39 protein-coding genes and 3 pseudogenes are annotated in these 56,943 nt (G+C 56.3%); 19 read left to right on the top strand and 23 right to left on the bottom strand.

Annotated elements, in window-relative coordinates; genetic code table 11:
* The first annotated feature begins 242 nt into the window (after positions 1-242).
* The 6 genes from DQW50_RS18875 (at position 243) to DQW50_RS13710 (ending at position 13,277) form a co-directional block, all read left to right on the top strand.
* The gene (locus DQW50_RS18875; RefSeq protein ID WP_157964874.1) at positions 243-566 is read left to right on the top strand and encodes a HalOD1 output domain-containing protein; all 324 of its coding nucleotides are present in this window, start codon (positions 243-245) and stop codon (positions 564-566) included.
* A gap of 10 nt (positions 567-576) precedes the next feature.
* Positions 577-1,170, top strand: coding sequence for a response regulator (locus DQW50_RS13725; RefSeq protein ID WP_112079836.1), 594 nt, complete (start codon positions 577-579; stop codon positions 1,168-1,170).
* A gap of 1 nt (position 1,171) precedes the next feature.
* Entirely contained in the window at positions 1,172-1,555 is a 384-nt protein-coding gene (locus DQW50_RS18870) for a DUF5658 family protein (protein WP_394338593.1), read from the top strand.
* Positions 1,556-1,833: 278 nt separating this feature from the next.
* Positions 1,834-2,592 (top strand): bacteriorhodopsin, encoded by a 759-nt coding sequence (locus DQW50_RS13720; RefSeq protein WP_112079835.1) that lies wholly within the window; start codon positions 1,834-1,836, stop codon positions 2,590-2,592.
* A 769-nt stretch (positions 2,593-3,361) separates the two neighbouring features.
* Positions 3,362-11,203 carry a GLUG motif-containing protein gene (locus DQW50_RS13715; protein ID WP_112079834.1) on the top strand — a complete coding sequence of 2,614 codons (7,842 nt, stop codon included), beginning with the start codon at positions 3,362-3,364 and terminating at the stop codon, positions 11,201-11,203.
* Between the two features lie 445 nt (positions 11,204-11,648).
* The gene (locus DQW50_RS13710) at positions 11,649-13,277 is read left to right on the top strand and encodes a PAS domain S-box protein (protein WP_112079833.1); all 1,629 of its coding nucleotides are present in this window, start codon (positions 11,649-11,651) and stop codon (positions 13,275-13,277) included.
* A 475-nt stretch (positions 13,278-13,752) separates the two neighbouring features.
* On the opposite strand, the gene DQW50_RS17900 is transcribed toward DQW50_RS13710, so the two are convergent.
* Together DQW50_RS17900 and DQW50_RS13705 are read right to left on the bottom strand one after the other, a co-directional pair.
* The gene (locus tag DQW50_RS17900) at positions 13,753-13,926 is read right to left on the bottom strand and encodes a hypothetical protein (protein ID WP_157964873.1); all 174 of its coding nucleotides are present in this window, start codon (positions 13,924-13,926) and stop codon (positions 13,753-13,755) included.
* Positions 13,927-14,181: 255 nt separating this feature from the next.
* Positions 14,182-14,448: a hypothetical protein gene (locus DQW50_RS13705; RefSeq protein WP_112079832.1), complete on the bottom strand. Its 267-nt coding sequence runs from the start codon at positions 14,446-14,448 to the stop codon at positions 14,182-14,184.
* Between the two features lie 483 nt (positions 14,449-14,931).
* Here DQW50_RS13705 and DQW50_RS13700 point away from each other — a divergent pair, with 483 nt between their 5' ends.
* On the top strand, positions 14,932-20,838 hold the full coding sequence (locus tag DQW50_RS13700; protein ID WP_127341337.1) for a CARDB domain-containing protein: 5,907 nt from the start codon (positions 14,932-14,934) through the stop codon (positions 20,836-20,838).
* A gap of 86 nt (positions 20,839-20,924) precedes the next feature.
* Here the strand turns inward: DQW50_RS13700 and DQW50_RS13695 are convergent, their stop codons facing one another.
* A complete protein-coding gene (locus DQW50_RS13695) occupies positions 20,925-21,152 on the bottom strand; it encodes a hypothetical protein (RefSeq protein ID WP_112079830.1) in 228 nt (75 codons plus the stop codon).
* Between the two features lie 439 nt (positions 21,153-21,591).
* Positions 21,592-21,924 (bottom strand): annotated as a pseudogene (locus DQW50_RS13690) (IS5/IS1182 family transposase); the annotation flags it as partial.
* Between the two features lie 77 nt (positions 21,925-22,001).
* On the opposite strand from DQW50_RS13690, the pseudogene DQW50_RS18520 reads away from it, so the two are divergent.
* A pseudogene (locus tag DQW50_RS18520) lies at positions 22,002-22,211 on the top strand (transposase); the annotation flags it as partial.
* 258 nt (positions 22,212-22,469) lie between these two features.
* Here DQW50_RS18520 and DQW50_RS13680 read toward each other — a convergent pair.
* Together DQW50_RS13680 and DQW50_RS13675 are read right to left on the bottom strand one after the other, a co-directional pair.
* Entirely contained in the window at positions 22,470-23,642 is a 1,173-nt protein-coding gene (locus DQW50_RS13680) for a Fic family protein (RefSeq protein WP_112079829.1), read from the bottom strand.
* A gap of 181 nt (positions 23,643-23,823) precedes the next feature.
* Positions 23,824-24,306 (bottom strand): GNAT family N-acetyltransferase, encoded by a 483-nt coding sequence (locus DQW50_RS13675; RefSeq protein ID WP_112079828.1) that lies wholly within the window; start codon positions 24,304-24,306, stop codon positions 23,824-23,826.
* A gap of 111 nt (positions 24,307-24,417) precedes the next feature.
* On the opposite strand from DQW50_RS13675, the gene DQW50_RS13670 reads away from it, so the two are divergent.
* Positions 24,418-26,094: a transposase gene (locus DQW50_RS13670; protein WP_112079827.1), complete on the top strand. Its 1,677-nt coding sequence runs from the start codon at positions 24,418-24,420 to the stop codon at positions 26,092-26,094.
* A gap of 555 nt (positions 26,095-26,649) precedes the next feature.
* Here DQW50_RS13670 and DQW50_RS13665 read toward each other — a convergent pair.
* The 3 genes from DQW50_RS13665 to DQW50_RS13650 form a co-directional block, all read right to left on the bottom strand.
* Positions 26,650-27,684 (bottom strand): transcription initiation factor IIB family protein, encoded by a 1,035-nt coding sequence (locus tag DQW50_RS13665; protein ID WP_241964431.1) that lies wholly within the window; start codon positions 27,682-27,684, stop codon positions 26,650-26,652.
* A 591-nt stretch (positions 27,685-28,275) separates the two neighbouring features.
* A complete protein-coding gene (sufB, locus tag DQW50_RS13655; protein ID WP_112079824.1) occupies positions 28,276-29,706 on the bottom strand; it encodes a Fe-S cluster assembly protein SufB in 1,431 nt (476 codons plus the stop codon).
* A gap of 174 nt (positions 29,707-29,880) precedes the next feature.
* Positions 29,881-30,177 carry a hypothetical protein gene (locus DQW50_RS13650; protein ID WP_112079823.1) on the bottom strand — a complete coding sequence of 99 codons (297 nt, stop codon included), beginning with the start codon at positions 30,175-30,177 and terminating at the stop codon, positions 29,881-29,883.
* Positions 30,178-30,358: 181 nt separating this feature from the next.
* On the opposite strand from DQW50_RS13650, the gene DQW50_RS13645 reads away from it, so the two are divergent.
* Entirely contained in the window at positions 30,359-31,159 is an 801-nt protein-coding gene (locus DQW50_RS13645) for a sulfite exporter TauE/SafE family protein (protein ID WP_112079822.1), read from the top strand.
* 418 nt (positions 31,160-31,577) lie between these two features.
* Here DQW50_RS13645 and DQW50_RS13640 read toward each other — a convergent pair whose 3' ends face one another.
* The 3 genes from DQW50_RS13640 to dps are packed head-to-tail and all read right to left on the bottom strand — an operon-like array spanning position 31,578 to position 33,032.
* Positions 31,578-31,952, bottom strand: a complete 375-nt coding sequence (locus DQW50_RS13640) for a RidA family protein (RefSeq protein ID WP_112079821.1) — start codon at positions 31,950-31,952, stop codon at positions 31,578-31,580.
* Between the two features lies 1 nt (position 31,953).
* Positions 31,954-32,337 carry a 2Fe-2S iron-sulfur cluster binding domain-containing protein gene (locus DQW50_RS13635; RefSeq protein WP_112079820.1) on the bottom strand — a complete coding sequence of 128 codons (384 nt, stop codon included), beginning with the start codon at positions 32,335-32,337 and terminating at the stop codon, positions 31,954-31,956.
* Between the two features lie 35 nt (positions 32,338-32,372).
* Positions 32,373-33,032 (bottom strand): DNA protection during starvation protein, encoded by a 660-nt coding sequence (gene dps / locus DQW50_RS13630; protein WP_112079819.1) that lies wholly within the window; start codon positions 33,030-33,032, stop codon positions 32,373-32,375.
* A gap of 126 nt (positions 33,033-33,158) precedes the next feature.
* Here dps and DQW50_RS13625 point away from each other — a divergent pair, with 126 nt between their 5' ends.
* The 3 genes from DQW50_RS13625 to DQW50_RS13615 all read left to right on the top strand — a co-directional run bounded on the left by DQW50_RS13625 (position 33,159) and on the right by DQW50_RS13615 (position 36,566).
* Positions 33,159-33,908 carry a helix-turn-helix domain-containing protein gene (locus tag DQW50_RS13625; RefSeq protein WP_112079818.1) on the top strand — a complete coding sequence of 250 codons (750 nt, stop codon included), beginning with the start codon at positions 33,159-33,161 and terminating at the stop codon, positions 33,906-33,908.
* Positions 33,909-34,123: 215 nt separating this feature from the next.
* The gene (locus DQW50_RS13620) at positions 34,124-35,572 is read left to right on the top strand and encodes a cytochrome ubiquinol oxidase subunit I (protein WP_112079817.1); all 1,449 of its coding nucleotides are present in this window, start codon (positions 34,124-34,126) and stop codon (positions 35,570-35,572) included.
* The gene (locus tag DQW50_RS13615; RefSeq protein WP_112079816.1) at positions 35,565-36,566 is read left to right on the top strand and encodes a cytochrome d ubiquinol oxidase subunit II; all 1,002 of its coding nucleotides are present in this window, start codon (positions 35,565-35,567) and stop codon (positions 36,564-36,566) included. Before DQW50_RS13620 ends, DQW50_RS13615 begins: the two co-directional genes overlap by 8 nt.
* A gap of 321 nt (positions 36,567-36,887) precedes the next feature.
* On the opposite strand, the gene DQW50_RS13605 is transcribed toward DQW50_RS13615, so the two are convergent.
* Both DQW50_RS13605 and DQW50_RS13600 read right to left on the bottom strand, forming a co-directional pair.
* Positions 36,888-37,295, bottom strand: a complete 408-nt coding sequence (locus DQW50_RS13605) for a hypothetical protein (protein ID WP_241964430.1) — start codon at positions 37,293-37,295, stop codon at positions 36,888-36,890.
* 242 nt (positions 37,296-37,537) lie between these two features.
* Positions 37,538-38,812 (bottom strand): IS4 family transposase, encoded by a 1,275-nt coding sequence (locus DQW50_RS13600; RefSeq protein ID WP_112079815.1) that lies wholly within the window; start codon positions 38,810-38,812, stop codon positions 37,538-37,540.
* Positions 38,813-39,217: 405 nt separating this feature from the next.
* Here DQW50_RS13600 and DQW50_RS13595 point away from each other — a divergent pair, with 405 nt between their 5' ends.
* The gene (locus DQW50_RS13595; protein ID WP_112079814.1) at positions 39,218-41,344 is read left to right on the top strand and encodes an ABC transporter ATP-binding protein; all 2,127 of its coding nucleotides are present in this window, start codon (positions 39,218-39,220) and stop codon (positions 41,342-41,344) included.
* A 212-nt stretch (positions 41,345-41,556) separates the two neighbouring features.
* Here DQW50_RS13595 and DQW50_RS13590 read toward each other — a convergent pair whose 3' ends face one another.
* Complete coding sequence (locus DQW50_RS13590; protein WP_112079813.1) at positions 41,557-42,669, bottom strand: transposase; 1,113 nt, start codon at positions 42,667-42,669, stop codon at positions 41,557-41,559.
* 268 nt (positions 42,670-42,937) lie between these two features.
* On the opposite strand from DQW50_RS13590, the gene DQW50_RS13585 reads away from it, so the two are divergent.
* Entirely contained in the window at positions 42,938-45,061 is a 2,124-nt protein-coding gene (locus tag DQW50_RS13585) for an acetate--CoA ligase family protein (protein WP_112079812.1), read from the top strand.
* A gap of 26 nt (positions 45,062-45,087) precedes the next feature.
* On the opposite strand, the gene DQW50_RS13580 is transcribed toward DQW50_RS13585, so the two are convergent.
* From DQW50_RS13580 to DQW50_RS13550, 7 genes and pseudogenes are all read right to left on the bottom strand, one after another.
* Positions 45,088-45,948 (bottom strand): CoA ester lyase, encoded by an 861-nt coding sequence (locus tag DQW50_RS13580; protein WP_157964872.1) that lies wholly within the window; start codon positions 45,946-45,948, stop codon positions 45,088-45,090.
* Positions 45,949-45,952: 4 nt separating this feature from the next.
* Complete coding sequence (locus tag DQW50_RS13575) at positions 45,953-48,088, bottom strand: dipeptide ABC transporter ATP-binding protein (protein ID WP_112079810.1); 2,136 nt, start codon at positions 48,086-48,088, stop codon at positions 45,953-45,955.
* Positions 48,085-49,005, bottom strand: a complete 921-nt coding sequence (locus tag DQW50_RS13570; RefSeq protein ID WP_112079809.1) for an ABC transporter permease — start codon at positions 49,003-49,005, stop codon at positions 48,085-48,087. The genes DQW50_RS13575 and DQW50_RS13570 overlap by 4 nt, the downstream gene beginning before the upstream one ends.
* Positions 49,002-49,988: an ABC transporter permease gene (locus DQW50_RS13565; RefSeq protein ID WP_112079808.1), complete on the bottom strand. Its 987-nt coding sequence runs from the start codon at positions 49,986-49,988 to the stop codon at positions 49,002-49,004. Before DQW50_RS13565 ends, DQW50_RS13570 begins: the two co-directional genes overlap by 4 nt.
* Positions 49,989-50,071: 83 nt before the next feature.
* The gene (locus DQW50_RS13560; RefSeq protein ID WP_112079839.1) at positions 50,072-51,958 is read right to left on the bottom strand and encodes an ABC transporter substrate-binding protein; all 1,887 of its coding nucleotides are present in this window, start codon (positions 51,956-51,958) and stop codon (positions 50,072-50,074) included.
* 175 nt (positions 51,959-52,133) lie between these two features.
* Positions 52,134-52,811: a helix-turn-helix domain-containing protein gene (locus DQW50_RS13555; RefSeq protein ID WP_112079838.1), complete on the bottom strand. Its 678-nt coding sequence runs from the start codon at positions 52,809-52,811 to the stop codon at positions 52,134-52,136.
* A gap of 152 nt (positions 52,812-52,963) precedes the next feature.
* Positions 52,964-53,203, bottom strand: a pseudogene (locus DQW50_RS13550) (IS1595 family transposase); the annotation flags it as partial.
* Positions 53,204-53,397: 194 nt separating this feature from the next.
* Between DQW50_RS13550 and DQW50_RS13545 the strand changes: the two are divergent.
* The 4 genes from DQW50_RS13545 to DQW50_RS13530 all read left to right on the top strand — a co-directional run bounded on the left by DQW50_RS13545 (position 53,398) and on the right by DQW50_RS13530 (position 55,494).
* A complete protein-coding gene (locus DQW50_RS13545) occupies positions 53,398-53,799 on the top strand; it encodes a DUF6166 domain-containing protein (RefSeq protein WP_112079807.1) in 402 nt (133 codons plus the stop codon).
* Positions 53,800-53,821: 22 nt separating this feature from the next.
* On the top strand, positions 53,822-54,097 hold the full coding sequence (locus DQW50_RS13540; RefSeq protein ID WP_112079806.1) for a hypothetical protein: 276 nt from the start codon (positions 53,822-53,824) through the stop codon (positions 54,095-54,097).
* A gap of 50 nt (positions 54,098-54,147) precedes the next feature.
* Entirely contained in the window at positions 54,148-54,369 is a 222-nt protein-coding gene (locus tag DQW50_RS13535; RefSeq protein ID WP_112079805.1) for a hypothetical protein, read from the top strand.
* Between the two features lie 123 nt (positions 54,370-54,492).
* Positions 54,493-55,494, top strand: a complete 1,002-nt coding sequence (locus tag DQW50_RS13530; RefSeq protein WP_112079804.1) for a DUF6610 family protein — start codon at positions 54,493-54,495, stop codon at positions 55,492-55,494.
* A gap of 51 nt (positions 55,495-55,545) precedes the next feature.
* Here DQW50_RS13530 and DQW50_RS13525 read toward each other — a convergent pair whose 3' ends face one another.
* Entirely contained in the window at positions 55,546-56,907 is a 1,362-nt protein-coding gene (locus DQW50_RS13525) for a hypothetical protein (protein ID WP_112079803.1), read from the bottom strand.
* Positions 56,908-56,943: the final 36 nt, after the last annotated feature.

Genomic DNA, 56,943 nt, shown 5'->3' with positions numbered 1-56,943 from the left:
TAGACACACCTTCAGCAAGCAGACGTTCTAACTAAGCGGCTTTGTGAAGTACTGACTCTCTATCAGGATTCAACCGAGCTGTGACCTGCCTCAGTATCACGTTCTACAGTACTCGGGCTGTCCTGCTTATCGACATTCGGAAAACTGGCTCCAAATAGTGGGCCTTTCCATATAGGCATTATATTTGGTGGCCCGATATTACAGGGTAGAAGGCGTTTGATTGTAGAATAGATGTATTCTGTATGGCCGAAAGCTCTCCGCACCGAGAGTCTGAACCTACGGGATGGAGTACAGATTCCCAAATAGTGCGTGAATTTGACAGACCTGTCCGTGTTTCGGATGCGGTTATTGAGACACTTATGCAAGCAGTCGAAGACTGGCCGGAACTCAGTAGATCACCTCCGGTGTTCGAATTCGTTGATGCAGACAAATTAGATGGCTTGTTCAAAACTCGTACAGTCGAGGAGACCAGCCATATGCCCTCTGTGGAGTTTCTCTTTCAGGACGCACTTGTGACGGTCATGTACGCATCAACGGTGCGTGTCATCGTCGAACGAGATGCGTGAGTGAGAACAGATGACCCATTCCAGTACCGTTCTGATCGTCGAAGACGAAGAGAATCTCGCTGACTTGTTTGGCGTTTGGCTACAGGAGCACTTCGAGGTTCATGTGGCCTATTCCGGGGAAGATGCACTGGAAATCTTCGCTGAGGAACCGATTGATATTGTCCTTTTAGATCGTCGAATGCCGGGCCTCTCTGGCACGGAGGTGCTACAATCAATTCGTGAAGGCGGCGATGCCCAGCAGGTGATCATGGTAACAGCTGTTCAGCCAACGGAAGACCTAGCGTCCATCGATGTGGATGACTATCTTCTCAAACCAATCGACCGGACACAGCTTCTTCGAGCTGTGGAAGCTGCAGAGCTGATTCTAACATACGAAGATTCACTCACAGAGCTTCTCTCACTCACCGCGAGGAAAGCCACGTTAGAAGCGAACCTTGACAAAACAGAGCTGGAAAAGGACGATCGATACGGCGATCTCCTCCAGAGAATACGGGAGTTGGAGGAGGAAGCTGATACGACACTTCAGCGTCTCGAAACAGATTATCAGATCGATATGCTGGTCAGAGACCAGCGTATCGGATCCCAACCTGTAGAGCAGTTCTGATATGGTACGAGGAGCCGTGGCATCCACTAATTGTGCTGCCAGCAGCAGTATCGAAGTACTCGCAGAAAGTAAATATCCGCTGCTCATCGGATTGGTCTTCGTACGAGCTATAGATGCGAGTCTCACGTACTATGGGCTAAGCATCGGACTGCGAGAAGCCAATCCGATTGTCGTACTTATTGTTGAGACTCTCGGAATCATCCCCGGCCTATTCTTTCTCTCGTCGGTGTCACTAGTGTTATTATTCTTTCTTGGTGAATACCTGCTTCCCTGGGTCGCACAATCGAGACATAATATCGATCTGTGGAGCAATGTAGCATACCTTTCAGCTTTGGTCGTATGGAGCGCTGTGTCGCTTCATAATATGGTACTCATTTGGATATGAGATTGATCGAGTTTGTCGGTTTATTATTATATGTTTCAATTGTGTTAATTATATCATTTGCTATGCTGCTTTCTCTGCTTTAATTTCTGCAATGAAGGTCCAAACCCTCATTTTATAAACGGTTTAGGAGGATGCCAGAGGCTTGGCCCTGCGGCAATTCACGGATCAAAACTGGATAGATAGAGTATTAGTACCTATTAGCAGAGGCAATCTACAAGTTACACTATACATAGAGGCATACAACATATACTGTATATGAGTGAATATTCTGAGGGACTATGACCCAACCAGGCAGCGAATCACTATGGCTGTGGCTAGGGACAGCGGGAATGCTCATTGGTATGCTGTACTTCATCGCTCGCGGATGGGGTGAAAAGAATAGACGCCGTCAAGAGTTCTATATTGTCACGATATTCATCACTGCTATCGCGTTCGTAAACTACCTGAGCATGGCACTTGGATTCGGCTTGACGACAATCGAGATCGGCGGTGAGGAGCTACCGATTTATTGGGCACGGTATACCGATTGGCTGTTCACAACGCCACTCTTACTCATCGACCTCGGACTGCTTGCCGGGGCAAACCGAAACCAACTGTCTACACTCGTTGGCCTTGACGTACTGATGATCGGCACCGGTGCCGTGGCAACGCTATCGACAGCCGGTGTGCTGCTCAGCCCTGTCGGAGATCGCATTATTTGGTGGGGAGTCTCGACGGGCTTCTTAATGGTGTTGCTATACTTCCTCTTCGGCACCCTAACCAAAGAAGCAAGCCAATTATCGGGAGCCGCGCGATCAACGTTTAGCACGCTTCGGAACCTCATCGTAGTCGTTTGGCTGGTCTACCCAGTATGGTGGATCCTCGGCACGGAGGGGCTCGGAATGATCAGCCTCTATAGCGAAACGGCTGGGTTCATGGTGCTCGATCTCGTCGCGAAGGTCGGCTTCGGTATTATCTTGCTATCGAGTCGCGATGTTCTCGACGCTGCCGGCGATGCTGCTAGTGCGGCGTTAGGAGATACAGAATCCAGTGACTAATCACGCAAGGGAGTCAGGTGACTTCTTACACGAGTTCAGTCCTGTCTCTTACCCACAAATCAAGTCGCTGCCGAGATCGATGAGCTCGGCTGAAAATACCGATATCTACGGATGTAAGACCCTCGTGGAACGATTTCGTCGACCTCGTTTATTCGCATTTAGTACCTCCCCACCGCCGATATCACCGCCCGAATCGCTCCTCATCTCGATCTATCGAGTTTAGATCGGGGCCGAAAGCGTCTGAAACGCCCGTTTGGGCCTCGATGAACTTATGGGTAAGAGGCAGGACTGAAGTCGTGGGCTTTCTCCTCGAACCTCTGTAAACGTAAAGTACCTTGGGATCAAGCTGCGAGGCTTCGTGTTTCAACGACACGTTTTATACATTCCACGATTGAATCTACAGGGAGCGCAGTTTCCGCAGACGTGGTTCGGCCTCTCCCTGACTACTTGATGGCGACGAGGGAGCGTCTGACCCCGCTTGTTTTCGCCGACTAAGCCAGACGTGAGGAGTGCTATCATGCCTTTTGATAAGGAGTCCTTCGAGTTAATAACACTCGCTGGGCAGGCTTGGGAGTATCTGGACGGATTAACTTATCGTCCTGTTCATCCCACAAAACTAACTTCATTAGCCAGAGAACCTATATATAGGGGTTAAGAATACCAAATAGGTGTATGTATCGGAAAACGCGCTATACCTTTTGCCTACAATTATAATAGATTGGTACAAGATACACACGGTAAGGTCTGGGCAGTTTTTTTCAGCGTGATCATGGTGCTGTCCATAATTACTATGAGTTTGACGCTTGTTGGAACTGTGGCGGCGCAATCTTCACAAATAACAGAACTGCAAGATCCTGACGTCCGAGACATTACAGAAGGGGAAGATACTCTAGAGGTATATGTCGAGGTGAAGTTCTCTGATCGAAATAAAGAAAATGAAGATCTAATATCCATAAATGTTCAGGAGTTAGCCGAAAGCGGCGTAAGTATTACCGGAATAAGTGATGTTTCCACACCAGATTCTGGTTCAGGAGATCTTAATGTTGGTAGTGATGCCTCAAATGATACAGAGGAAATAGGCGATGCCGAGGGATCAGATGTCGAAGATTTCGACACTGTTGATGAGGGTGACCGAATTGCGCTTGTTGCTGTTGAGGCTGTCGGCTCCGGGGCGGAAGAATTTAGAAGATTAAAAGTAACTCTCAATGTCGATGCCAGCAGCGCGAACGATCCTGAAAAAATCACGTATGATGTTGAGTCTAGAGACGGAAATATGCTCAATGACAGCTCTATTCTGCTAGATGGCGATGGTTCAGAAGACAAACCTCACAAGATATTTGACTGGGCTGGATTGGACGCAGTAAGTGACCATTCAGACGATTCATTTGAGCTTTCTAACGACCTGAACGAATCGACTGAAGGATATGACACTTATGCATCTAGTGGCGCTGATGGGGGCGAAGGATGGGATCCAGTTGATGATTTCTGTGGAACATTCGACGGTCAGGGCCATACTATCGATGATCTGTTCATAAACCGTGAGGGTGATAATAATGGACTCTTCGGGACTATCAAAGGAACCGGCCAGGTGAGGAATCTCGGGGTGACGAACGTGGACCTCACCGGGGATCAAATGATGGGTGGGTTAGCGGGCAGAAACAATGGATTGATCAAGAACAGCTTCACCACTGGCATGGTCGACGGGAGAGATCGAACCGGTGGATTGGTTGGGTTTAATGAAGGTGAAATAAATAACAGTTACACCGGTACAGAGGTAATTAGTGGCGGTGATATGGTTGGTGGTCTTGTTGGAGATAATGGTGACACAATCCAGAAAAGTTACTCATTTGGCCTCGTAGATGAGGCGGGTGAAAGCGGCAAAGTTGGTGGACTTACTGGAAGAGAAGACGGAGATACATGGACAGATGATAGTTTCTGGGACACCGAAACCTCGGGACAGTCTTCTTCCGGTGGTGGAACTGGCCTCACCACCGCTCAAATGCAGGATTACAACTCCTTTACCGACGAGTCCAACGATGGGCTTGATGTTGCATGGGACTTTGTTGGCACAGAAAATGATGATGCCGGCACAGACGAGTATTGGGAGATGGACCAGGATGGCACAGTAAACGACAACTATCCCATTCTCACTTGGCAGGACGGAGCAGATGGTACACTTTCGTACACGTTTTCTGGTGGTAGCGGCACAGAGGATGACCCGTACGAAATTTCTAATTGGGGCGACTTAGCTGAAATAACCGAAGATGACTACTTTGTACTCGTCAACAACATATCCAGCGAGACCACAGGGTACGACGACTATGCCTCCAGCGAAGCTAATGATGGCAACGGATGGGACCCAATAGCTGACTTTGATGGATCATTTGATGGACAAGAGTATGAGATCCGTGATCTGCATATCGATAGAGAGGGCGAAGATTATGTTGGGCTGTTTGGAAATATAACCGGAGATGTCAAGCGCGTAGGTGTAACTAATATCGACGTCAGCGGAGGGAATCGCGTTGGTGGATTAGTCGGTTTAAATGACGAAAATGGAAATATCACAGATTCGTATGCGACAGGAAATGTCTCAGGAGATGACAACGTCGGTGGATTGGTTGGATATATCGACGAAGGCGGGTATGTTTACACTTCTTACGCGGCTGTAGACGTAACTGGGAAGGATAACGTGGGGGGATTCTTTGGACTATTTGAGGGGACAGACGGAATGAGTGGTTCCTACGCTACAGGCTCAGTAGCTGGTGAGAATTACGTGGGAGGGTTTATTGGTAAAAAAGAGGGTGGCGATGTCAAAGATTCGTATTCAACTGGTGAAGTAACCGGAGATGATAACGTAGGCGGATTCGCTGGTGACGATGTCGGTGGAGATATCGTCAATAGTTTCTGGGACACTACAACTTCGGGACAGGGATCTTCTGGGGGTGATGTAACCGGTAAAACTACGGCAGAGATGCAAAATATAGCAACTTACTCTGAGTGGACTATTGAACAAAGACGAAACTACGATGCAAATACAGATTGGTTTATCCAGAATGGTACTGACTATCCACGATTAAGCTGGGAACCGTTACCCCCGGTTGAGATAGATAGTTGGAAGGAACTAGAAGGCATCAGTAATAATTTGACTGACGAGTACGTCTTAACAACTGATCTAGATAAAGACGATACGGGTGATTCTACAGATTGGGACTCTATCGGGACGTTTGAGGGAACCTTTGACGGACAGGGCCACACCATCGCAAACTTGAGTGGGAGCAATGGTTTATTCTCTAAAATTGATGGAGCAACAATTGAAAATGTTACTCTGGATGACGTTGACGTAGCGTCGGAATCAAACCAGATCGGAGGGTTGGTTGGGACCGTTGAAGATACTGAAAGATCGACTATCTCTGGAGTGAATGTTACAGGAACTGTTAACGGGGAAACAGAAACTGGGGGCCTCATTGGTTATAATAGTGGAGCAGATATCAAAAATTCCTCTGCAACAGGGAGTATACCAGATGGAGAAGGAGGTAAGCAAGGAGGCTTAGTAGGTTACGAAGCTGGTGGTAACAACTACACAGATGTTTACGCCGAGATGGATGTCAGTCTAGACTACGGTGAAGAAAATGACGTAGGAGGTCTTATTGGGCTTTTTGACGATTCTCAGACTGGAGGCTCAATAACGGGTGCGTACGCAATCGGGGACGTTCTAGGAGAAAATAGGGTGGGTGGACTGATTGGTAACAATAGTGGAGCAGATATCACTGACTCTTATGCAACAGGAACTATACCCGGTGGAGAGGGGTCAAAAGTAGGTGGATTAGTTGGTTACGAAATTGGCAGTAATACGTACACACGTGTCTATGCTACCGGGAATGTCAGCCCTGAACATGATGAGGAAACTAATATAGGTGGCCTTATCGGTCATTTTGATTCTTCGCAGACTGGAGGCTCAGTGACCGATTCGTATGCTACAGGAGATGTTTACGGAGATTCATATTTAGGTGGCTTAATAGGACGAAATAACGGAGCAGATATTACGAACGCTTATTCAACGGGATGGGTACGAGACAGAGATTATTCTGGTGGATTAACAGGTAGCGATGATGGCGGGTCCTACTCTAACGCTTTCTGGGACACGAATACATCGGAACAAGATGATTCGGCAGGAGGAACCGCAAAGACCACCGAAGAGATGAACAAAGTCGCTACGTTTACCGATTCAGACACTGACGGATTAGACGACCCGTGGGACTTCGTCGGCAATCCGAACGATGACGAGGGCGAAGAAAACATCTGGAATATCGGCGGGGCGACAAACGATGGGTATCCTTATTTGGAACAATTAGCCGATGCTGACCCGGCCTCGGTGAGCGGTGACGTGTTCGAGGGTGACGGTGTAACGCGAGTGAGTGATGGTACGGTCGAAATCTACTTTTATCAGCAGAACGACTCCGGCGATGCTGACGAGACCGCAGATCTTGACGATGGCTCATACAGCTTCGACGGACTCGGCGCTGATGACTACCACCTCGTCGTCACTGGGGCTACTGACCACCAAGACGACGAGCGCAACATCAGCCTCAATGCTGGTGAATCCGCTACTGAAAACTTCACGCTAACGGAGATCACGGTAGTGGATTCCATATCTGTTGATACCCCGATCGATACGCTTGACTACGACTCTGGAGACGCTCTGAACCTGAGCGGCCTGGTCATCAATGAGACACTCTCGGACGGAACTACGGAAACAACGGCCTTCGACGATGCTGGCTGGTCGAACTACACCGCGGTTCCGGCGGACGGAGATCCCTTGGCTGATTCCGATGATGGAACCAATGTAACTGTCACTCATACGGATTCAGGAGAGACGACGGACACCAGCACGCTGACCGTGAATACGGTGGTGGACTCCATCTCCGTCGAGACGCAGCCCGATACCCTCACCTACGACTCGGGAGACGCTCTAGACTTGACCGGCCTGGTCATCAACGAAACGCTTTCAGATGGAACGACGGACACGACGAGCTTTGACGATGCTGACTGGTCGGAGTACACTGCCGATCCATCGAACGAAACCACACTGGAAGGCTCCGATGACGGAAGCCCCGTCACAGTCACCCACACCGATTCAGGCAATACGGCTGATACGGATCCGCTAACCGTGAATACGGTGGTCGAATCTATCTCTGTCGAGACCCAGCCCAACCTGACGTACGACTCGGGCGACGCTCTGGACCTGACCGGGATGGAAGTGACTGTAACGTACAGTGACGGGTCAACCGCGACCGTCACGTACGACGATAGCGATTGGGACTCCAATTATTCGGTAGATCCCTCGGACGAAACCACACTAGAAGATGCTGATGACGGAAGCACCGTCACAGTCACCCACACGGATTCAGGAGAAACGGCAGATACTGATCCATTAACCGTGAATGCGGTGGTCGAATCCATCTCTGTCGAGACTCAGCCCAACCTGACGTACGACTCCGGAGAAGCGTTGAACCTGACCGGAATGGAAGTTACCGAAACCTACACCGATGATTCAACCGCGACCGTCACGTACGACGATAGCGATTGGGACTCCAATTATTCGGTAGACACATCGGACGAAACAACACTAGAAGACTCCGATGACGGAAGCACCGTCACAGTCACCCACACAGATGCGGGGGAGACAGCGGACACCGACGTGCTGACCGTGAATGCGGTGGTAGACTCCATCTCTGTCGAGACCCAGCCCAACCTGACGTACGACTCCGGCGAATCGCTGAACCTGAGCGGGATGGTCATCAACGAAACGCTTTCAGATGGAACGACGGACACGACGAGCTTTGACGATGCTGACTGGTCGGAGTACACTGCCGATCCCTCGGACGGAACCACGCTAGAAGTTGCTGATGACGGAAGCACCGTCACGGTAACTCATACGGATTCAGGAGAGACAGCAGACACTAACGCACTAACTGTGAATGTGGTGGTGGACTACATCTCCGTCGAGACTCAGCCCAACCTGACGTACGATTCAGGAGAAGCTCTGGACCTGAGCGGCATGGAAGTTACTGAAACATATAGTGACGGATCGACCTCGACCGTCACGTACGGTGATAACAATTGGGGCTCTGATTATTCGGCAGATTCATCGGACGGAACAACACTGGAAGACTCCGATGATGGCGGCACCGTCACAGTCACCCACACAGATGTGGGGGAGACAGCGGACACCGACGTGCTGACCGTGAATGCGGTGGTGGACTCCATCTCCGTCGAGACCCAGCCAAACCTCACGTACGACTCCGGAGAATCGCTGAACCTGAGCGGAATCGAAGTGACTGAAACGTACAGTGACGGGTCAACCTCAACCGTCACGTACGGGGATAGCGATTGGGACTCCGATTATTCGGTAGATCCATCAGATGGAACCGTGCTGGAGGAGGGCGATGATGGAAGTACAGTCACTGTAACTCATACGGATTCGGGAGAGACAGCGGGCACCGACACGCTAACCGTTAATACAGATGGTGACGGTAGTGACGGTGCCGACTCGATAGCGATCCAGACAGAGCCGGACGGAACACAGACAGCTGGTGAGACGCTCACCAGCCCGCCGAAAGTCAGCGTCACTGACGAGCACGGCAACGCCGTTGAGGGAGTCGACGTGACGGTGACCGAAAACAGCGACTACTCATTCGACTCGGGAACGACCACCCAGACGACCGGGAGTGATGGCGTCGCTACTTTTGACGATCTCGTGATCGAAACAGCAGGCACTAGCTATGAGCTGAACTTCTCCATCAGTAGTGGCGACCACAACGTGACTGCCGGCGACACAGCCAGCGCTCAGACCTTTGAGGTCGAATCTGCCGCAGCTGACTCAGTAGTGATCCAGACGCAGCCAGACGTAATCCAGATAGCTAATGAGACACTGACTGGTCTGCCGGCAGTCAACGTCACTGACGAGCACGGCAACGCCGTTGAGGGAACTAATGTTACCGTCGCACTGAAACCCGTAGGGGACCCACAGGACTTCGGTTATAACTCTACATTGACCGTTCTGACGAACGAGTCGGGGATAGCCACATTCGACAACTTAGTTGTCAACACGACGACTGGCGATTACAGGTTGGAATTCAACGTAAACCCATCAGTCACTTCCGAAATCTTCAGTATGGAAGCTGCCACTGACACGACGCCTCCAGAGATTACGAACTTCAGTGTTAACAATACAGAGGGGCAGACTGTCGAAGTCTCCTTTGACTCCGACAAAGAGCTGAGTAAGATCAATTCCAATGGGACGGATGACGCCGATGGGACTAATCTAGTGATGAGTAACTTCACCCAAAGCGGTAACCTTACTAATGGCTTCACATACACTGCTACTCTGAGCGAGAATGAGGGCGGCACGTTTGGAGCGACACTCGACACTGCTGAAGATGCTAACGACAACGACGGTGCGAGTGACGAGTCTGACTCTGTCATGATCGACACGAGCAATGACGGAGATGGCAGTAGTGGTGGGAGTGGTGGAGATGGCAGTAGTGGTGGGAGTGGTGGAGATAACAGTAGTGGTGAGAGTGGTGGAGATAACAGTAGTGGTGGCGGAAACGGGAACAGCATCAACGAGACCGATACTGGAGACAACCAATCACAGTCGGTTACTCGCCAGCCATCCACCGACGGGTCAATTGGCTTCGCCGTCTCGGATTCCGATGGAGCCGGTAATATCTTGCTCTCACTTACCGACGAGGCAGACGACGCAACAGAGGAGCCAACCGGACGTAACGTCAATCACGACAACCTGTCGGTTCAACCGACCGAAACCGGCACCCGCAAGTTCAATATTAGCGTCCGTCAGTGGGACGCCAGTAGCGAAACCAATGAGAGTACCAACGACCGATTCTTCGAGGGAACTGGCTCGTCGGCCATCGGCTACGTCGAAGTGACTCACTCGAATCCGGACGACGACATCGAGGGTGTGACGTTCCAGTTCCGCGTGCGATCCGCATATCTCGACGAACACGATATCGAGTCGGAGGATATCGCGCTCTATCGCGACGAGACCGGACGCTGGAACGAACTGGACGCGACTGAAGTCGAAACAACCGACACTCATCACGTCTTCGAGTCCGAATCGCCCGGCCTCTCATTGTTTGCTGTTGGTGCTCCCGACTCAACTGAGCCCACTAGCGGGCCGGACGCGGTTGCGACCGTTTCGCCTGACTCAGTCACCGTAGGCGAGGAGATAACGCTTGACGGTAGCGACTCGACGAACGAAGACGGCGAGATTGCCGCCTACAATTGGAGTGTTAACGGTGAAACGATAACCGGAGAAACGGTAACAGTAACCGCCGACGAACCAGGTGAGTACACTGTCGAACTCACCGTGACGAATAACGCTGGCGAGACTGACACCACGGTAACGGATCTGACCGTTACGGCGGGCGAAGACACTTCCGACAACGAGCATCCAACCACTACCGACGATGAGACGCCTGTCGGATTCGCTATCTACGCGATTATTGCTCTCCTCGTCGTCGTGATCGTAGCCGTCATCGCCTGGGGTGTGAGGCGTCGGCGCTCCGAGGACGACGATTCCATCTGGTAGTCCGATCCCACATCGTGAAACATCAATTCAAATACCGACACCGTCTTTCTTGATCCAGCAGAAAACTCAGACGATACCGAGAGCGATCTTGAGGATCTCACCATCCATGATTTCGACACCTCCGCATCTCGGTCATTCGGGCCATCGCTCATCAGACAGTGAAACCAATACTTAGGTGTTGATAATCTCAACTAGGTATATGTATTGGGGTCAGAACTTTACCCTACGTCATTCATTCTTGACCTGGATACCTATCAAATGGTATCCGGCGAAGCGTCAGGGAGACATTCACCCCCCACCCCCCACCCCCCTTTAGCGAAATGTAGGCCAAGCTGTAATGACAGGCGGGGTCAGCCTCTGACAAATATATGCTATTAGCTCAAAATTCACATATTGGTTGTGGCAAAGTAGATCCATTTAACCGACACTGGAGACTGTCCATTTTATGACTGCTAACAATCGACCGGGTTCACACCCATCTCTCGGGCTGAAAGATACCTTCTCACTCGATCAGTTGCCGTTACACTCAACTGATCTGCTTACGCTTCTTGACCCGCGTGGGAGAATACTGTACGAGAGTCCGGCCATCGAACGGTTGTATGGCTATGAGCAAGACGAACTCGTCGGTGAGCAGGTTGCCGAGTACTTCCACCCAGAGGATCGAGAACGCGTCGTCGAAGCATTCGCCGCAATGGTCTCGGAAAAAGCGCACCACGTTGAGGCGGTCGAATACCGGCACCTACAGGCAGATGGGTCCTACAAATGGATCGAATCGGTTGGCTCGTCAAACCCCACGCCCGACGGCAACTACGTCATCAACTCTCGGGATATCTCCGAGCGCAAACAGCGTGAACGAGAGTTACAGCAGACCCGAGAGCAGGTCCAGTCCGAACGCGACGGCAAGGAAGCCATCCGCCAACTCCTTTTGCAGACATCGACCAACCGGGAGATCGCTGCGAGTGTCTGTCACCTGCTCGTCAACGACTACGGCTACGAGTCGGCCTGGGTCGTCCGGAAGCAAGGACCAGGAGGTGGCGACCAGCATCCGGTTGTGATCGCCGACCACGGATCGGACCGGGGCTTCCGGCACCCCGGTGAGGGGAGCGCCATCGACGCAGCGACACGACGCACACTCGCCACGGACGACCCCGTGACAGTCACGACAGACATGGACGGAGAGAACGACATCGTCGCCCAACTGGAGCGGTGTGGACTGTTCTCGGTGCGGTCGGTGCCGTTGGTCCACGAAGGACTGTCCTACGGCGCGCTCACGGTCGTCCGGACGGATACCGGCAGCGACGTGGCAGGACAGTTGGTCGACGAAGTGGCGGCCGCCCTCGCGTTCAAACAGCAGGTCCACCGCCAGCAGGAAGCGCTGGCCGGTGAGACAGTAACGGAACTCTCGCTCCGGTACACGGGCGACCACGTCCTGACAGCCCTGTCGAGGGCACTGGCTGTCGAGGATGGCGACGAGGAAGACGACGAGTTCCCGGAGCTGGTCGTCGAGGAACTGCACGCCGAGGGTGGCCCCGGTTCGACATACCTCGTCAAGACGGCTGATGTGGACGCCGAGACAGTTCGGGCGACTGCAGCGGAGCTCCCGTCGGTCACGGCGGCGACCGTCGTCACCGAAACGGAGACGACTGCGGTCGTGTCGATTCGTGCCGAGACAGGGTCGATCAGGGGAGTTCTGGGCGGGTACGGCGAGATACTGCGCTCGATTACCGTCTGTGACGGCCGTCTGAATCTGACCGTGGAGTTCCCGCGCCGGACTGATCTCAGTGCCATCGTCGACGCCGTACAGGACCACTGGCCCGAGGTGACCATGTACGCCTGTACCGAGCGCCCCGTCGACGACGACCACCCGAGCGCGTTCAGCGGGCTAACGAAGAAACAGGAAGGCGCACTCCGGGCGGCCTCGCTGTCGGGCTTTTTCGAGCGCCCACAGCAGGCCAGTGCCGAGGACGTGGCCGAGACACTGGACTCCTCTGCCTCGACGTTCCTCCATCACCTGCGCAACGCCGAACGGACCGTCTTCGAGGACGCCTTCTCCCACGACCCGAGACTCGACTGAGTCGCCCCCGTGCGGTTGTGTTCGCGTACTGGTTACCTCGTTGTCACTGTTGCGTATATATGCAAGCCATCTTTACACCGATATGCTGCGTAGTTGCCAGCAACGTGTCTTTGCTACCGTGTCTCTATGGGAGTTCGCTGATCACGAGCGCGGTGTATCCTGACGAACGACGCGAACACCCACGGACGAGCGACAAGCGAATAGACGGCGAGTTGTGGCCGGGCACCGTCGCGGAACTATCGGCTGGGGCGCTGGGTCGCGTGAGCGGTCGAGCGCGCCTGAGTCTGGCAGCGAGGTGGCCCCAGTTCGGGCGGTGGTTGACGTGACAAACACGGCCGGCAGACTGCTGTCGGTGTATCTCGTCACCATCGTGGGGCTGGCGATGCTAACGACCAGCGGCGGGTTCGTCGGGACGGCGGCGGCGGGCAACACCGCCCCGGACTGTAGCACCGTGGGCTACACCGGGTCGGGCACATCAAGCGATCCCTACGAGGTGGAGAACGTCGATCAGTTGCAGTGTATCGAGAATCAGGGACTCGGGAATCATTACAAACTCGGGAACGATATCGACGCGAGTGAAACCGAGAGCTGGGGCGGTGGCTTCGAGCCACTGGGCGAGTTTACCGGGACGCTCGATGGGGACGGTCACGCCATCGACTCACTCCAGATTACATCGAGTAACGGAGCCGATAGTGCGTTGTTCACGAAGCTCAATGATGGAACGATCAGCGATCTCGATTTGACGAATGCAACGGTTCGTGGTGGAGCCGGGGGTGACGGCGCGGCCGGAAGCGACGGTGGCAGTACGGGTGATCCGGGTACGGCAGGTAACGATGGTGGGGATGCAGCAGCAATCGTGCTGGTAAACGATGGCGGGTCACTGCAGGCTGTCACGCTCGTCAACTCAACCGTTGAAGGCGGCAACGGTGGTGCCGGTGGTGCCGGTGGCTACGCTGACGACAACGGCGGCGATGGTGGTCCGGGTGGCGATGGCGGTAATGCCAGTGGCCTCGTCTTCCAGAGCCGGAACGGGATGATCGCCAACTCGACCGTCGAGGGAACGACGGTCCGGAGCGGTCTTGGAGGCCAAGGCGGCCTCGGTGGTGACAGCAATGGGGACGATTTCAGTGATGAAGTCGGAGACGGTGGCGACGGCGGGGCAAGCGGTCACGTCGGTGGCCTCCTGTTCGAGACCGACAGTGACCAGATCACTGACTCACAGGTCACCGCTTCGACCGTCGAGAGTGGTTCCGGCGGTGATGGTGGCGACGCCGGTGAAATCGATGGAACCGACAGGAACGCCGTCGGTGGTTCGGGTGGATCTAGTGGTGATTCCGCTGGATTCGTCGTCACGGAGTCTGGAACTACCATTGTTGATTCGTCAGTTGGTAATACAGTTGTCGGGAGCGGAGACGGTGGTGCTGGTGGCGACAGCAGTCGGCACACGCAGTTCGGCTCATACTCCGGTTCAGCCGGTGATGGTGGTTCCCCCGGCAAGGCCAGTGGATTCTTGCGGAATCTTCAGACCGGGACACTCGATGGACCGACGGTCGACAACGCGACGGTGACCATCGGTACTTTCGGAGCGAGAGGAGAGAGTGGCTTAATGGGCGACTCTTTTAGGAGTACGCCTGGACGTGACAGTGCTGGCCTGGTGATCGACAATGAAAACAGTATCCAGAACGCGCTCGTCACGAACACGAGCGTGACCGCAGGCGACGCGAGCGACGGCGAACGAAAGGACGGTGCCGTGGGTGGTAGTGCTGGAGGGCTGGCGGTCACGAGTAGCGGAACAATTAGCCAATCTCACGTCGCGGGAACAACTGTCACAGCCGGTGATGGAGGATACGGTGAAGGAAGCGGCTCCGGGTCCGCTACAGGAAACGGTGGAGACGGTGGCGTAGCTGGCGGTCTCGTCAGCAAAAATCTCGGAACCGTCGAAGAAGTCGCCGTCACTAATACGACTGTAACGGGTGGGGACGGTGGTATTGGTAACGGTGGCGGTGGCGGTGAATCGGAAGGGGTTGGTGGAAACGGCGGTGACGGCGGTGGCCTGGCCGCCGATAACGATGGTACTGTCCGGGATACGTACGTAACTGGCATCGACATCACCGCCGGTGATGGTGGTGATGGTGAACGCGGTGGTGGCGGCGATAGCTTAGCATACGGCGGAGATGGCGGAGATAGCGGAGGACTCCTCGCACTCAACACGGATACGGCGACCGACGGATACGTCGGTAGTGCGACGATCACCGAGGGTGCCGGTGGTAGTGGCGACAACAATGGCGACAGCGGCACGCCCGGGGCCTTCGTCGTGGTCAATCAGAGATCTGTCGACGGGTACTGGAACGAAGACGAAACCAACGTTGGCGTTACCGATGCCGGCACAGGGCTCACCACCACGGAGATGCAGGGGTCCAGCGCCACCTCGAACATGGGTGGCTTCGACTTCTCGGGGACGTGGGAGACAGTCGAGAACTCCGAGGGCGACACCACCGGGGACAGCTACCCGATTCTCCAGTCCGTCGACCGCCAGGCCCAACTGGAAGCACAGAACGTCAACGCCTACGCTGGCGGTGACGGCACGGCCTCGAACCCCTACGAAATAGCGAACTGGTACCACCTCGACAACGTCAGCGGGAACCTCGACGGCAACTTCACGCTCGTCGTCGACCTCAACGAGACGACGGCGGGGTACGACGCCGTCGCCCGCGAGACAGCCAACAGCGACAAGGGGTTCGACCCCATCGGTGACTCGGGCACGCCGTTCACGGGCACGTTCGACGGCAACGGTCACACGATTTCGGGCCTCTCCATCGACCGGGGAGATGACGTCGGGTTATTCGGAGAAACCGAGACCGGAAGTTCGATGACGGACGTCACGCTCGAATCCCCGGACGTCATCGGCGAACACGACGTCGGGCCGCTCGTAGGTGCTAGCTACGGCGACATCACCGAGGGAACCGTCGATGGCGGGGACGTGACAACCGACATCGGCACCGACGAGGAGGCACACGTCGGCGGACTCGTGGGCACAATTTACGACGGGACTATCGAACGCTCGACCACGTCCATCACCATCGATGCGGACGGAAACGACGAAGTCGGCGGTCTGTCAGGGGATATGGCCGGGGAAGGAACCGTCAGAGAGTCCTCCGCGACGAGCGACGTGACAAACGGTGGCGAGAAGATCGGCGGTCTCTTGGGGGATGCGAACGCCGATGCCACGATCACGGAGAGTTTTGCTACAGGGTCGCTCGACGGTGACGGCTCCATAGGTGGTCTCGTCGGCCGCGAAGACGGTGGGAGTGTCGACGTGAGCGATTCCTACTGGGACACCGAGGCGACCGGGGAGGACGAGACCGCCGGAGACGGGACAGGGCTGACCACCGATGAGATGCAGGGCCGGTCGGCGATAGACGAGCTGAGTGGACTGGATTTCGATAGCGTCTGGTGGATGACGACCCACGATGATGACTACCCCCGGCTGCGCGCACTCGACGCGGGACTCGACATCACCATCGACGAGACGAACGAACCGGTGACCGAGGGCGAGACGCTGACCGTCGACGTGACCATCGACAACACCGGGTCGAGCGAACGTACCCAGGACGTTACGCTCGACATCGAGGGCGAGGACGAGGCCCAGGACGAAGAAGAAGTCACCGTGGACGGCGGCACTAGCGAAGAGATTACGCTTGAGTGGGAGACGGCCTCCGGCCTCGCAGACGATTACGACGTCGAGGTCGTCACCGACGACGCCATCGACACCGACAAAATCGAAGTGGAGCAACGCTACGAGATCGACGCCAGCGACGGCGACGAAACGACCGGTCCCGGTGAGTCGGTTACTGTGGATCCGGACCTCTCATTGTCCGGTCCCGGCGAAGATCTCGAAGACGCGCGCGTGGTACTCCAGAACAAGAAAGACGGCGACGAACTATCCGTCGACACGAGTGGGACCGACATCACCGACGACGGCTACAACGCGTACACCGGCGTCCTCAAACTGTCCGGGACAGCGTCGGTGAGCGACTACGAGTCAGTGCTTCGGACCGTCGAGTTCGAGAACACCGAGGACGCGGGCAGTACCGACACTGCCGACCGCGACATCTCGTTCTCGTTGGGTGATTCGCTACCCTCCGGGGACACCGAGCACTACTACGAGTACGTCGAAGACGATGCCATTCGGTGGGACGACGCACGCGACGCCGCCGCAGACGAGGACTACTTCGGGCTGACGGGCTACCTAGTGACGGTCACCAGCCAGAAGGAAAACGATTTCGTCGCCGACAAACTCGAAGGCCAGGGTTGGATCGGGGCGAGTGACGCCGACCAGGAGGAAGAGTGGCGATGGAAGACCGGCCCTGAAGGGACGGAAGACGGCGGTGACGGACGACACTTTTTCGACCAGAACGGTGAGGGCGGGAGCGCGGTCGGCGACGAGTACGAGAACTGGAACGACGGCGAGCCGAACGACGACGGCGGCGAGGACTACGCCCACTACCGGACAGACGGCACGTGGAACGATTACGCCATCGACAATGGAAACATCGATGGGTACGTCGTCGAGTACGGCGGTCTCGACGGCGACCCGGACGTCCAGTTGCAGGACACGAAGACCGTCGAGATAGAACAGGCGGACCTGCGGACGTACGACGTGGACGGTCCCGACGACGGGCCATTCGCCACGGGTGACACCGTCGAGTACGAGTTCACCGTGGAAAACGGGGGACCAGACGACGCGGACGACGTGACGCTCTCAACGTCGGGACTGACGATAGGCGAGGACGGTTTGAAGGATCTTGAGTGGGACACCGACGACGACGGGGACTTCGAGGAGACCGGAAAGGAAGCATCGATTTCGCTGACCCACGGCGGTGTCAAGCAGATCGCCCTCCGTGGCACCGTCGGAGACGACGCGACGGGTGACCTCGACCACGATGTTGAGGCATCGCCCGAACCCGACCAGGTCGACCCCGACACCGACGCGGCCAGTGCCTCGGTGTCGGTCGACCTCGGGACGGAGGTGACCGGGACGGTCCGTGACGGACTCGACGACGAGGCCATCGAAGGGGATAGAATCGAGGTCACGGCCAACCCCGACTCGGGGTCGGAGATCACGGCCGAGACTGACTCGGACGGCGACTTCTCTTTGCTGCTTGACCCCGATGTCGAATACGACCTCTCGGCGACGACGACCGTCGACGAGGACTTCGAGATAACGAACGAGACGGCCGTGGACCCCTCAGAGACGACCGACCAGGATCTCACGCTCGAACACGAGTACGACGAAGGTGACGGGAGCGAGAGCGACCCCTACGAAATCGAAAACGTCGAAGACCTCCAGCAGATGCGCTACGACCTCGACGCACACTACAAACTCGTCGACGACGTCGATGCGAGCGAAACTGACGAGTGGTTCGACGATGGTGGCACGGCGAAAGGCTTCGATCCCATCGGTGAGGATAGTACAAATTCGTTCACGGGCACGTTCGACGGCGACGGTCACACGATCACGGGGCTGTTCATCGACCGCGAAGATTACGTTGGGCTCTTCGGACGGGTGGATTCGAGTGGTGTTCAGAACGTTGGCGTCGAGAACGTCGACGTCTCCGGGGCAGAGTACGTAGGTGGCCTCGTCGGGTTCAGTTACAGTGGCGACGTCACCGAGACGTACACGACCGGCAATGTCGACGGCAAGGACTTTGTGGGCAGCCTCGTCGGGTACAACGACTACGGCGATGTGAACGAGTCCTACGCGACCAGTGATGTCAACGGTGACAGCTCCGTGGGTGGCCTCGTCGGGGAAGTCTCCGGTGACGTGACCGAGTCCTACGCGACCGGATCCGTGTCCGGATCCGCAGACGTGGGCGGCCTCGTCGGATACGACGACGACGGCACCGTCACCGATGGCTACTGGGATGTGGATTCAACCGGACAGTCCTCATCGGACGGCAGTCCGGACGAAAACGGGCTCGAAACCGACGAGATGCAAGGCAGGACCGCGAGCGACGAGGTGGATGGACTGGACTTCGCGGACGCCTGGTGGTTGTCGCTCGACCCCGACGACTATCCCCGGTTGCGCGCTCTCGGCGATGGCCTCAACGTCACCATCGACGGCACGAACGAGCCCGTGACCGAGGGAGACACGCTCACCGTCGACGTGACGGTAGAGAACCCCGGGGCCGACTCGCTAACGCGGAACCTCACGCTCGAGGCCGACGGGCAGCAACGCGACGACCGGGAGGTCACCGTGGCTGGCGACGACAGCGAGGAAATCACGCTGGAGTGGGACAGCGAGTCCGGTGACGAGGGGACGCACGACGTCGAGGTCGCCAGCGAGAGCGCGGTCCACACCGCCAAGGTGGAAGTCGACGAAGACAGTGGCGGCGGAGGCGGTGGCGACGGTGGCAGTAGTGGCGATGACAGCTCGCAGGATGACGGGGACAACAGGGACGAATCTCGGGTCGTCCGTGAGAACGTCGACGAGAGTGAAACCCGGTTCGAGGTCACTGGCGGGGACGACGAGGTCGCACTCGACGTTCGCGGAAACGACGATTCGGACGACCAAGGTGAGACTGGCGACGGGAACGAGCCGACCATCGACGAGTCGGACCGAGAAAACGTCGCCCTCGACAGCCTCTCGATCCGTTTGACCGAGGACGGTCAACGTGACTTCGAGGTCAGAGTCCGTGACTGGAGCGTTGCCCCCGACACAGGCGACGCCGAGCGAGACGACACCACGACGGACGGATCGAACGCGAGCGATGACGAGACCAACGTGACCGGGGACGGCACTGATCCCGCGAGTAGGGACGATCGCGCAGAGCCGGACGCGTTTCTTGAGGAGACCGGCTCCTCGGCCGTGGGCTACGTCGAGGTGAACCACACGAACCCCGACGAGGACATCGAGGACGTCACCTTCCAGTTCCGCGTGCGCAAGGCCTACCTAGAGGAGACGAGCGTCGATACGGACTCCGTCGCGCTTTACCGAGACGAAACGGACCGCTGGAACGAACTCGACGCCACACACGTCAACGAGACCGACGAATATCACGTCTTCGAGGCCACCTCGCCCGGCTTGTCATTGTTCACAATCGGCTCAACCCGCCCCGTCTTCGAGGTCAACGACGTGGACCTCGACCACACCGATATCGATGTGGGCGAAACAGTCACCGTGGAGGCGACTGTCCAGAACCTCGGTGGGACTGAGGGCACCCACGAGGTAGCACTGACAGCCGACGGTGAACGCGTCACCGAGACGAACGTTGACATCGACGCCCGCTCAACCGAGACAGTAAGCCTGCACTTCGACCCCGCGGAGGTCGGCCAGTACGACCTTATCGCCGGTGACGAAGCCGTCGGGACCGTTTCTGTCGGGGAAGCGAACAGCGAACGTAGCAATACGAACAATGGCGACGACGATGAGCAGACTGACGACGCGACGGGAGACGACGACCCTAACGCCATCCTGCTAGTCGGATTGCTGGCGGCGGCACTCGTAGTGCTGTTCGCGGTTGTTCGCCTGCGACAAAGGAAAGAGGAACCCGGGGAGTAGTCCGTCGTTCTTCAATACTAGTGAACTACCCTGCACTACTCGCTTACGGCTGACACCGCTTGTTCCTTGGAGTGGAGTAATATTCCTCAGGCGTTAATGCTGCGAAGAAGGTACCCGATGACGGTTCCCTGGGTGAGAACCCCGATGATGAGGAAGATCATTACGTAGACGAGTGATTCTCCGCTAATCCCACTGATGAGTGCTTTGAGCGGCCAATAGAGGGGAACGATCCCTGTAAGGTATTCGACCGGCTCGGGCAAGAGCGCGATGCCGAACACGGGAACCAGTATCGAGAAGCCAACGAATTTACTCACTGCTACCCCTTCGATTGTGTTGGAGGCAAAAGCTCGAAGGGTGAGTGCACACACGACCGCCCATAACGACCCACCAGCAGCGGTTGGAAGGCCTGTGTTTAATCACTAGCGGGCAGTGGATCACGTCGTGAGATCAAAGGCGTTGAAGCGGGAGAATGGTGATTGTGTCGACCCTCATTTCCCGCTTACCGAGCGATGTGTTTGGATCACTAAAAGAGTTTCTGAAGATACGGAGGAACCCGCCGCTCCGGAAGGAGGCGGCGGGTTCCCCGATTACGTGATGATACCACTACACTGTCTGCGGATTTATCTTGATACCACCTACCGGATGACGATCGATCTCCTGAGGGAAATGCCCCGAATAACGCGGGAGATCGGACTTGAACCGTCCGATCTCCCGCACTATTCCACGTTATGTCTCGCATTTGAAAGACTCGAAATGCGGATCTGCCGAGTGCAGCTGGGCCGATTGGCGCAGCAGCACTCGGCAGACGCTCATCTCGATTCGGTCGAACGCCTTACACAATGTGGATGGCGCGGGGAGATCGGCCTCAGCGTGGCCGATCTCCCCTGTTATTTGTGGCATCTCCTTCAGCAGGTCGATGGTCATGCGGTAGGACGTATCGAGGTAAATCCGCAGACAATGGAGGGAAACGTAGGCGTAGTCGGCGAATCCACCGCCACCGTCCGGGGCGGCGGATTCGCCTCTCTCACCCGTAACTCTTTGAACGATCGAGACACAACGCTCGGTGAAGCGGGAGATTTGCGTCATGGACAACGGAAGCCTCCCGCTTCAACTCCTTTGATTTAGTGACTCAACCCGACGCTGTCTAGTGATTCAACACAGCCAAGTCGATCAAACGCTTCATGGCCGCGACGACGTCGAAGTATTTCGGGCTCCGGTTCTTCTATTTCGCGTTCGCCTGCTTGCTGTACTCGATTTGGTGAGCAGTGGACCTACTCGTGCAGGTCGAGTTGACTGGTGAGTACGAACATTCGCCGATCGTAACAGCCGACAACACGCTGACGCTGCTGAAGAAGGAGACAGGGATCGGATAGTGAGGGTGCGCCACCCGCGTTAGCCCAGTGTCTGAGTGGCTACACTACCCGAAGTTTCGGAAACACTCCGAATTAGTTACCAACATAACAAGAACGCTCGTTGGGAGAGCGACCCAACCAGTTTCAGCTCGTCGATTCGACTGAAAGCACGCATCACAGTCCTGCTAAACCGGCTGTAGTCTCAACTTCCAAACCAGAAACAGAAGTTGAGACCGGTTGTCTCAATGCGTATGCCTCAAGCCCTCTCTGCTCAGCCGTTCAGAGCTGATCGATCGGCTTGTTGATGATCTGGAAGACTTCGCTCGCCCGGTAGAACCGATTCCGGTCTTTCCCGGTGAGTTCTTCGAGTATTCCGTCATCTTCGAGCTGTCCGATCAGTCGGTTAGCCGTGCTGTATTCGACATCCAACCAGTCGGTTGCTGTGTTCACGTCCAGGTACGGATCTTCGAAGAGCCGCATCACCAGTTCAAGGATATTCTCAGACCGCTCGCTCTGATAGCGCTGTTGATAGTCTTCTCGGAGGTCGACTAGCAGGTTGGCCCGCTGGTGGGCCTCATCTGCTTGCGACTGCACGCCACGCAGGAAAAACAGGAGCCACTCTTCCCATTCACCGTGCTGACTGACTGACAAGAGATGATCAACGTAATCTGACCGTCGTGCGTTGAAATACGAACTCAGGTAGAGATACGGCTCGGGCAAGAGACCATCACGTTGCAGAAGGAGACTGATCAATAGCCGCCCGAGTCGTCCGTTCCCATCGAGAAACGGGTGAATCGTCTCGAACTGGTAGTGGATCAGCCCGATTCGGAGAAGTGGATGCAGATTTGTCTCTTGGTTCGCATACTCGAGCAAGTCTTCGAGAAGGTCGAGGATCTCGTTCGGTGGTGGCGGGACGTATCTGGCGTCTTGGATGTATGGCGTACTGCCGATGAAGTTCTGAGTCGAACGGAGTTCCCCTGGGTCAGCCTCATCCCCACGGACACCCGAAAGCAACCGGTCGTGCATCTCGCATAGCAATTCGACGGTGATTGGATCGCCAGCTGTGATCGCATCCAATCCGTGCGTCAGCGCGTGTAGATAGTTCACGACTTCTTGGGTGCCCTGCTGCCTGTCTTCGTCGATGAGAGCCTCCTGTCCAGCCTCATAGGCGTAGATGTCTGAGAGGGTCGCATGTGTGCCCTCGATTTGCGAGGACTCCAGCGCTTCTTTTCGGATGAACGGCTCGATCAGGATCTCCCTTGAGCCGACACGTGGACCGATGCCGTGAAGTCGGCCAAGTGCCTGTGTCGCCTCCGCCAGCGGTGTAATGAGTTCCTCAGTACTGATTGAGGGCGGAAGCGGGTCAGGTTGAAACGCCGAATACGTCCCCTTCGACGTCGTCGTGGGAACGATCTCACCGGGTGTTGCCTCGTCGAAGTCATCTCGCTCCATTAGTGGTATCCCTACGAATACGCCCGCAACTATTGGTATTTTTGGTACTAAATCAAAATAACAGTCTGGCTGATTGCGCTGTTACAACTACTCAGGATCTTTGGGGACAGGTTTGGAGACACATATCTTTTCGCTGGTTTTGCGGGGGAGCACCTGCTCAGTGTGTCTGCAACTCGAGCGATTAGGACAGTTGTTTCGTCAGTTCTACACTCGGAATCTCCGGTGTGTCGGGGCCACTTGCATCGATTTCGCGCTGTTTTTCGAAGCCGAGTGTTTCGTAGAAGCCAACAGCGTTTCGCGACGCGGGAACGATTAGCTCCTCTACGCCTTCCTGTCGTGCGATTGTTTCGAGTTCCTCAACAATTGTGCGCCCGATTCCTTGTCCTGTGTAGTCGGGATCAACAAATGTTACAGCCAGCACGTTCTCGTCGAGGTGGATGCTCCCCCAGCCAACAATCAATCCATCTAATTCAGCAATAATTGGACGACACGAATCGTCGGTAAACTCATCTTCAGGAATTGCCTCAGCATCTGGCTCAGCGGGTGCCAGAAGCGCAAGCTGTTCGTCCGTGTAGTACTCTTCTCCGTTCTCTCGGAGCGACTCCGATTGGATACGCGCCATTGCTGCTGCGTCTTCAGGAGACGCCTCTCGAAGAGAGATCATTATGTGAACAAGCAAACAGCTAGAATAATAACTTTCCCCCAGATTGAGCAATCCTCGTTTATATCGAGCAGTTAGACGAATACTTGAGCGTGTCGCGGTCACCCTCTAGTCGTGGCTCCAACCCGTGAGTCTCGCCGTACTGTCTTCCGGCAGATCGCCCAGCTATCCTATATCGACTGGCCCACGTACAAGTCGAGTCCACTGTTCGATCGCACGTCGCTCTCCGGATTAGGGTCGGACGTTCGTCTCGTTGCGGAAACATGGTTCCAGCATGACGATCACGATAGCATTGATCAATTCGTCCACGCAGTACCACTCGCATACGTTCAGTTCGATGCCCACGACCGGTATGCGGGCTCAACGAGCTACAAGATGGAGACACTGTTTCGCCTGTTCCTGCTGAAAGAATGCCATGGCTGGGGCCACGAGACCGCCCTCGTCGAATATCTCACCAAACACCCTGATTTCTGCGAACAGATAGGTTTGGAGTCGGTGCCGAACCAATCCACTCTGTGGCGCAGCTGGCACAAACGGTTCACGGTCGATCTCCAGGACACCGTCGAGACCGCAACGCGGACCATCCTCATCAAAGCACAGAACGCGGGTGTCTCTGTTCCGCGTGAGCCAGAACGACAGAGCCGCAGACATGATAACGAGAGGCCGAAATCAGACCCCGATGACAAGACCGTATTAGAGCAGGTCGAGACCGTCACTGATCGCGTCAGCGACGTTGTGTTCCCAGCGTTCTCATTGGATCGAGGCGAGGGGTGTGAGATCCACGAGAACGCCTACTGGGATCTCCAAACGTACCTCGGACTCCGTGAGAATTTGGCCGTCAATGAGGGTGCTCGGAGCTTCATCCACGAGTCCAATCGAGAGCGAACACCACTCGGCCACGCCCATCGCGAGCATGTGCGGGACCTCTCTATCAAGAAGATACGCGAGATGTACCGCCAGGCCGTTGGCCGACTGCTGGACCGGGTCGCAGAGACAGAGCAGTTCTTTCGGGCCGGAATCGTCGCGATTGACACCACCGAGTCCGATCCGTTCACTGGCGACCGAGTAGGCCACGAAGACGAGATTATCGGCACAAAGGAGAACACCGACGAGTATGCCTACCAGTGGGCGACGGTCCAGTTGGTTGGGAATGCTGTTCCAATAGTCCTTGATGCGCGCCCAGTTCGGAAAGGGGACACGCGCAAGGAAATCGTCGAGGACCTCTTGGATTCGGCAGAGGCGGCTGTTCATGTCGATAACGTGCTGATGGACCGGGAGTTCGACAGTCAGCACATCCTGGAGATGCTCAGCCAGCGCGGCCTCTCCTACGTCGTGCCGAAGCGGATGCAGAACAGCGAGAAGGCCCAAGCCAAGCGACTTCTGAAGCGGGGGAAGGACCGCTACGAGACTGATCGAAAGCTGCATTTGGGCGATAACGAGTGGCATTCAACGACGCTCATCTACCGACGCAAAGAGAACTCCGAACACACCGATCATCGGCAGTACTCAGTGTTCATGACGAATCGGAATAGCGGGCTTCTTACCGAGTACGGGTACAGATGGGAGATTGAGAGTGGCTACAAGTCGATCAAACGGTTCATGGGCGCGACGACCTCGAAGAATTTTAGCCTCCGATTCTTCTACTTCGCCTTCGCCTGTCTCCTGTACTCGATCTGGCGAGCGGTTGATTTGCTCGTGCAGGTACAGTTGACCGGTGAATACGAGCATTCACCGATAGTAACAGCCGACAATACGCTAACGCTGGTGAAGAAGGAAACCGGAATCGGATAGTAACGAGACTCTCTCCGCGATAGCGGGGCGTCTGAGTGGCTACGCTGTCGAAAGTCGCCGAAATTCACGTATATGGTTGGAAGTTCAACAGAACCGCCCATCTGGAGAGTAATCTGAGTCGGTTTCCGATCACTGAATCGGCCGAAACCACGCATTGTAGACCCGCTATACCCGCTGTAGTCTCAACATCCCATAATCTCGGAGGATAGATTTGATGCGCGTCTTCTATTTTCTACTTAAGTATATGGAATAATATACTCACTCTAGCTTCTCTTTCTGTTTTTCATTAAATCCGCAGAATGTGTTAGGACTAGGTGAAAACAAGATCGGAACTGTATCGCCGTTGAGGGCTTCTGAAACACACATTTGGAAGAGAAGTAAGGCAGCAGATGTCGTAGGAGGTTGATCTAAGCTGCCGACGGCGAAAGATGATTTTTCCGCCTTTTGTGATATCTTGGTCCGGACACAGTTATGCGATCCAACAGAGCAAAACAATCCTTGATCGATACTGTCCAATTCGAACCTACTCAAGCAAAAGTCAACTACTCACTGTGCCTATTCATCCTCGGTATCTGTTGCGGCCAAAATCTCAGGATACCGGTTCCGTATCGTCATCTCGCTCACGTCCGTAGCATGAGCGATATCTGCTTGTCGGAGAGACTCATCGCACTGTTTGGCAGCCGCGTACAGTGCCCCCGCGGCGATGCCTACCGGATGTTTCCCGCTGTGTACGCCGTTTTCAACCGCGATTCCGGCGAGACGTCGTGCCTCTCGCTCTGTCGCGTCCGTACACTCCACGTCCGACGCGATCCGTCCGATGAACGAACGAGGATCTGTTGGAGGAATTTCTAACCCGAGTTCACGTGAGACGTGTCGATATGCCCGCTCAACGCGAATTTGTTCGACGCGGCTCACTGCCGAGACCTCGTCGGTAGAGCGCGGGACACCGTCCATGCGACTCGCCGCGTATAGCGCCGCAGTGGCGACGCTTTCAACGGCTCGACCCGTAACGAGCCCGTCCGCAAGTGCGCGACGATAGATGACGCCTGCTGTCTCTCGGGTGCTGTCCGGCACGCCAAGCGCGGAAGCCATGCGATTGATCTCACCGAGTGCATGCATAAGATTCCTATCCGCAGATGAGCGTCGTCGGAAGCGCTCATCCCACCGTCGGAGGCGACGCATCTGTTGTCGCTGTTCTCCTGACAGCGCGTTCCCCTTCGCATCGGTGTTTTGCCACCCAATCATTGTTGACAACCCCTTATCGTGTAAGAGGTTCGTGCTTGCTGGTCCAACGCGGGAGTCCTGATCGCCGGTGCCGTTCGGCGTGTACAGTTTGATGTTCGTATCAAGCGTCGCGTCTGAAACGACGAGTCCACAGTCGTCACAGACCGCATCAACGTCATCATCGGCTCGACGAAGTCGCCCGTGACACTCCGGACACGTAGTCTGACTGTGCCGTTCGTCCCCATTCTCCTCCGAAACGGAGTCGGTAACAGGCTGTCCGTCGCCGGTTTCGCTTGACGAGGGCGCATCAGTACCGTTTTTGCGGGAAACTGTGTCCGGTCGCTCTTGGTTAGTGCGCTCGTTCATCACGTGTCATCACCTCTCGTGACCGGGACAGAACAGACGCGTCCCACCGTGTGTCTGGCCAGTACCGTTCATTGTGGGCTCTGAGCCGGCGTCGAGTCGCTGATCCTGATACCGTGCGCGGTGACTCTCGTAGCAACGGCAGATGGAACTGACCACACTGTCTCGGTGGGTACTGTCACTCCGTCGATCGCGAGACAGACGAGTTTCCCTCGTCCCCGCCGCGCCGCAACGACAAATTCAAACCGCCGTGATCGGTCGTCAGTCGCTGTCACGTGGATCGTTGAGAGCCCGTTCACACTCTCCCACGTTGTCGTGTCGACGACCCTGAGGTCGCCCGCAGGAGTGACAGCAGTCGAGCCACAGGCCGGGCAGGACCCCTCGTGTGGACTTGTCCCGAGATACCCATAATCGGTCTCACACGCAAAGCAGTGTTCCATGGTCTGAGACTAGTATCGATCCACGATCGTCTCTGCGATGTGTGCCCGACCGGAACATGCTGGACAGGCAACTACGTCACCACCGTCTAACCCGAACACGGTCACAAATTGTTGTGAGACGTGTGCTCCGCAGTGGGCGCACTCAGGCATCGGATTACCCCAGCGAGCCCTCCATTTCGAGTTCGACGAGCCGGTTGAGCTCGACGGCGTACTCGATGGGCAGCTCCTCCGTGATGGGCTCGATGAAGCCCGAAACGATCATCTGCTTGGCGTCGTCGTCGTCGAGGCCGCGCGACTGCAGGTAGAAGATGTCCTCGTCGCCGATCTTCCCGACGGTCGCCTCGTGGGCGACGTCGACTTTCGACTCGTTGATCTCCATGTACGGCATCGTGTCCGACGTCGACTCGTTGTCGAACATCAGCGCGTCGCACTCCACGGCCGTCGAGGAGTTCTCGGCGCCGTCCGCGATGTGGACGAGCCCGCGGTAGTTCGTGCGGCCGCCGTCCTTCGCGATCGACTTCGACTCGACGGTCGACTTGGTGTCCGGCGCGTTGTGGTACACCTTCGCGCCGGTGTCGATGTCTTGGCCCTCGCCCGCGAAGGCGATGGTGATGTGGTTGTCGGAGGCGCCGCGCCCCTTCAGGATCGTCGAGGGGTACAGCATCGTCGCCTTCGACCCCATCGACCCGGAGATCCACTCCATTCGCCCGCCCTTCTCGGCGATGGCGCGCTTCGTGTTCAGGTTGTACGTGTTCTTCGACCAGTTCTGTACGGTCGAGTACTGGACGTGGGCGTCTTCGTCGACGAACACCTCGACGCCGCCACAGTGGAGATTGAACTTCGAGTACTTCGGCGCTGAACAGCCCTCGATGTAGTGAACCTCCGAGCCTTCTTCGGCGATGATGAGCGTGTGCTCGAACTGGCCCATCCCTTCGGAGTTCATCCGGAAGTACGCCTGGACGGGCATGTCGACGGTGGTGTTTTCGGGGACGTAGACGAACGAGCCGCCGGACCAGATGGCGCCGTGAAGCGCCGCGAACTTGTTGTCGCTCGGGGGGACGCACTTCGTCATGAAGTGCTCGCGGACGAGCTCCTCGTGTTCCTGGACGGCCTCATCCATGTTACAGAAGATGACGCCCTTCTCCTCCCACCGCTCCTGCATGTTCTGGTAGACGACTTCCGACTCGTACTGGGCGCCGACGCCCGAGAGCGCGTTCTTCTCGGCCTCCGGGATGCCCAGCTTATCGAACGTGTCCTTGATGTCGTCCGGGAGCTCCGTCCAGTCGTCGACGCCGGCGCGGACGTCGACGTCCGGCCGAATGTAGGGGACGATCTCGTCGACGTCGACTTCGCTCAGGTCCGGCTGACCGGGCCAGTCGGTCGGCATCGGCATCTCTTGGAACTGTTCGAGCGCGCGCAGGCGCCGCTCCAGCATCCACTCCGGCTCGTCTTTGTCCTCCGAGATGACGCGGACCGTCTCCTCGGTGAGCCCCTTCTCGGTCTGGAAGGCAGACTTCTCCTCCTTCTTGAACTCGAAACGGGCCTCGGTGTTTGTCTCTTTGAGATCGTCTTGTTTTGAACTCATCAAAGTATTCTTCAGAGACTACGAATATAAGTGTGGTGAGCTGGAACACTCATTAGTAACTTATACTGGTTTCTTTAACGAAAATGAATAACTTTGTGTAGTTTAATTCGGTTTCCCTACTCAGTAGAATTTAATATTTAGCGAGAGGACCATTCGGTAGAAACAGGGTCACCGTCACTCGTTAGCGAGAATGACTTGACAGCACTCGATCGCTGCTTCAATGTGGCGGTCGGCGACCACGTCGCCCGTTTCGTCAGCCGACTCAAGCAGTGTAGCAACCTGGTGGACCCGTTTCCGTCTGATTTCCGTGTCAAGATCGTCACTAGTAGCATCGCGGGCGACGGCTTCAGCCTCTCCGAGCCATCGGTTCGTCGCTGGCGGTACCGGACGATCTGCGGTCGCAGTTAGATGGGTCGCCAGTGCGTCGACCGCAGCCCGCGGCTCGGTTGGGATGTCGATTTCGTCTGTCATTATTGGTGTATTCGCATCCACTGTGAAGAATTGTTGCGCCAAGCTACATCCAGATGCTTGAGAACATCTTCAACATAGCACGACCTCTTGTTCGCCTATCGTAACGTGTCTGCGGTATCTGTCTGGGCTTGTTCGAGAGACACACCAGACGACACAACCTCATGCGCAACCGAGAGGGACTATGCTCGAGTCGCTCTTCCGGATTGACGTCGTCCTCTTCGTCCTCATCGGCGTGCTGGGCGGCGCACACTGTATCGGGATGTGCGGTCCACTTGTGACAATGTACTCGAAACAAATGACGCCGCAGCCCGATGGCGGAACGGTGACAGCCAACGACGGGCGTGCCAGTCATCTCACGACCTACGAGGTTCGCCAGCACTTCCTGTTCAACGTCGGCCGGGCAACCACGTACGCGATTCTCGGGGCCGTCTTCGGCGCGCTCGGAAGCGTCGTGTTCGTCACCGCTGACCAGTTGACGCCGATCGCCGACCTCCTGCGAGGTGTTGTCGGTCTTGCGGTCGGAGGGTTCATCGTGGCGACCGGCGTTCGATACGTCATCGGCGGAAGCGGAGGCGACATTCGAATACCCGGCGTCCAGCGCGTTACGTCGTGGCTCGCGGCGAGAGTTCACCGACACGTGAACAGCCCAAGTATTGTCGGGCTCGGCGCCGTCCACGCGTTTCTTCCCTGCCCGATGCTGTATCCCGCGTATCTGTTCGCCTTCGCGAGCGGCTCCCCGACCACCGGGGGAATCGCTCTCGGTGCCCTCGGCATTGGGACGATCCCGGCTGTCTTCCTCTATGGAACGATTATCCAGTCGATCGACGTTGCCCACCGGCGTCGCGTTCATCGGCTGCTCGGCGTGGTGTTCGTCGTGCTGGGGTACGTGCTGTTCGCGCACGGCCTGATGGCGCTCGGAGTTCATCTTCCACACCCGATGTTCCCGCATTACCAGCCCCTCGGGGGCGCGATGGGGCACTGACCCAGCTCTGGATCTTTTTCGCTGGCTCGATACAGGTGGCGGCTCCAAACAACAACAATGAGGGGGAACACGACGGCAGCCGGCCACCCGGAACCCCACGACCCGTCACGTGGTTGCCGCTCGTTCGAGGTCGTCGACGAGCCGGTCGATGTCTGCTCGCGGCCCCTGTGGGTGCGCCCGTTCGATGGGTCGCGTTAAGTTAGTATCACCATCGCTTCTGTCATGCGATTTTACAGTAGCGTTTTCGAATGTTGTAGCTGATCGTGTTCTGTGGATCACGGGAAGGGGAACTGAGAAGGCAGATCCGGTTCTTCGCGGAGTTACTACCTATTGTGAGTTTATAACGCAGCTGTTCCGAACCCGATGAATACTCTCGCTGTCTTGCGTTTCTGTGTAACGTAACGCGACCAATAGGGTCTCACTTACATACGCCAGTAGCCTCAATTTGAACTGTAGCATCGTTCGGCAACTGCTCGACGCCAACGAAGGTCCGTGACGGCCGTTGACCCCCAAAGAATTCGTCGTACGCCTGCGTAACTGCCTCTAATTGGCTCATGTCAGTCAGGTATACTGTGGTTCGCATTAGTTCCTGACGACTGACGCCAGCTTCAGCAGCGACAGTACGAACGCGTTCAAGCGCCTCGAGTGTCTGTGTTCGGACACCCTGATCTAACACCGTCTCTTTGCTAGGCACTTGACCATCGAAACATACCAGCTGTAAACCGCGATTCCGAACACTGTACGGAGTTGTTAACGAACTATCTCGTTCCTTTCGGGTTATGTTTTCGGACATGTTAGTCACTTAGCTTCGAGTTTCCTGGAGGTTTGTTATTGGCTGCTCGAAATTCGAGGAACTCATCGTACTGCTCAACAACAAGTGTCGAGTCTGCCCGCGGCTTCGCAGTACAGATGAGTACGTAGCCTGCCTCTCGGTCTTCAGTGTCGTACCGACGCGCGTTTGGATGGACAACGTCGCCGTCAACCAAACGAGCAGCACAGGTAATACACCAACCTTGTTGACAGTCAGCTGTGAGCCACACACCCGCCGAACGCGCGGCCGCCAGAATCGTCTCGTTCTCACTGACCGCAAGTTCGTGTGTTTCGCCGGCTTCGTCCAGCGACGACTCTTCGGGAACGACGATCGTGACGGTCCACGTATCGTCCGACGACTGTGTCATAAATGAGGGGGAGAGTGGAGGCCGTTGTGACTCGCTCAGGCGGAGTCGTTGAACGGGTTGTTCTTCGTGTATGGCGCGTCGCCCGGCTCGCCGCGCGCGAAGTGCCCGGCCGGGTTGATCTCGTTGTCCCGCTCCTTGCTCAGCAGCTCGATGAACCAGGCCTCGTGGTCCATCTCCTCGTTGAGGATCCGCTGGGCCATGTCGTAGGTTCGCGGATCGGCACCGCGGGTCATGTCGCAGATCTCGCTCCAGGTACGGATCGCGCACCGTTCCGCTTCGAGCAGTACCTCGAGGATGTCTTCCACCGCGAGGTCCTCAGTGTCGAAGCCGCCGCTGTCGTCCATCGGCGTCGGTACCTCGGCGTCGGGACAGGAGGCCCGGTCGGCGAAGTCTCTGATGTCGTTCGGCAGCGACCCCTCGAGTTCATACACCCGGGGGACGACGAGCTCGAAGTGGGCCCGGTCTTCGAGACGGGCGTCCTCGGTGATCTCCTTGTAGTCCTCCTCCCCGGCGAGGTGCATCCGGAGGTTCGTGTAGTAGTAGTAGGTCGTGAACTCCGCGCCGATCGCGTCGATCAGCTTCTCTCGGAGCTCCTCGGGGTCGACGCCTCGTTCGCGGATGACCTCGGCGCCGACTCGCTTGCTCGTGTCGCCCGGTTCCACGGAACCGCTGCCGTGTTCTTTCTCGTTTGCCATCACATCTCTACATACCCCGGTAACAGTAATCAGAATTGCTTTAGCAATAGATGAAATTTCCTGTTAAAAGAATGAAACAGCAGTGAAAACAATTCTTTTGTGTATCTACTATTTAGCAATAGATGAATGAACGATGAGCCTGAACCCGCCCAAGAGACACGTGAGTTTGAGTTTGTCCTCCAGTTCGAGTCAGGAGCCGATGAGTTGATGGATGTGTTCCGACAATACGAGAGCCTCTCGTTGTGGTCGTCCGCGATTTTCGTGAATGACAGCTATATGTGGCGGCTCGACTACGCGAAGGGGACGAGCGAAGCGCTGGACGCGTTCGATGAGGTGTTTCTTAACGAAACCCGCTGTAACGAGTGTTTCGACGTCGTAGATTGTGATACGGACCGGTCATATTGCGTCCTAGATCGGCAAGAGACCAGCCGAACTATCTACACACTTCGCCGAGAAATTGACAGCTGTCATTCACTTCCGCATATCATACTCGATCATATTCAGACAGGAACCATATTCGAATCCCGCCGAGTCGGTGACGAGTACCGGTGGCGCATTCTCTTTCCTGGTAATTCTCCTATTGGAGACATCTACGATACACTGGAAGCACAGCTTCGGGAGGGCGTGTCGCTTTCGGTGTCGCATATCACTACTGGCAGCGACTGGAAGGCGACCGAACGCCTCGCAACGGACTTCTCGCCAGAACACTGGGAAGTGCTGAAGGCGGCGGTCAAGCACGGGCACTACGAACGGCCGAGACAAGTTTCTGTCTCCGATCTTGCGTCGATACTTGATGAACCCCGTTCTACGGTTCAATATCGACTACGAACCGCAGAGGATCGTATCGTGTCGGAATTTGTCGAGCGAACACTGTGAACGATGGTGGCTACGAGTCGTAGATATCACGTTTGCTGAAAAGCCCCAGCATCGAGGATATGAAAAAGTGTTCTGAGCTCCGCCTCCGGCGCTACCCGTGACCGTCTCGTATTGACTACAGAAGCTACGGCTCTGTGGATATAAACCACCGTAGTACAGTCCTCGAACGGGGGAATTATACAACTTCTCTTTTATTTCCGTGATCAAATATACCTATGTTCTCGACGGTGCTTCCCGACATCTTGATTCAGGGATGGGCGCTACAGCTCTCGCCGGAGCTTGCGAGCCGTGCGCAGTTCGGCTGGACGATCAGCGTTCACATAATTTTCGCCTCGCTCTCGGTCGGGCTGGCGCCGTTCATCGTCTACTTCACTTGGAAGGACGTTCGGACCGACGACGAGCGGTTCACACGGCTGCGATCATTCTGGGTAAAGGTGTTCGCCGCCGGATTCGTCATGGGAACGGTCACTGGCATCCCGATGAGCTTCCAGTTCGGGACGAACTTCCCGCAGTTCGCCGAGGTGGCTGGAGAGCTGATCGGTGGGCCGCTCGCATTCGAAGCGAAGATGGCGTTCTTCCTTGAGGCTGTTTTCCTCGGGGTATTGCTGTTCGGTCAGGAACGCGTCAGCGATCGGACCTACATTCTCTCGTCGGTACTGGTGGGAGTCGGGGCTTGGCTGTCGGCCTTCTGGATCCTGATCGTCAACGCTTGGATGCAGACTCCACAGGGCTTCGAGATGATCACGCGTAACGGTATGGAGGTCGCAAAGCTAACCGACCCGCTGGCTGCGTTCTTCACGCCCCGGATGCCGTGGATGTATGTACACATGGTCAATGCGTCGGTTATTTCTGTCGCGCTGCTGGTCGCCGGGGTCTCGGCGTACATCGTCTGGAAGAAGCGCGATGCTGCTACGTGGAACACTGCGTTGAAACTCGCGGTTATCATCCTGCTCGTCACCGCTCCTCTGCAGGCAGTCCATGGTGACGCGTATGGGCGTCACGTCGCAGATACACAGCCACAGAAGTTCGCAGCCATGGAAGCTCACTACGATACCGGCACGGCGGACTTACACCTGCTCGCGTTCCCAAAGAGCATTGACGCAATCACCGATCCGAAAGCCGAGAACCTCTTTACTGTGAGTCTTCCGGGGGTCGGGTCGTTCCTCGCTACCGGTGGTGACTTTGACGCCGAAGTGCTTGGATTAAACGAGTATGAGGAGAACCCGCCCGTAGCGATAGTGTTCTGGTCGTTCCGGTTCATGGTCGGACTCGGATTCCTGTTCATCGGGCTGGCACTATGGGGCGGGTATCTCATCTACAACGGACGCCTCTCGGAGAGCAGTCGATTCCTGAAGACGATGATCGCTGCGTCGCCGCTCGGCTACGCGGCGCTTCTCACGGGGTGGTACGTCACCGAGATCGGCCGACAACCGTGGGTCATTCAGGGCGAACTCAGAACTAGTGAGGCCGTTTCCTCGACATTGAGCGGAACCGAAGCGACTCTGACGCTCGTCGGCTTCGTCGTTATCTATATCGGATTGATCTTGGTAGCCCTTCATGTGCTGCGGTGGCTGGTCGAAGACGAGCTCCGTGAACTCGGAGTGAAGGTATCGGACGACGACCGCTGGTACGGTCCGGTCCCGAAGGTGAGCGACGATGACTGAGCTCGTGTTGCTCGTCGACGCGTATCTTGTCGACGCGCTCCCCGAGATCTGGTTCGGTGCCGTCATGTTTGCGCTGGCGATGTACGTAGTCCTCGACGGGTTCGACTTCGGAATCGGAATGCTGTACGCGACTCGCGACGACGAACGCGAGAAGGAGACACTCTTGACGGCGTTCGGTCCGGTTTGGGACGCAAACGAGGTGTGGGTCGTCGCCTTCGGAACGATGCTGCTAGCGGCGTTCCCGCGAGTGTACTCGCGGGTCTTGGCCGATCACTACCTGCTCGCGCTCGGGTTCGTGCTCGCGCTGCTGTTCCGCGGGCTCGGCCCGGAAATGCGCGAACAGCGCGACGACGAGCGCTGGAAGCGGTACTGGGATTACTCCTTTATTGGAGGGAGCTTTTTCGCGCCGCTGTTGTTCGGGACTCTCGCCGGTCGGTGGATCTTCGACGCGCCGACGCTGTCGCTGCCGGCACTGCTGACTGGTGTCGGCCTCGTAACTGTCTCGGTCGCCACCGGCTCGGCCTTTCTGACAGCTAAGACCAGGCCACGGTTAGCGTCAGACCTGCGCACGTACGGAATAATCGCGACGCTGGTATACTTGATCGGAGTTGTCGCTCTGCTGACGACTGTTGTCGTAACTGATGCCGGAGGTGCTGCCGAAACGGTTCTTTCGCTTCCCGTAGGTGCGATTGTCGTCTTGTCGGTCGTTGCGGGAGGTGGGGGAAGTGTTCTCGCTCTGCGCGGCAAGTACCGTGCTTGGCTGGTGAGCGCACTCGGGCTTCCGGCGCTATTGAGCCTGCTGGTCGCGCTCCTGCTGTATCCGACGATCTATCCGCCAACCGGCTTGACAGTTCGAGAAGCGGTTGTTTCACCGTTAGCGCTGAATCTCGTGACGATTCTCGGATTTCCGGCGCTTCTCCTCGTACTGTGGTACTTCAAATTCCTCTATGGCGTGTTTAGCGGTCCGATCGAGGGTGAGGGATACAAAAATTGAACGTGTATACCACCCCGTTGGCACCAACGTTCTTTTGACATCTGTTCGGACGTGGACCGTTGCGACGGTGAGCTAGATAAGACCTGCTAGGCGGGTAAGTCGGTGAACTACCCCATCCTACTCGCTCACGGCGTTTGCCGTTTGCCCCTTGAGAGTGGGGTTCCTGTTTCCACGGCGCGCTTTACAGATACAAGTATATCCCTAGGGGGCGCAGTCTCCACAGGCGCTGATTCGGAGTGAACCACTCCTACGTATTCAATACCGCGAGAAAGAATTACCCCAACGCGGTCGGGAATCGTCGCCTTCAGGGCGGGGAGGATGTCAATTGCTTGTGCTGCTATACAAGTAAACCGACGCGATCACAAGGAAAGCTTCCGCAACTTTCGTGACGGTGACAATTGGGTTAATCGCCCCGTTCATGTAGAACGCTTCGACCCCCCAACCTTGGAACGGGAACAGCGCGAGAATCGTCACTAATGAGTACAGTGCAGCCGCGAGGAAGAACGAGCGTCGCCAGAACCGGGTGAAATACAGTGCTGCTCCGCCGAGGAAACCCAGTCCGTTGAGCACGAAGAGGACTGCCAGCACAACGCTCATCTCAATAGCCCGTGTCGTCGCCACGAGATGAATGATTCCCGTAATGAAAGCTAAAAGAATTGCCACATACCCGACCGGTTCCGACGGCCACTGAATAATACTGTTCGACTCTGTTGTATGGTTTGTACCCATGAGCACAATACTATTTGAGTATATAAAAGGTTACACGCTTATATAGGAACATGGGAATCGGCTGTCAGGGGATTCAACACGGCAAGCCATCCCCGAACCTCAATCCGAACGAATTCTTTCGTGCCTGCGAGGATCTCCCTGAGAGATCATATACTAACTCCGAATAATATCCGCTGGTATGATACTCATGGACATAAGTACGTAAAGACATTTGGAACCGTAATTCGGTCATTCGTCTTTAGCTAAGACTCACACCTCGGTTGTGTAGCGGTAGCGAGCGTCTCTTGTAAGATCGGTCGTTGTTGGTGGATCTTCTGAGCATCCTCGATCAGCCGCTCCAGTAACGGCGGTGGCGAGTAGCCAAGGTACTCTCCGAGTTCGTGGAGGATGAGCTGGGCGTGCGACCGGAAGGTCGCCGCCCAGCGTTCCGGCGGAAACACGATCTCGTCGTCCGCCTGCTCAGTGATCAGATCCAATAAATCTCGGCTTACAAGCAGCGACAGCAGTGCTGCGTACAGTAAGATCTTCACCACGTGTTCGTCGCTCGTGTCGAACTCATCCAAGTTGTACTGCGTCTTCAGCTCACGGAACAACAACTCAACTTCCCACCGACATCGGTAGATCTGCGCTAAATCAGCCGGGAAGAACTCTTTTCTCACCAAATTCGTCATGTACAGATGGTAGTCGTCGGCGTCCTCTTCGCGGACGCCGACGACGCGGAACCGCTTCGTATCCAGCGACTGCGTCCCGTTGTACGGTCCTCGTTTGAACTCGACTTCGACCTCTACATCGATGTACTTTCGGTCGAGATCGTCGAGAACAGCTCGGAGCTGCTTGCCCTCCAAGGGAATGGCGCGGCCGCGCCATTCCCATAATTCCGACGTGATCATCGGGTTCGCGTTCTTCTTCAACCGGCTGACGAAGTAGCCGTCGTTCTCGTCGATCAGCGCAAACCGGCGGTACTTGAAGTAGGCGAGATCGAACAGCATGAGGCGGTTCTCAAGCCATGGCCCTGTCTTGAACAGGGTGCTGTCGTGTGCTTTCTCGTCAGCAGTATCGATCCGTTCAATCGTCTGCTTTGTGGCATTGTGGAGCAGGTTGAGCTTCGCTCCAGCCTGCTCCTCATGGCGGGCTTCGAACTGATCTGAAAGAAACTCGTGTAACCGCAACACCGTTCCATCAGCGATCATCACGTCTCTAAATCGGTCGATATCAGCAGCTGTCGCGTCAGGAACAGCGACCTCGTCGAGACCGCGCTCGACGAGGTCGCGGAGGTACTCCGCAAGCGTCGGAGTCAACCGCTGATAGAACCCACTTTGTGAGATCGTCTCATCGGCAGTCGAGTTGTAACAGCGTCTAAAACCGGCGAGTGTTCGGCTTTCGCCTGCGGCGAAGCCGAACACGAATGTCCAGACGAAGGCAGGAAGCTGAAGTTTTCGGTCACGTTCGACCACGCCGAGTTCCTCGGCGTGCTCTTTGAGGAACTCAGAGGGAAACAGTGTAGTGAGCCGACGCATAATCCGAGATGAGGAGCCGTTGTCGTGCACAGACTCGGCTTCCTCATTCCTTCCGAAAGATGTCTCGATAAGCCACCGCAGTCACACGGTTTCTTGCTTAACTGAAGACGGATGGTCTGTGTATATTGTCGTTTCGCATGGTGTGTTTCACAATATGAGATATCAAAAGTATTATATCATCGCCATACTTGTTCAGCCGCGAGAGCAGTGTGTTTCACACGAAAGAACAGGCCGTAGTGTGGACCGGCACATATTCCAACTGCAGTACGGTGAACGCCGAAAAGGATGTCCCTGGGCTCTATACTCAAAAGACGGTGGCACCCACGAACGCTTAAGTTCTTTCAGACTATCGCCTTAGTAGCATGTACCACTCCGTAATCGAGACTCCATATCTAAATAAGTGTCATGCTGACTGTTGAGGATCTTCAAATCGAGTACGATGGTCCAGACGGACCTGTCCACGCTGTCAACGGTATTTCCTTCTCGATCGAAAATGGTGTCAACTACGGGATATCCGGCGAGTCCGGGTGTGGAAAATCGACTGTCGCCGATGCGATTCTCGGACTGCTGCCAGACTCAGCGCGGATCACCGGCGGCCGCATTGATTTCAACGGCTACAATCTCCTCAAACTTACCGACGCCCAGTACCGAGACCTCCGCTGGGAGAAGATTGCTTACATCCCCCAGAGTGCAATGGACGCGCTTGATCCGGTGATGACCGTCGGCAAACAGGTTATTCAAACCATCCGGACAAACAGGAATATTACAGTCTCAAGCGCACAGCTGTGGACAGAAGAGCTGTTCGAGATCGTTGGCCTCGACCCTCACCGTACTGATGACTACCCACACGAGTTTTCGGCAGGAATGCGCCAGCGGGTTGTCATCGCGATGGCGCTCGCACTGGAGCCGGATCTGATCATCGCGGACGAGCCCACGACTGGTCTCGATGCAGTCGTACAAGACCGGATCATCGAGGAAATTCTAGAGATACAAGAGCGGATTGACAGCTCATTGCTGTTGATTACACATGACATCGCGACAGTCGCGGAGACATGTGACGAATTCTCATTATTGTACGGGGGAAAGGTTATGGAACAGGGAAGTACGGAGAACGTCCTTCTCAACCCAACAAATCCTTACACGATGGGGCTAAAAAACGCCTTCCTCAGCGGTGATGATGCAGCAAGCCCCATCGCAATTCCTGGGGTCCCCCCAGAACTTACAGAGCCTCCCTCAGCCTGCGTGTTTGCAACTCGATGTCCGTTTTCGACCGACTCATGCTGGGACTCACATCCAGAACTCACCGAAATTCCAGTTCGCGATCAACGGAGTGCATGCCACCGAGTGGTAGAGGCTGGGTCGCTCCGCCGACAGGCCAATAATCCTTCGACGTGGGGAGTCGGACAGGAAGAAGTGTCAGACTCAACTGGTGAGGTACTCCTTGAAGTCGAGGATTTAACAAAGTGGTACCGTGGCAGCCAAACACTGCTCGACAAATTGCTAGGGTACGGTCCGGAAGAAGTGAAGGCTGCAGATGAGATCTCACTGTCTGTTTCACAGTCAGAGATCCTTGGAATTGCTGGCGAGTCCGGATCAGGGAAGTCCACGCTGGCAGAAACGATGGCACTGTTTCAGGAGCCGACGGACGGTCAGCTGTTTTTCGATGGAGAACCGTACGAGCACTACCGTAACGGGCGGATGATGGAGTTCCGCCAGCGTGTACAGATTGTCTTCCAGAACCCATTCGACGCGTTGAATCCACGGATGACGGTCCGACAACTTGTCGGCGAGCCCATCACGGTGCACAATCTTGAGCGAGGTGAAAATCCGATTGTGGACACTCTCAAACGGGTCGGCATCGGCCCTCCAGAGGAATATCTCAACAAGTATCCACATCAGTTGTCAGGAGGCGAACGACAGCGTGTGGCGATCGCACGCTCGCTCGTCCTCGAGCCAGAAGTGATCATCTGTGACGAGCCGGCGTCGATGCTTGACGTGTCACTGAAGGCAAGTCTCCTAAACCTTCTCCGTGAACTAGCTCGAGAACGTGAGATGGGGGTTGTTTACATCTCTCACGATCTGTCCAGTTTGATTCAGGTCGCCGATCGACTTGCGATCGTCCATCGGGGAGAGGTGGTTGAACGTGGTCGAACCAGCAGCGTCGCCGAGACACCGCGACACCCGTACACTAATGCGCTGCTGTCAGCGATGCCTGAGACGGATCCGACCGCTGCTCGCCCGCGTGTGACGCTCGATGCCGACGAGGAGGCTCCAGCTCTCGACGAGCTCCCAGCCGGATGTTCGTTTGCTCCCCGGTGCTTGCGAGCGGACGATCACTGTCAGCATACAGATCCAAAGCTGAACAGTGTCGAAACGGAGGCAACCACTGATCGACCGTCCGACGTGGCCGAAGACCCCAACACTCACCAAGTTGCTTGTCACTATCCGCTTGCAGCAGATGGCGAGGACGCCAAAGTGACGACCGCAGACGACGATGAAACGACGGTTAAAGAGCCACTCAACCCCGATTGACATCTTCCCCACCCTGAACAGTAGTTGCCGAATCAAATCTTGTTCTGTACTAACCAAGCCGTTGCGTTCGCGCATTTCACGATCGTCACGGATTTCGCTGTGACAGGTTCAGTGAGAGAGCGAGGGAACGCCGCGCTAGCGGCGTTCCCGAGCGATTCCTCTCCGAAATAAGGCGTACTCACCGGTCATCCCGGTCAGATTCGAGTGTGAACTCAGCCGTAGTCTGTCGAGAGAACGAATCTACGGAAAATTCGTGTTGAGATCAGCGGTATCTCTGGAACTGTTTCAGCTGAAGCTAAAACGTTAGCTAACACCCAGAGATTGTACAACGACACCGCGAACAGAAAGTAGAACAGTCGCACCGAGAACGTCGGTGACGACGTTCTCGGGAGGAAATATCCGAGCTGTCGATATGACGTTTCGATCCCCCAGCGGCGGCGAAACGCCGCCGCGTACGCCTTCGCTGTCGATGAGTCTACATCCAAGCTCGTTACGAACCAGACGTGCTCGTCTTCGCTTGTACGGTGCGGAACCGCGAAGACTGTGACATCTACCGACGCTGTTGGGTTGCGCTTTCGCTGCATCGTGTACTCGTCAGCAACCGTTTCAGCGCCGGCGCTGAGACGGTCTTTCATTCCACTACTCGGCCGCGCACGCACGATATAATCCACATCCTGCTGTTCTAACTCTGTAACGACGTGGACTTGGTAGAATCCACGGTCGAGGTAGACGTGCCGAATGGAGACGTACTGTTTGGCTGTTTCGAGCAAGGAGCGAACGGCTTCGCGCTTGGCGCGAAAGCCGTTCGCGTCCATCGGGACCACCGCAAGCGTAAATCGCGTGCGAGGGGCGACGATACACAGTGTTGCGAAGCAAAACGCTTTGTTCGTTCCGAGATCTGGATACGTGGTTAAGACGTGGTCAGTGTCGGCAGACCCGTAGAAGCGCCACTCGTGGAGATCGATGGCAACATCGACGAATGCTGGAAGTCGGCGCTGAGACCGGAGGACTTCGAACACTCGATCTCGGACGCCATCGAACTGGTCGGTGATGGCGTCTGGTGAGAGATTGCGCAAGTGATACAGCAGCGATTTAGCGAGTGAATTTCGCGTCGTAGCGGTGATATCGACGTGCTCGTCACGATCAAGCTGGAGCGTTTTCCCACCCGTATTTGCGGACTCCTGATCAAAAGCGATCCGAGAGAGGATTTCCAAGAAATCCTCTCTCGTGTACTTCCCACACGGTTTCACGCCGAATTCGAGCGCTGGAAACAGCACTGTCGACGCAGCACGGCAAACCTGTTTCGCCTCAGCTGTCTGGACCAACTGTTGATCAACACAGCCCAGCGTGAAGAGCCCCAGTCAGGTTCGGCAACTACTGTGAAGCGCGAGGTTTGATCCTCGACATCTCCATAAGCGCCTAAGGCACTTCACGATCGGAGCTCGTGACGCTCCGATCAATCGTCTGGCTACACCACAGAGGCTGGAAAATTAACACTGTTTGATAGTTAACATGAGAAATACGGCTCAGAAGATTTAGGCTCTTTTCGCTGGAGCGAGCATATTTATCACAATCGATCCATATAATGATGACATGCCAATGACCACACCGGATCTCGATCCGTTGTTCGACCCGGATTCTGTCGCCGTCGTCGGTGCAAGTCCAGACGCAACGTACGCATCACGTCTTGTCGACAACCTCCTAGAGTATGGGTACAAAGGCGACTTCTACCCGGTCAACCCGAACCGAGCAGAGGCTTGGGGCCGCCAGTGCTACGACGACATTGCGGAGCTTCCGACTGTTCCGGACCTCGTCGTAGTTAGTATTCCTCGTGAATACGTTGTCGACGTAGTCGATACGGCAGGAAAGCTAGGAGTTCCAGCAGCACTCGTCATTTCTGCGGGATTCGGGGAAGCTGATGAGACAGGAGTAGAACTAGAGGCAGAGATTGCATCCGTCGCCGCGGATCGGGATATCCATGTCTGTGGACCAAACTGTATCGGTGTTGCGGACCCGCATGCAGGGACTGTCCTGACGAGCACCTGTTCTCGGGAGCCGGAGCCAGGAGGCATCGGACTCGTGAGCCAGTCCGGTGCGCTCGCGTTCACGACGTTCTACGAGCGTGGTACAGACGAGTCCACATCCTTCGCCGCTATTGCCTCAACGGGCAACGAAGTGGACCTCACTCTTGCTGACTACATTGATTACATGGCGGACCGACCAGATGTTGAAGTGATTTGTGCGTACGTGGAGGGTCTCGACGATCCGGATCAGTTTATCGAAGCCGCAACTCGTGCGACAAGAAATGGAACGCCAGTGTTGGCCGTGAAGATCGGCCGGTCAGATATCGCAGAGGCGGCGACACTCTCACATACCGGCTCGCTCACTGGAAGTGACGATGCTTGGGAAGCCGCCTTCGAGCAGAGCGGCGTCGAGCGCGTACCAGATATTCCAGACCTCCTCGGCCGAGCTGACTTCCACGGAACGTTCAATCCGCCGCAGTCGGGCCGTGTCTGTATCGCATCGACGAGTGGTGGACTCGCCAGCCTCCTTGCAGACCTCGCTGACGAGCGGGGGCTAGATCTTCCACCACTCCCAACAGACACCGAGGCAGAGCTTCTCGATCTTGAGGAGCTGTTAACATTCGGGGAACTCCATAATCCCGCCGACATTCGCGGATACGGCGCCAAGGCACTACCGGAGATCGCAGAGATCCTGTTCGAGGCCGACCCCTATGACGCGTACATCTTCGCGATCGGGCTGTCCGCCGTCGATGAGCGCGCAGAGCGAATAGCTGACGATCTGGCGGCGATTGCAGCGAACGCGCCGGCGCCGGTCGCCTTCCTTTGGACCGGACGGAAGAATCCAGACGATAGCTCAGCCGATCCACTCCCTTACGAGAGCCTTCGCTCCGAGTGGCCCCTGTTCTACGATCCCGCCCGGTGTCTGGACGCAGTCGCCTCACTCGTGAAGGCGGGTGAAACCCAGAGGCGGCTGAGCGAGGCACCGACTCGAAGAGAACTGCGAGCGAAAACTGAGTCATCTGATCTCCCGACAATTCCACGAGGCCAGGTTCTCACGTGGACGGAGGCAACCGAGTTGCTGTCCGCAGTGGGAATTGATGCCGTCGAGACTCGGGTCGTGACTGATGCTGACGAGGCTGCATCAGCGGCCGCCGAGATCGGCTTCCCAGTTGCAATGAAAGTCGATTCACGTGACGTTGTGCACCGAAGTGACATCGGAGCAGTCCACGCAGAGGTTCGCGATCGAGACGAGGCCCGTCAAGCGTACGATACGATCGTCGAGAACACTCGTGAGGCACACCCTGAAGCGGCGATCGAGGGTGTGCTTGTTCAGCGACGCGTCAGTGGTGGCGTCGAAGCGCTGGTTGGCGTGTCGCCCGACGACGTGTTCGACTCGTTGGTGACGGTTGCACCCGGGGGAACATTGGTTGAGACACTCGATGACGGAGCAGTCCGCGTGCCGCCGATCTCTGAGGCTGACGCAGGGGCAATGGTCGATGAGACAGCGCTTGCGGAGCTGCTCGATGGGACGCGTGGTGCAAAGGCCGTGGATCGAGCCGCACTCGTCGATCTTATCCGCCAAGTCGGGGATCTCGCGGTTGAGGCACCGCTCGCGGAACTTGATCTGAACCCCATCATAGTCCAAGAGGACGGGGTAGCGGTGGTCGACGTGCTAGTCCGTATGAGAGAGTGAGAAAATGAACGGCGGTCGGATTCCGGCTACGATTCGTCGTCGTGGTGGACAGCCTCGTATCGGTCGATCAACGTGCGGTGGTGAGCGACCGTCGCCTCATCGAGAAACTCGCCCTCGATTCGGATTGAGTCGGAATCGGCTGCCTCGTACGCCTTGACCAGTCGCCGCGCTCGTCGAACGGCGTCGACGTCCGGCGTGAACACATCGTTTATCACAGGGATCTGGGCCGGATGGATAGCACTCATGCCGTCAAATCCGAGATCTCGGCTCGACATTCCAGCACGCCGTAGTCCCGCTTCGTCGTCAATATCCAGATGTGTCGACGCGAACGCACGGAGGCCGTGTGCCGCCGCGACGGAGCTGATTTTGAACGCGAGTCGTTCGCGGACAGACTCCGTTGGTCCTGGTGCCCCAAGAGATCGGCAGTAGTCAGCAAGTCCGAATGAGATGCCAGTAACAAGCGAGAGTGACGCAGCCCGTGCACCGATTGAAGCCGCTTCAAGCAACCCAGACGGTGTCTCTATTGCGAAGCGGACTATCGGGGGTGAATCTGCTGACACCGCTAGCGTGTCAACTACCGCCGATAGTTCCGACGGTGATTCGACCTTCGGAACGAGCACAGCGTCGACACCCGCACGGACTGCCGCCGTCAAGTCATCAAGCCACTGACCGGTGTCGACGCCGTTAATCCGGATGCCGACTTCAATGTCGTCACCGACGTCCGGGACCACATGACTGAGGTTCTCACGAGCATCGAGAAGCCTGTCAGCGGGAACAGCATCTTCTAGGTCGAAGATCAGGGCATCTGCCTGCGACTCAGCCGCCTTCCGCATCATTTCTCGATCGTCGGCCGGGGTGAACAGCGCTGATCGGCGGAACGTGGTCATTGAATCACTCGCCCCCGTCTGTCCTAACCGGTCCGTCGGCGTCAGTCGAACCGTCACCACTGGCTGCTCCATTCCCCCCGACCGATCCGTCGTCGTTGCCCGACATTTCACCGTCAACCGGGAAGAAGCAGGCACCTTCGTGGTCTCCGTCGCTCGCCGCTGACAGCGAGGGGTCTGCCTCGCGACAGTCGTCTTTCGCCCTCGGACACCGAGGAGCAAAATTACATCCGGCAGGTAGATCGATCGGATCAGGCGGCTCCCCTGGAAGGAGTACCCGCTCACGGGTCGCACGGGGGTCGGGCTTTGGCGATGCCGACAACAAAGATGCTGCGTACGGGTGTTTCGGCGAATCGATCACATCTGCGGTCGGCCCTTTCTCTACAACCTCGCCGAGGTACATGATCGCCAAGCGGTCAGCGATTTGCGTGAGACTCGCGAGATCGTGTGAGATATATAATACACCGAGATCTCGCTCGTCCGCGAGGCGGCGTAGCACGTTTAACAGGCTGGCTTTTAGCGACACGTCAAGCATCGACGCTGGTTCATCGCAGATCAGCAGCTCTGGCTCAAGAACGAGCGAGCGCGCGATCGCCACACGCTGTCGTTCGCCTCCTGACAACTGGTGTGGGTATTTATTGAGGAATTTCTCTGGAGGTCGTAGTCCGACCTCTGAGAGTGTCTCGACAACCTTCTCGTCTATCTCTGTCCGCGAGCGGTTACGGATCGTCAGTGGCTCACCGACGCAGTTCCGGACGGTTTGTCGCGGGTTCAGAGAGTCAAAGGGATCTTGGAAGATGATCTGTACCTTCGAGCGGAACTCCTTCATCTCCCCATTACGGTACTCCTCAACTGACGTGCCACGGAACTCGATGTCACCGTTCGTTGGCTCGCCAAGCATCGCCACTGTCTCTCCGAGCGTCGACTTGCCACACCCGGACTCACCTGCAACGCCGAGAATCTCTGACTCGCAAATTTCGAGGTTGACATCTTGGACAGCCTTCACGTAGTCAGGCTCTCTCCCACGGATCCCGTCGAGAAGACCCTGCGGCTGCTGGTACCATTTTGAAAGGGAGCGGGTCTGCAGAACAGTATCGCCCGGCTCCGAGCTGTCACGTTCTCGGATGTCAATTCCCCACGTATTTGGATTGGTCGCCTCCGGACGGAGCCGATCGACCTCATCAACTCGATAGCAGGCTGAGCGTTGCTGAGCGTCGTCGCTGTCTCCCAGATCCGCCATCGGAGGATGAGCATCCTCGCACTCTGAAGTGGCGAACGGGCAGCGGTTGCTGAACACACATGAGTCCGGCGCCGCGTCAAGTTCAGGGAGCGACCCTGGGATTGAGACAGCGACCTCGCCAAGCTTATCGATATCTGGGAAGGAGTTCTTCAATCCCATCGTGTAGGGATTTGTCGGCTCGGCGAGTACCCGATCGGTATGTCCCTGCTCCATCACTTTGCCCCCGTACAGCACGGAAATTCGATCGCTTGCCTCGGCAATAACCCCGATATCGTGGGTGATGAACAGGAGAGAGCTATCAGTTCGCTCTTGGATCTCAACGATCTTGTTCATGATCTTGTCTTGAACGATCACGTCGAGACCAGTTGTGGGCTCGTCCGCAATGATCAGATCCGGCTCCAGTGCAAGCGCCATCGCAATGGAGACACGCTGCCGCATGCCGCCGGAGAACTGGTGCGGATGGTCGTCGGTGCGGTCAGGATCGAGACCGACAATTTCGAATACCTCGCGGGTCCGTTCTCGAGCTTTCGGTTTCGAGACATCGCGGTGTTTTCGGATCGCCTGATCGACCTGTTTGCCGACGGTCATCACCGGATCGAGCGCGTCCATTGCACTCTGAGGAATGTAGGCAATCTCCTCCCACCGGATCCCGCGACGACGTGATTCTGGCATAGATAGCACGTCCTCGCCTTTGAATCGGATCTCGCCGCTCTCGACATTTCCATTGTCGTCAAGGAGGCCGAGCACAGCGAGCGCAGCAGTGGACTTCCCGCTGCCAGACTCGCCGACGAGCCCGTAGTTCTCTCCGGCTTCGACGTCGAATGAGACGCCGTTTACCGCGTGAACGCTACCATCACCGGTGTCGTACGTAATTGTCAGATCGTCGATTTCGAGCAAACTCATTCGGATCCCTCCTCACGGAGTTCGGGGTTGATCACTTCTTCGAGTGACCGGCCGACAAGGAACACGGACGTCGTCACCGCCGCGATACCGATCGCGGGCGGAAGCACCCACCAGTAGGCAACGCGGATGCTACCGGACTCGAAGACCTGTCTGAGCATACGTCCCCAGCTGGTCATTGTTGGATCCCCAAATCCAAGGAACGCAAGCGATGCCTGGACCGCGATCGACCATGCGACTGCGTAGGCCGTGTAGAGGAAGCCAACCGCGAGTACGTTCGGGGCCACGTGGAGGAACATTGTTCGTCCGTGGCCCGCGCCAACAGCGCGAGCGGACCTGACGAACGTTCGCTCTTTCACGGACAGCACCTCCGAGCGGATCACCCGCGCAGGCATCTTCCAGAGGAATGCCGTGATGACCAGCGCGATGAGATAGATGCTCGGCGTTACGAACGTAAGGATCAGAAGCGCCATGGGGAGGAGCGGCAGTGCGAACGTAAGATCGGTGAACCGCATCAGCGCCTCGTCGACACGTCCGCCGAAGTATCCACTTGTGAGGCCAACGAGGAAGCCGATGACGCCAGTCCCTAGCCCGCCGAAAATGCCGACAATAAACGTCGGCCTTGCGCCGGCGAGGAACTGGCTCAACACGTCCTTGCCGAACGCTGTAGTCCCCAACGGGGCGGTCGTCGACGGGGCACCCGTACGCAGGGTGCTACCCGTTTCGTCTGTAACCGTGTACTGGATCGGGTCGTGCGGGGCGAGATAAGGGCCGAAGATCCCGAGGAAAAAGAACGTGGAGAGGACAAACAGTCCTATCCGCGCCCACGGGTCGCTAAGGACAACCCCAAGGGTGTATCTGACCCGATTGTGGAGCTCTGAGACTTTTTCAAGGGCCACCTCGCGGTTCGTGACGCTCATACGTTATCACCCACACTGACGGTCGGATCGATCCGAGCGTACACAACGTCCGCAAGCAGGTTCATTACGATCACAGCTAACGCCATAATGAACACCGCCGCCTGTACGGTCGGATAGTCCTGTTGTTGGATCGCGGTGACGAGCCCACGGCCGATGCCCGGCCAGGCGAACACCACCTCTAATGTAATTACCCCCTGGAACAGCATCCCCATCCGGAGCGCGAAGTACGTCACAACGGGAAGCATCGAGTTCCGGCCGGCACGAGCAAGCTGTTCTGCCTCGTTGAGCCCTTTTGCTGCGTGAAGCTTGAGGTAGGCCGCTCCCTTCCGCTCCACGATACTATTGCGCGACAGTAGCAGAAAGTCCCCACTGTAGAATAACACCGACGTTGCGAAGGGCAAGAAGTAGTGCTTCGCGAAGTCCCACGAGAGATATAACTCGAAGAATCCGTCGGGGTTAGCCGTCGGGCTCCGAATTCCGAACGCAGGGAACCAGCTCAGCTGATATGCGAAGATTATCAGGAAGAATATCCCAGTAATGAAGATTGGGGTGGACCGGAAGAAAGTGGTCACAACAATGCTCGACTTCTCGAAGGTCGAACCGCGGTTCCAGCCAGCGTACATCCCGAGAATTGTGGACACGATCGCAGTGACGATCAGTGCCGGAACCAGCAACACGAGCGTAGCCACAAGTTGCGGGAACAGGATATCCCAGACGGGCCGTCCCTGTGTGATCGAAAAGCCGAAGTTGAACGTCAAGATGTTGCCAAGATACTGGACGTACTGGACCCACAGTGGCTGGTCCAGTCCGTACTGTGCGCGGACCGCTTCAAGCTGCTCCGTGTTGAGATCGCCACTAGCGACCAGAGAGCCGAACGGATCGCCTGGGAGCAGCCGCATGGTCAGGAAAATTATCGAGACAGCCACAACTGTCAGCACTATCGAGATAGCGATACGTTTGATCAAAAATCGTCTGAAGTTCATAGGTGTGAGATTATACCTGTGTCACAATTTGTCTCGCCGTACAGCCCCCCACCGGGATAATAGGTACGAACGTGTCCCCGACATTATGAGAAGTCAGGCTGGTCTAGTTCCTCGCGGCCGGCATGCCCATCCTCGACGCGCTCGACGAACGCATCCCAGGCATCACCGCTGGGCCACGCGAGTGTTCCGTTTTGGGTTGTGTAGCCCGCCCGCTGCAGGATCGACTGGGCCTCATCCCGGTCGAAGGCATATCCAGGAGCGTCCGGGTTGTGCCATGGCTCCATCAGCGGCGAGATCAGGTTTTGTGCTTCCGCAACCGTACCCCGGCCGCCGAGCACGCCCTCAAAGAAACCCTCTTTGTCGACAGAATGGGAGATCGCACGGCGGACCTCCTTGTCTCGGATTAGCGGAACAATGTGGTTCAGGTGAACGTCAAGCACCGCAAAATTATCCGCGGTCTGTTTTTCAATTCCATCAGTTTCAGCCGCGCGTTCCGCCTGGTCGTTGGACAGCGTCGTCCCAACGGCGTCGATGTCACCCTGCTGGAGTGCGCCGATGAGTGCGTCAACGTTCCCGACGTTGGACCACACGATCCCCTCGATCCCGTCGCCCGGTTCGAAGAACTCGTCACCGAGTAGGTCGTTACGCACGTCCTCGTCCCACATCCAGTGACTCTCGTGCTTCTCGACCTCGAAGCGCGTCCCAGAATCCCAGTCGACGAATTTGAACGGCCCCGTTCCGATCGGCGGGTCAGGGCTATGCTGACTCGGGTTATCGACATCTGCCCACCGGTGTTCCGGCAGGATGACGCTCCGGACGATTCGCTGTGTCAAGAAGGGTGCATCCGGACTAGACAGGTTGAACCGGACGCTCCCTCCACCGGACTCCGAGAGCACCTCGACGCTGTCGATGGGAGTGTAGAACGGTCCTTGTGAGGTCGCGTTGTACTCTTGGTAGAGCTCAACAGTGAATTTCACGTCCTCCGGCCCGAATGGCTCACCGTCGTGCCACTCCACGCCATCACGCAGTTCCATCTCAACAGTGGTCTCGTCGACCGCCTCCCAATCGGTCGCTAGCGCAGGTGCGATCTCAAGCTGTGGGGTCGCATCTGCGAGCCCGTCGTAGATGTTGAGGAGCCGCTTCTCTTCCGGGCCTCCAGTTCCCCACGCGATGTTCGTTCCGTTCATTGAGTTGGTCACACCTTTGACCCAGACGCCCTCGTCGGTCTCAGGCTGGAGGTTAACTTGGCTCCAAATGAACGAATCTTGGGTCGTTCCGTTGCCCGGTGTCGGGACGTAGCCACTCCAGTTACTCGTATCAGCGGCCGTGATCACATCTGGGAATCCGACAGAGATTATGTACGCATCCTCGCTCGCGAGCGACTGGATCTCGTGGACGAGCTCGGCCCGTCGGTCGGCATCCGCAACCTCTTCTGTCTCTTCATTGAGCAACTCCGTAATTTCCTCATTCCAGTAGTTGTAGTAGTTCCCCCCGGTTTCGGGGTGCATGCGCATCAAGAATGGGTTCGGGTCAAGTCCGCGCTGTGGATCCGGCCCGTGAACGTTCATTGTTACTGGATCTATGTGACCAGTATCGACTGGCCAGTGTTCGTCGTATAGGACATTCACTGGGACCGATTCCAGCGTTGTGGGGATACCGATCTCCTCGAAGCTCGACTGGATCATCAGTGCGTGCTCACGCATCCACGGCGTGTCGTCGCTCCCGAACGAGATACGCACCTGATCGAGCTGTTGTCCCTCAACTGCCGCGTATTCAAGAGGAACGTTATCGTTGTTCTTCGACTCGAGCGGCCAATCGTTCCAGAATTGGGTCTCCATTGTGCGCCCGTCTCCTGACCCACTGCCACCTGACCCACCGCCACCTGACCCACCGCCACTTTCGTTGTCTCTGGTCAGCGCGTTACATCCCGCCAACGCCGTTGCGCCCGCCGTTCCGAGTACGGTGAGCATTCGCCGGCGCGAGGTTCCCTCCCCAAGCACCCCCTCAACCACGTCCAAGGTGTCATTATCATCCATGACATTAGCACTCATATGACTGTTCTGTCATGGTACTATTCCCGAACCGGGTCGAAGAGTCTCATTCTTTAAGTACCCAACCGGGAAGACGGGCGGATCCTTCTCCGATCTACATTTCTCCGAGTTCGTTCACGCCATCGGCGCTCCGCGCGCCATAAATAAGCTCGAAAAGATTTCGCTGAGCCACGCGGAGGCGCTCACTCACGGTCGAATCTGCGATATCGAGTGCGTCCGCGATATCACTCGCTGTAGCCTCTCTTGGAACCTCAAAGTAACCAAGTTCGTAAGCTGTTTCGAGCACTACAAGCTGGTCGTCAGTGAGTTTTGATACAAGCACCTCCGAAAGCCGACCGCTGTCGAGCGGCTCTCCACTTCGATCAACTTCGGTAACGCTCTCCAGATCGAACGTGCCGAACTGCTCACCGATCTGTTCTGCCAGCAACTGGACTACTTCCCACTCCCGTACTGTTACAACGACCTCAAACCGGCCGTTTTGTAAGACTATTCGGTTGGGAATAGCTTCCTGTCTGAGAACTACGCCAAGAATGAATGGGTATGGTTCGGTTGCGAGTACCGTGTATCGACGAATATTGACATCGGTCGGGCCACTTGGAACCTCCTGTTCGTCAAACAGCTCGATTCCAGAAATGTCCGCAATGTCCGTAGAGTTGAGTTCACCCGCTGCGGCGATCGTGAGTGATTCAAACCATGTTCCATCCTCAATATAGAACGCGTTGTCCAGTGCAATACTTCGAATATTTGAGGTAGCCTGCTGAATGTCAGCGATTCGTCCTATCGGAGTTGTAGTAAATTTGACGCGGAAAATCGTAGTCACCCTTGGTTATTCAAATCTGCTCGATTAAACAATCCTTATCAGAGAAATACAAAGTCTTGGTGGATGATCGCGTGTTGTATTGTTTGAGAAGGCTCTTGCATAACTCAGCGAAACACGTTGACGACGAAGCAATCAAGAAGGCCGTACAGCGATGCTCCGGCAAGATTCAACGTCCGGACGAACCTATAGGTTCGTCCGGACTGTTCCAATCCTGGTTTGGAGAGGCCCCGGAATTTCGCCAGCCACGGGTTCAACAGTGACCAGAGGCATTCGACTTGGTTGATGTGAACGCCGTCATCCGTGACAAATTCTTCGGAGTGAACCACCGTTTGTTCGTTCTCGTAGCCGAGATTGCGAAAGACGTCCTCTATCACGTCCTCGAACTCGAACCCTGAGAGATCGTCCAGTACAGCCATCCCGATATACCTGGATAGTACGTTGGAACTGTCAAATACGTTGCCGAACGCAGCCCCGTCCTGTTTATGTACCCCCGAGAGGGGTGCGGGGGTGATCGAACAAGCCTCCCGCGAACCAACCTATGAGTGGAATCAGCGACCCACGCTCACACGTACAGTCACGGACTTCGACTGATCCCGACGTCATCTACGTTGGTTACCGTCGTCGAGGCCGCGCCATCGTCGAGAAGCAATCGGATCAAGAACAGCTCACGCCAGAGCGGAGTCTGGAGCTGGCGAGTCACAGTCCTTCGGGCTTCGAATGGGGATATGGTGGGAGTGGGCCGGCGCAACTCGCCCTCGCGCTCCTGCTCGACTACACTGACGACGAGGACGTCGCCCTCGCGGAGTACATGTCCTTCAAGACCGAGGTCGTGAGCCAGTTGGAGTGTACAGGAGCCGACGGCTGCTGGCGGCTTACCGAGCGGGAGATAGATGCAGCCCTTCGCGAGACAGTCGACGAAGCAGTCGCACCGTCTATCTGAAATCGGTTACAGAGAGCAATTCATGACAGAACACTCGCAGCAGTCACGCACGAACGCTGAATCGCCACAGAACAACAAGCGACAGACATCGACCGAGTACGTCGAGCGAAGCGACGTTGGCGTCTCCCTCACGGTGAAACTCAAACGGGGGACCGGGACTCGAGACCAGGACGAGGTGATCGCGAAAGCGAAAGGCAAGACGCTCGAAGACGCTCGCGAGGACATGGAGACGCTTCGGGAGTACATCCACGACCTCGCCGAGGACGCTCGCCAGATCCAACCGGGAGACGACGAGTAGCGGGCAGGTGCTGTTTTTTGTCGCCTCAGGAAGCATGGAGGCGACTAGGAGTGAGCGATACAAGAGAGCACGATCCAGATTCAAGCGAACTGTCCCCTGAACAGCGTCTCGACCCACCGAACACGCGACTCATCAACGCCGGCATCGCGACGATCAACGACATGGAGACGCTGCGAGCGTGCGTTGCCTACGAGAACACCCACCAGAGCCGGACACAGATTCTACGACGGCTCAAGTGGAAGGCTGAAGAGTTGCGTGAGGACGCGGAGTAAGCACCCATCTTAACCAACAATTTGCGAGCCACATCACCGATTGTTGGTTAATATAGAGCAGTCTGGTTTTTCGATCCCCTGAATGGGCGCGGGGCGGCCAGCAGCGGCCTCGCAAACCTAGTCATGTCCCTCGATTTGAGTTCGAACACCGGCACAGCTAGCGAAATCGCCGTCGCCAGACAAGCAGACCATATAGCGTTCCTTCACCGAGCCCCGTTCGTCGCCGACGCGTTGACCCTAGGCTTCCTTCCCGGCTTTCGGGAGGACTACGGGTATCAGGAGACCCAATATCAGAACCTCAGTCTCCCCGTCGGTATGCTCGACAACGACTTCCGCAATCCCGACCTAGACCGATTCGTCGATCGCTTCTTCCAGCACGAGCCACGGGTCGGTGTCATCGGCGACATCTACGAACACGATGACGTCGACGACCACGTCGCCGCTGTACGCGGGATTCAGGGTAGCCACCCCGAGGCAGAGCTCATCGTCGTCCCGAAGTGCCAAGCAGTGATCGAAGAGATTCCCGAGGACCTCGTGCTCGGATATTCGCGTGGCTACGCCGACCGGCTAGCGCACGAGTTTTCAGACCCGGCTGAATGGAGACGTCGACGCGTCCATATCCTCGGCGGGAGTCCCCCCAAGCAACTCGACGCCATTCGACAGCTGACCAGACCGACACTCACCGACGAGCCACCAGCCGACATCGTCGGCGTCGGCTGGAACGGGCTACATCGTGGCGCACAGTTCGGGGAGTTCTGGACGGCCGACGGCTGGGACGACAGCGGTCGTGACGCCGACCACGTCACCGTGCGAAAGACGGTGCGCCACAGTCTCGCTCGCGTCCGTGAATTCTGGAGGACCCACGGAATCTGGCCCGAAACGACACCGCAAAACGAGGGGCTCAACGTCGAGTACGAGGGACCGAGTCCTGCCGATCTTGAGGACGCCGCCTGTACCGAGTGCGGGACGAACGTCTGCCGAACCTGCCGCGGTCCATACGTCGCTGAATACGATACCGGCGCAATCTGTGGATACTGTAGCTACGAGTGCTACTTCAGCCACCGTCATCGGAATAACCTAGAGGAAATCGCCGGCGAGCAGAGCGTCTACCTCCCGCCGGCGTGAATTCACGTTTTGACGCTGATAGATGCGATCGGAAAGTAGCCTCCAATGTGGTTAGGGATATCCAATCAGCTCGTCTAACCTGTCGACGAAATCCACGCCGACATCCTCTTCGATGAATACCTCGTCTCGGATGTCCGCATAGACATCTTGTAACTGCTCCGCATACTGTGAGTTCGCTCGTCTACCCGTGAGCCGCTCTTCAAGATTTGCGAGCACCAGCTCACTGTATTCCCACGGAAACGACCCCTCACCATGGTTTCGGAGTTCGACCCCGGTCAGGAGGATTCTCTCCGTAATGTCTCGTTTGAACCGATCCGGGATTTCGCTGGTGGTCAGTATCTCCTCGTTGCACGATACCAAGATGATTCCGGTCATCTTGGGGATGCTGGCAGAATCACGCCCAGTGTATGAGCCCCGAATAGTGAGGTACTTTTCAAATTCGTCCGTATCACCCGTTTCGTCCTCGGTACTGGCGGTTTCACTAGAAACTGAACTCTTGTCTTTATTTGTCGAGGTCCGGGCGGCGGACGTCGTTGCCTCTTCAGGTGCGTGCAGTCGCACATCACAAGCTTCGGTATCGCTGGTTCGTGAGACCACCTCTGTCTGCATCATCCGCATCCAGTCACACATATTCCCGACCATCTCGTTCAGGAGCCGAGAGTAGTCGTTTGGCACTGAAGCATCTGGGTCACTGTACTCCGTTATTTCGTAGTTCCGGCAGATCTCTCGTGTGAACGTCTCATAGTAAGAGAGCCACACATGCCACGAAACCTTCTGATGGAACGCCTCTTTCACCAGCACGTCGAAAAACTGGATGCCGATGAACACCGGATTTCGAAAAATATGGTCGTCTGAGATTCTCGTATCAGTTAGCCGTTGATCATTGTACTCGTCGAATTCCTGCCTGCGCTGGTCTACAATTATATCCCGGACGGCATCACCGACCGGCTTGTATATATCTAAGTTTTCAACTCGATCCATATCCGAAAACAAGACGTGAATGAGCCGATTATCTTCCTCGATCTTGTATCGATACATTCCGTCTGTGCTGGTGTTGTTCTGCAGATCCCTATACAGGAGACTGTTCTCGGTCTTTACCAACGTGCGAAGATATCGATGAACAGCGTTCCGTCTTTGAAAGCCCTCCAGAGAATCATCACGAATCAATTTCACTCCAAGATCGGGGTCGATCACCGGATACTGCGCACTGAATTCTGGATCAAGAAACAGGGTTTCAGTGTAGGACGACGCCTCCGGAGCAGTATCCATCAACCAATAATTTATCAGCTGAACATAGTATTTAGCCCGGTACCACCGGATTACCCTCTCTCTCAGTGAAGCAGGCTCATCTTCCACCTCCTCTCTCAGTTCTCGCGCGTAAGCCTCTGCTAAACTCAGTACCTCACAAAGCATCGTCAGCTAACCTGACTTGAGTCACCTGTTCTGTCG

Source organism: Halorubrum sp. 48-1-W, from assembly GCF_003287355.1.
Taxonomy (GTDB): Archaea; Halobacteriota; Halobacteria; order Halobacteriales; family Haloferacaceae; genus Halorubrum.
This window is presented reverse-complemented; position numbering and strand designations above follow the sequence as displayed.

Excerpts from the sequence above, each read along its gene's own strand:
- DQW50_RS13530 (WP_112079804.1), top strand. The coding sequence starts at position 54,493 with ATGTCCCTCGATTTGAGTTCGAACACCGGCACAGCTAGCGAAATCGCC.
- DQW50_RS13650 (WP_112079823.1), bottom strand. The coding sequence starts at position 30,177 with ATGACAGACGAAATCGACATCCCAACCGAGCCGCGGGCTGCGGTCGAC.
- DQW50_RS13540 (WP_112079806.1), top strand. The coding sequence starts at position 53,822 with ATGACAGAACACTCGCAGCAGTCACGCACGAACGCTGAATCGCCACAG.
- dps (WP_112079819.1), bottom strand. The coding sequence starts at position 33,032 with ATGGCAAACGAGAAAGAACACGGCAGCGGTTCCGTGGAACCGGGCGAC.
- DQW50_RS13575 (WP_112079810.1), bottom strand. The coding sequence starts at position 48,088 with ATGAGTTTGCTCGAAATCGACGATCTGACAATTACGTACGACACCGGT.
- DQW50_RS13640 (WP_112079821.1), bottom strand. The coding sequence starts at position 31,952 with ATGTCCGAAAACATAACCCGAAAGGAACGAGATAGTTCGTTAACAACT.
- DQW50_RS13595 (WP_112079814.1), top strand. The coding sequence starts at position 39,218 with ATGCTGACTGTTGAGGATCTTCAAATCGAGTACGATGGTCCAGACGGA.
- DQW50_RS13525 (WP_112079803.1), bottom strand. The coding sequence starts at position 56,907 with ATGCTTTGTGAGGTACTGAGTTTAGCAGAGGCTTACGCGCGAGAACTG.
- DQW50_RS13635 (WP_112079820.1), bottom strand. The coding sequence starts at position 32,337 with ATGACACAGTCGTCGGACGATACGTGGACCGTCACGATCGTCGTTCCC.
- DQW50_RS13620 (WP_112079817.1), top strand. The coding sequence starts at position 34,124 with ATGTTCTCGACGGTGCTTCCCGACATCTTGATTCAGGGATGGGCGCTA.
- DQW50_RS13565 (WP_112079808.1), bottom strand. The coding sequence starts at position 49,988 with ATGAACTTCAGACGATTTTTGATCAAACGTATCGCTATCTCGATAGTG.
- DQW50_RS13615 (WP_112079816.1), top strand. The coding sequence starts at position 35,565 with ATGACTGAGCTCGTGTTGCTCGTCGACGCGTATCTTGTCGACGCGCTC.
- DQW50_RS13570 (WP_112079809.1), bottom strand. The coding sequence starts at position 49,005 with ATGAGCGTCACGAACCGCGAGGTGGCCCTTGAAAAAGTCTCAGAGCTC.
- DQW50_RS13560 (WP_112079839.1), bottom strand. The coding sequence starts at position 51,958 with ATGCTCACCGTACTCGGAACGGCGGGCGCAACGGCGTTGGCGGGATGT.
- DQW50_RS13545 (WP_112079807.1), top strand. The coding sequence starts at position 53,398 with ATGAGTGGAATCAGCGACCCACGCTCACACGTACAGTCACGGACTTCG.
- DQW50_RS13665 (WP_241964431.1), bottom strand. The coding sequence starts at position 27,684 with ATGAACGAGCGCACTAACCAAGAGCGACCGGACACAGTTTCCCGCAAA.
- DQW50_RS13680 (WP_112079829.1), bottom strand. The coding sequence starts at position 23,642 with ATGGAGCGAGATGACTTCGACGAGGCAACACCCGGTGAGATCGTTCCC.
- DQW50_RS13600 (WP_112079815.1), bottom strand. The coding sequence starts at position 38,812 with ATGCGTCGGCTCACTACACTGTTTCCCTCTGAGTTCCTCAAAGAGCAC.
- DQW50_RS13645 (WP_112079822.1), top strand. The coding sequence starts at position 30,359 with ATGCTCGAGTCGCTCTTCCGGATTGACGTCGTCCTCTTCGTCCTCATC.
- DQW50_RS13720 (WP_112079835.1), top strand. The coding sequence starts at position 1,834 with ATGACCCAACCAGGCAGCGAATCACTATGGCTGTGGCTAGGGACAGCG.
- DQW50_RS13585 (WP_112079812.1), top strand. The coding sequence starts at position 42,938 with ATGCCAATGACCACACCGGATCTCGATCCGTTGTTCGACCCGGATTCT.
- DQW50_RS13715 (WP_112079834.1), top strand. The coding sequence starts at position 3,362 with ATGGTGCTGTCCATAATTACTATGAGTTTGACGCTTGTTGGAACTGTG.
- DQW50_RS18870 (WP_394338593.1), top strand. The coding sequence starts at position 1,172 with ATGGTACGAGGAGCCGTGGCATCCACTAATTGTGCTGCCAGCAGCAGT.
- DQW50_RS13675 (WP_112079828.1), bottom strand. The coding sequence starts at position 24,306 with ATGATCTCTCTTCGAGAGGCGTCTCCTGAAGACGCAGCAGCAATGGCG.
- DQW50_RS13725 (WP_112079836.1), top strand. The coding sequence starts at position 577 with ATGACCCATTCCAGTACCGTTCTGATCGTCGAAGACGAAGAGAATCTC.
- DQW50_RS13625 (WP_112079818.1), top strand. The coding sequence starts at position 33,159 with ATGAACGATGAGCCTGAACCCGCCCAAGAGACACGTGAGTTTGAGTTT.
- DQW50_RS18875 (WP_157964874.1), top strand. The coding sequence starts at position 243 with ATGGCCGAAAGCTCTCCGCACCGAGAGTCTGAACCTACGGGATGGAGT.
- sufB (WP_112079824.1), bottom strand. The coding sequence starts at position 29,706 with ATGAGTTCAAAACAAGACGATCTCAAAGAGACAAACACCGAGGCCCGT.
- DQW50_RS13710 (WP_112079833.1), top strand. The coding sequence starts at position 11,649 with ATGACTGCTAACAATCGACCGGGTTCACACCCATCTCTCGGGCTGAAA.
- DQW50_RS13605 (WP_241964430.1), bottom strand. The coding sequence starts at position 37,295 with ATGGGTACAAACCATACAACAGAGTCGAACAGTATTATTCAGTGGCCG.
- DQW50_RS13580 (WP_157964872.1), bottom strand. The coding sequence starts at position 45,948 with ATGACCACGTTCCGCCGATCAGCGCTGTTCACCCCGGCCGACGATCGA.